57 protein-coding genes (2 of these 57 running past the window's edge) are annotated in these 56740 nt (G+C 54.2%); 19 read left to right on the top strand and 38 right to left on the bottom strand.

Translation table 11 applies throughout. The features are described 5' to 3' along the window. The 3 genes from nusA to pip form a co-directional block, all read right to left on the bottom strand. Nucleotides 1-1485: the 5' portion of a transcription termination factor NusA gene (gene nusA, locus B30_RS02165; RefSeq protein ID WP_009570351.1), read on the bottom strand. It extends 123 nt beyond the left edge of the window; 1485 of the gene's 1608 nt are visible here — the first part of the coding sequence; the start codon lies at nt 1483-1485; its stop codon lies off the left edge, out of view. 14 nt (nt 1486-1499) lie between these two features. After that, nucleotides 1500-2087 (bottom strand): ribosome maturation factor RimP, encoded by a 588-nt coding sequence (rimP, locus tag B30_RS02170; protein ID WP_009570353.1) that lies wholly within the window; start codon nt 2085-2087, stop codon nt 1500-1502. Between the two features lie 172 nt (nt 2088-2259). After that, nucleotides 2260-3237, bottom strand: a complete 978-nt coding sequence (gene pip / locus B30_RS02175; RefSeq protein WP_009570354.1) for a prolyl aminopeptidase — start codon at nt 3235-3237, stop codon at nt 2260-2262. A gap of 69 nt (nt 3238-3306) precedes the next feature. On the opposite strand from pip, the gene ubiG reads away from it, so the two are divergent. Beyond that, nucleotides 3307-4053, top strand: a complete 747-nt coding sequence (ubiG, locus tag B30_RS02180; protein WP_040401732.1) for a bifunctional 2-polyprenyl-6-hydroxyphenol methylase/3-demethylubiquinol 3-O-methyltransferase UbiG — start codon at nt 3307-3309, stop codon at nt 4051-4053. Nucleotides 4054-4056: 3 nt separating this feature from the next. Here the strand turns inward: ubiG and B30_RS02185 are convergent, their stop codons facing one another. The 4 genes from B30_RS02185 to B30_RS02200 are packed head-to-tail and all read right to left on the bottom strand — an operon-like array spanning nt 4057 to nt 6349. After that, nucleotides 4057-4506 carry a MarR family winged helix-turn-helix transcriptional regulator gene (locus B30_RS02185; protein ID WP_009570358.1) on the bottom strand — a complete coding sequence of 150 codons (450 nt, stop codon included), beginning with the start codon at nt 4504-4506 and terminating at the stop codon, nt 4057-4059. Further along, a complete protein-coding gene (locus B30_RS02190; RefSeq protein ID WP_009570359.1) occupies nt 4503-5339 on the bottom strand; it encodes a carbon-nitrogen hydrolase family protein in 837 nt (278 codons plus the stop codon). The genes B30_RS02185 and B30_RS02190 overlap by 4 nt, the downstream gene beginning before the upstream one ends. A 3-nt stretch (nt 5340-5342) precedes the next feature. Then, entirely contained in the window at nt 5343-5600 is a 258-nt protein-coding gene (gene grxC, locus B30_RS02195; RefSeq protein WP_009570360.1) for a glutaredoxin 3, read from the bottom strand. Between the two features lie 35 nt (nt 5601-5635). After that, nucleotides 5636-6349, bottom strand: coding sequence for a ComF family protein (locus tag B30_RS02200; protein ID WP_009570362.1), 714 nt, complete (start codon nt 6347-6349; stop codon nt 5636-5638). A 62-nt stretch (nt 6350-6411) separates the two neighbouring features. Here B30_RS02200 and B30_RS02205 point away from each other — a divergent pair, with 62 nt between their 5' ends. Together B30_RS02205 and hemH are read left to right on the top strand one after the other, a co-directional pair. After that, nucleotides 6412-7245 carry a methyltransferase domain-containing protein gene (locus B30_RS02205; protein ID WP_009570363.1) on the top strand — a complete coding sequence of 278 codons (834 nt, stop codon included), beginning with the start codon at nt 6412-6414 and terminating at the stop codon, nt 7243-7245. Nucleotides 7246-7321: 76 nt separating this feature from the next. Further along, nucleotides 7322-8383, top strand: a complete 1062-nt coding sequence (gene hemH / locus B30_RS02210; RefSeq protein ID WP_009570366.1) for a ferrochelatase — start codon at nt 7322-7324, stop codon at nt 8381-8383. A gap of 95 nt (nt 8384-8478) precedes the next feature. On the opposite strand, the gene B30_RS02215 is transcribed toward hemH, so the two are convergent. Both B30_RS02215 and B30_RS02220 read right to left on the bottom strand, forming a co-directional pair. After that, nucleotides 8479-8664: a hypothetical protein gene (locus tag B30_RS02215; RefSeq protein ID WP_009570367.1), complete on the bottom strand. Its 186-nt coding sequence runs from the start codon at nt 8662-8664 to the stop codon at nt 8479-8481. Nucleotides 8665-8787: 123 nt separating this feature from the next. Then, nucleotides 8788-9381 carry a L,D-transpeptidase gene (locus B30_RS02220; RefSeq protein ID WP_009570368.1) on the bottom strand — a complete coding sequence of 198 codons (594 nt, stop codon included), beginning with the start codon at nt 9379-9381 and terminating at the stop codon, nt 8788-8790. A 167-nt stretch (nt 9382-9548) separates the two neighbouring features. Here B30_RS02220 and B30_RS02225 point away from each other — a divergent pair, with 167 nt between their 5' ends. Continuing rightward, nucleotides 9549-10082 carry a CAP domain-containing protein gene (locus B30_RS02225; protein ID WP_040401733.1) on the top strand — a complete coding sequence of 178 codons (534 nt, stop codon included), beginning with the start codon at nt 9549-9551 and terminating at the stop codon, nt 10080-10082. A gap of 10 nt (nt 10083-10092) precedes the next feature. Here the strand turns inward: B30_RS02225 and B30_RS02230 are convergent, their stop codons facing one another. From B30_RS02230 to hslO, 5 genes are all read right to left on the bottom strand, one after another. After that, the gene (locus B30_RS02230) at nt 10093-10593 is read right to left on the bottom strand and encodes a L,D-transpeptidase family protein (protein WP_009570372.1); all 501 of its coding nucleotides are present in this window, start codon (nt 10591-10593) and stop codon (nt 10093-10095) included. Between the two features lie 70 nt (nt 10594-10663). Next, nucleotides 10664-11881 carry a class I SAM-dependent RNA methyltransferase gene (locus B30_RS02235; protein WP_009570373.1) on the bottom strand — a complete coding sequence of 406 codons (1218 nt, stop codon included), beginning with the start codon at nt 11879-11881 and terminating at the stop codon, nt 10664-10666. A gap of 1 nt (nt 11882) precedes the next feature. Next, the gene (locus B30_RS02240) at nt 11883-12986 is read right to left on the bottom strand and encodes a CCA tRNA nucleotidyltransferase (protein ID WP_009570374.1); all 1104 of its coding nucleotides are present in this window, start codon (nt 12984-12986) and stop codon (nt 11883-11885) included. 47 nt (nt 12987-13033) lie between these two features. After that, nucleotides 13034-13636, bottom strand: a complete 603-nt coding sequence (locus B30_RS02245; RefSeq protein ID WP_009570375.1) for a CoA pyrophosphatase — start codon at nt 13634-13636, stop codon at nt 13034-13036. Then, the gene (gene hslO / locus B30_RS02250; protein WP_009570376.1) at nt 13620-14621 is read right to left on the bottom strand and encodes an Hsp33 family molecular chaperone HslO; all 1002 of its coding nucleotides are present in this window, start codon (nt 14619-14621) and stop codon (nt 13620-13622) included. The genes B30_RS02245 and hslO overlap by 17 nt, the downstream gene beginning before the upstream one ends. Before the next feature lie 78 nt (nt 14622-14699). Between hslO and B30_RS02255 the strand changes: the two genes are divergently transcribed. Further along, entirely contained in the window at nt 14700-15131 is a 432-nt protein-coding gene (locus B30_RS02255; protein ID WP_009570377.1) for an NUDIX hydrolase, read from the top strand. Here B30_RS02255 and B30_RS02260 read toward each other — a convergent pair. Further along, complete coding sequence (locus B30_RS02260) at nt 15121-16404, bottom strand: PP2C family protein-serine/threonine phosphatase (protein ID WP_009570378.1); 1284 nt, start codon at nt 16402-16404, stop codon at nt 15121-15123. The genes B30_RS02255 and B30_RS02260 overlap by 11 nt on opposite strands. 149 nt (nt 16405-16553) lie before the next feature. Here B30_RS02260 and B30_RS02265 point away from each other — a divergent pair, with 149 nt between their 5' ends. After that, nucleotides 16554-16874, top strand: coding sequence for an Hpt domain-containing protein (locus B30_RS02265; protein ID WP_009570379.1), 321 nt, complete (start codon nt 16554-16556; stop codon nt 16872-16874). 10 nt (nt 16875-16884) lie between these two features. Here the strand turns inward: B30_RS02265 and ilvA are convergent, their stop codons facing one another. Further along, complete coding sequence (gene ilvA / locus B30_RS02270) at nt 16885-18135, bottom strand: threonine ammonia-lyase IlvA (RefSeq protein WP_009570380.1); 1251 nt, start codon at nt 18133-18135, stop codon at nt 16885-16887. Next, nucleotides 18128-18880 carry a hypothetical protein gene (locus B30_RS02275; RefSeq protein ID WP_009570381.1) on the bottom strand — a complete coding sequence of 251 codons (753 nt, stop codon included), beginning with the start codon at nt 18878-18880 and terminating at the stop codon, nt 18128-18130. Before B30_RS02275 ends, ilvA begins: the two co-directional genes overlap by 8 nt. Nucleotides 18881-19027: 147 nt before the next feature. On the opposite strand from B30_RS02275, the gene B30_RS02280 reads away from it, so the two are divergent. Next, nucleotides 19028-20254: an argininosuccinate synthase gene (locus tag B30_RS02280; protein WP_009570382.1), complete on the top strand. Its 1227-nt coding sequence runs from the start codon at nt 19028-19030 to the stop codon at nt 20252-20254. 56 nt (nt 20255-20310) lie between these two features. Here B30_RS02280 and B30_RS02285 read toward each other — a convergent pair whose 3' ends face one another. Both B30_RS02285 and B30_RS02290 read right to left on the bottom strand, forming a co-directional pair. Beyond that, nucleotides 20311-21186, bottom strand: a complete 876-nt coding sequence (locus tag B30_RS02285; protein WP_009570383.1) for a ribokinase — start codon at nt 21184-21186, stop codon at nt 20311-20313. A 21-nt stretch (nt 21187-21207) separates the two neighbouring features. Further along, complete coding sequence (locus tag B30_RS02290; RefSeq protein ID WP_009570384.1) at nt 21208-23472, bottom strand: NADP-dependent malic enzyme; 2265 nt, start codon at nt 23470-23472, stop codon at nt 21208-21210. A 169-nt stretch (nt 23473-23641) separates the two neighbouring features. On the opposite strand from B30_RS02290, the gene mutS reads away from it, so the two are divergent. Then, entirely contained in the window at nt 23642-26263 is a 2622-nt protein-coding gene (gene mutS / locus B30_RS02295) for a DNA mismatch repair protein MutS (RefSeq protein ID WP_040401832.1), read from the top strand. A 61-nt stretch (nt 26264-26324) separates the two neighbouring features. On the opposite strand, the gene B30_RS02300 is transcribed toward mutS, so the two are convergent. Both B30_RS02300 and hrcA read right to left on the bottom strand, forming a co-directional pair. Beyond that, nucleotides 26325-26885 (bottom strand): nucleotide exchange factor GrpE, encoded by a 561-nt coding sequence (locus tag B30_RS02300; RefSeq protein ID WP_009570386.1) that lies wholly within the window; start codon nt 26883-26885, stop codon nt 26325-26327. A gap of 11 nt (nt 26886-26896) precedes the next feature. Beyond that, nucleotides 26897-27961: a heat-inducible transcriptional repressor HrcA gene (hrcA, locus tag B30_RS02305; RefSeq protein WP_009570387.1), complete on the bottom strand. Its 1065-nt coding sequence runs from the start codon at nt 27959-27961 to the stop codon at nt 26897-26899. A gap of 120 nt (nt 27962-28081) precedes the next feature. On the opposite strand from hrcA, the gene rph reads away from it, so the two are divergent. Genes rph through hemW form a run of 4 tightly spaced genes read left to right on the top strand, consistent with a single transcriptional unit; the run spans nt 28082 to nt 30955 of the window. After that, nucleotides 28082-28795: a ribonuclease PH gene (gene rph / locus B30_RS02310; RefSeq protein WP_009570388.1), complete on the top strand. Its 714-nt coding sequence runs from the start codon at nt 28082-28084 to the stop codon at nt 28793-28795. Continuing rightward, complete coding sequence (gene rdgB, locus B30_RS02315; protein ID WP_009570389.1) at nt 28795-29415, top strand: RdgB/HAM1 family non-canonical purine NTP pyrophosphatase; 621 nt, start codon at nt 28795-28797, stop codon at nt 29413-29415. The genes rph and rdgB overlap by 1 nt, the downstream gene beginning before the upstream one ends. Next, nucleotides 29412-29795, top strand: a complete 384-nt coding sequence (locus B30_RS02320) for a RidA family protein (protein WP_009570390.1) — start codon at nt 29412-29414, stop codon at nt 29793-29795. The genes rdgB and B30_RS02320 overlap by 4 nt, the downstream gene beginning before the upstream one ends. Before the next feature lie 2 nt (nt 29796-29797). After that, complete coding sequence (gene hemW, locus B30_RS02325) at nt 29798-30955, top strand: radical SAM family heme chaperone HemW (RefSeq protein ID WP_009570391.1); 1158 nt, start codon at nt 29798-29800, stop codon at nt 30953-30955. On the opposite strand, the gene B30_RS02330 is transcribed toward hemW, so the two are convergent. The 7 genes from B30_RS02330 to hemJ all read right to left on the bottom strand — a co-directional run bounded on the left by B30_RS02330 (nt 30952) and on the right by hemJ (nt 38375). Further along, the gene (locus B30_RS02330; protein WP_009570392.1) at nt 30952-31860 is read right to left on the bottom strand and encodes a ParB/RepB/Spo0J family partition protein; all 909 of its coding nucleotides are present in this window, start codon (nt 31858-31860) and stop codon (nt 30952-30954) included. The two genes, hemW and B30_RS02330, sit on opposite strands and share 4 nt — an antisense overlap. Nucleotides 31861-31863: 3 nt before the next feature. Beyond that, nucleotides 31864-32664 carry a ParA family protein gene (locus B30_RS02335; protein ID WP_040401735.1) on the bottom strand — a complete coding sequence of 267 codons (801 nt, stop codon included), beginning with the start codon at nt 32662-32664 and terminating at the stop codon, nt 31864-31866. Beyond that, nucleotides 32657-33274, bottom strand: a complete 618-nt coding sequence (gene rsmG, locus B30_RS02340; protein ID WP_009570394.1) for a 16S rRNA (guanine(527)-N(7))-methyltransferase RsmG — start codon at nt 33272-33274, stop codon at nt 32657-32659. Before rsmG ends, B30_RS02335 begins: the two co-directional genes overlap by 8 nt. Beyond that, nucleotides 33274-35151, bottom strand: a complete 1878-nt coding sequence (gene mnmG, locus B30_RS02345) for a tRNA uridine-5-carboxymethylaminomethyl(34) synthesis enzyme MnmG (protein WP_040401833.1) — start codon at nt 35149-35151, stop codon at nt 33274-33276. Before mnmG ends, rsmG begins: the two co-directional genes overlap by 1 nt. 14 nt (nt 35152-35165) lie before the next feature. Next, nucleotides 35166-36461 carry a tRNA uridine-5-carboxymethylaminomethyl(34) synthesis GTPase MnmE gene (gene mnmE, locus B30_RS02350; RefSeq protein ID WP_009570396.1) on the bottom strand — a complete coding sequence of 432 codons (1296 nt, stop codon included), beginning with the start codon at nt 36459-36461 and terminating at the stop codon, nt 35166-35168. Between the two features lie 24 nt (nt 36462-36485). Next, nucleotides 36486-37757: a transcription termination factor Rho gene (gene rho, locus B30_RS02355; RefSeq protein ID WP_040401834.1), complete on the bottom strand. Its 1272-nt coding sequence runs from the start codon at nt 37755-37757 to the stop codon at nt 36486-36488. Between the two features lie 165 nt (nt 37758-37922). After that, nucleotides 37923-38375 carry a protoporphyrinogen oxidase HemJ gene (gene hemJ / locus B30_RS02360; RefSeq protein ID WP_009570398.1) on the bottom strand — a complete coding sequence of 151 codons (453 nt, stop codon included), beginning with the start codon at nt 38373-38375 and terminating at the stop codon, nt 37923-37925. A 394-nt stretch (nt 38376-38769) separates the two neighbouring features. Here hemJ and B30_RS02365 point away from each other — a divergent pair, with 394 nt between their 5' ends. Genes B30_RS02365 through dnaQ form a run of 4 tightly spaced genes read left to right on the top strand, consistent with a single transcriptional unit; the run spans nt 38770 to nt 41549 of the window. Next, nucleotides 38770-39375: a Maf family protein gene (locus tag B30_RS02365; protein WP_009570399.1), complete on the top strand. Its 606-nt coding sequence runs from the start codon at nt 38770-38772 to the stop codon at nt 39373-39375. Beyond that, nucleotides 39372-40214 (top strand): shikimate dehydrogenase, encoded by an 843-nt coding sequence (locus B30_RS02370; RefSeq protein WP_009570400.1) that lies wholly within the window; start codon nt 39372-39374, stop codon nt 40212-40214. The genes B30_RS02365 and B30_RS02370 overlap by 4 nt, the downstream gene beginning before the upstream one ends. Next, a complete protein-coding gene (gene coaE / locus B30_RS02375; protein ID WP_009570401.1) occupies nt 40211-40813 on the top strand; it encodes a dephospho-CoA kinase in 603 nt (200 codons plus the stop codon). Before B30_RS02370 ends, coaE begins: the two co-directional genes overlap by 4 nt. After that, nucleotides 40806-41549, top strand: coding sequence for a DNA polymerase III subunit epsilon (gene dnaQ, locus B30_RS02380; RefSeq protein WP_009570402.1), 744 nt, complete (start codon nt 40806-40808; stop codon nt 41547-41549). Before coaE ends, dnaQ begins: the two co-directional genes overlap by 8 nt. A 9-nt stretch (nt 41550-41558) precedes the next feature. On the opposite strand, the gene secB is transcribed toward dnaQ, so the two are convergent. Together secB and B30_RS02390 are read right to left on the bottom strand one after the other, a co-directional pair. After that, nucleotides 41559-42077 carry a protein-export chaperone SecB gene (gene secB, locus B30_RS02385; protein ID WP_009570403.1) on the bottom strand — a complete coding sequence of 173 codons (519 nt, stop codon included), beginning with the start codon at nt 42075-42077 and terminating at the stop codon, nt 41559-41561. Between the two features lie 58 nt (nt 42078-42135). Continuing rightward, nucleotides 42136-42648 (bottom strand): FxsA family protein, encoded by a 513-nt coding sequence (locus tag B30_RS02390; protein WP_009570404.1) that lies wholly within the window; start codon nt 42646-42648, stop codon nt 42136-42138. 107 nt (nt 42649-42755) lie between these two features. Here B30_RS02390 and B30_RS02395 point away from each other — a divergent pair, with 107 nt between their 5' ends. From B30_RS02395 to B30_RS02405, 3 genes are read left to right on the top strand one after another with little or no spacing between them, the layout of a single operon-like run. Further along, nucleotides 42756-43421 (top strand): Tim44/TimA family putative adaptor protein, encoded by a 666-nt coding sequence (locus B30_RS02395; protein WP_009570405.1) that lies wholly within the window; start codon nt 42756-42758, stop codon nt 43419-43421. Continuing rightward, on the top strand, nt 43421-44461 hold the full coding sequence (gene mltA, locus B30_RS02400; RefSeq protein ID WP_009570406.1) for a murein transglycosylase A: 1041 nt from the start codon (nt 43421-43423) through the stop codon (nt 44459-44461). Before B30_RS02395 ends, mltA begins: the two co-directional genes overlap by 1 nt. After that, nucleotides 44458-45078 carry a Smr/MutS family protein gene (locus B30_RS02405; protein WP_009570407.1) on the top strand — a complete coding sequence of 207 codons (621 nt, stop codon included), beginning with the start codon at nt 44458-44460 and terminating at the stop codon, nt 45076-45078. The genes mltA and B30_RS02405 overlap by 4 nt, the downstream gene beginning before the upstream one ends. A gap of 9 nt (nt 45079-45087) precedes the next feature. Here the strand turns inward: B30_RS02405 and hslU are convergent, their stop codons facing one another. From hslU to B30_RS02445, 8 genes are all read right to left on the bottom strand, one after another. Further along, on the bottom strand, nt 45088-46392 hold the full coding sequence (gene hslU, locus B30_RS02410) for an ATP-dependent protease ATPase subunit HslU (RefSeq protein ID WP_009570408.1): 1305 nt from the start codon (nt 46390-46392) through the stop codon (nt 45088-45090). Further along, nucleotides 46389-46946 carry an ATP-dependent protease subunit HslV gene (hslV, locus tag B30_RS02415; RefSeq protein ID WP_009570409.1) on the bottom strand — a complete coding sequence of 186 codons (558 nt, stop codon included), beginning with the start codon at nt 46944-46946 and terminating at the stop codon, nt 46389-46391. The genes hslU and hslV overlap by 4 nt, the downstream gene beginning before the upstream one ends. A gap of 108 nt (nt 46947-47054) precedes the next feature. Further along, a complete protein-coding gene (trxA, locus tag B30_RS02420) occupies nt 47055-47375 on the bottom strand; it encodes a thioredoxin (protein WP_009570410.1) in 321 nt (106 codons plus the stop codon). Between the two features lie 57 nt (nt 47376-47432). After that, on the bottom strand, nt 47433-50828 hold the full coding sequence (addA, locus tag B30_RS02425; protein ID WP_009570411.1) for a double-strand break repair helicase AddA: 3396 nt from the start codon (nt 50826-50828) through the stop codon (nt 47433-47435). After that, nucleotides 50825-53803 carry a double-strand break repair protein AddB gene (gene addB / locus B30_RS02430; RefSeq protein WP_009570412.1) on the bottom strand — a complete coding sequence of 993 codons (2979 nt, stop codon included), beginning with the start codon at nt 53801-53803 and terminating at the stop codon, nt 50825-50827. Before addB ends, addA begins: the two co-directional genes overlap by 4 nt. A 10-nt stretch (nt 53804-53813) precedes the next feature. Beyond that, entirely contained in the window at nt 53814-54494 is a 681-nt protein-coding gene (locus B30_RS02435) for a nucleotidyltransferase family protein (RefSeq protein ID WP_009570413.1), read from the bottom strand. Beyond that, nucleotides 54467-55492 (bottom strand): aminoglycoside phosphotransferase family protein, encoded by a 1026-nt coding sequence (locus B30_RS02440; protein ID WP_040401736.1) that lies wholly within the window; start codon nt 55490-55492, stop codon nt 54467-54469. Before B30_RS02440 ends, B30_RS02435 begins: the two co-directional genes overlap by 28 nt. A gap of 118 nt (nt 55493-55610) precedes the next feature. Beyond that, on the bottom strand, nt 55611-56740 hold the 3' portion of the coding sequence (locus tag B30_RS02445; RefSeq protein ID WP_009570415.1) for a PAS-domain containing protein. It continues 457 nt past the right edge of the window; only the last 1130 of its 1587 coding nucleotides appear in the window; the start codon falls outside the window, past its right edge; it ends in the stop codon at nt 55611-55613.

A 56740-nucleotide genomic window follows, 5' to 3' on the forward strand; every position in this document is an offset into this window, starting at 1 on the left:
GAATTTCTCAAGGACACCGTCGTCCTTGACGCGTTCGCCATTGACCGTGGTCCAACCGCCGGCCAATTCCCAATCGGCACAGGTCGCGAAATCTTCGACGGATTTCACACCATCTTCGGCCAATGCTTCAATCATTTGGGGTGTCAGGCCTTCGAATTCAATAAGGCTGTCTTCGACACCCAATTCGCGGGCATGCTCAAGAGCCTTACGATTGGCGGCCTCCAACACATCACGAGCACGGGCCTGAAGTTCAGACGCCGTATCCGTGTCCACACCGTCGATGACCAAAAGTTCATCCACATCAACATAGGCCACTTCTTCAAGGTTTGTGAACCCTTCGGACACCAGAAGCTGAGCAAAGAACTCGTCAAGATCGAGGTTGTCCATGAACAGTTTGGTGCGTTCGGCAAACTCAGCCTGACGACGCTGAGATTCCTCAGCTTCGGTCAGGATGTCGATGTCCAAGCCAGTCAACTGCGACGCAAGACGCACGTTTTGACCACGGCGACCAATGGCCAGCGACAACTGCTCATCCGGCACAACAACTTCGATTTTGCCAGCGTCTTCGTCGAGCACAACTTTCGTCACCTCGGCGGGCTGAAGCGCGTTGACCAAGAAGGTCGGCGCATCTTCATTCCACGGAATGATGTCGATTTTCTCGCCCTGAAGCTCGTTCACCACAGCCTGAACACGCGAACCGCGCATACCGACACAGGCACCAACCGGATCAATCGAGCTGTCATAGGAAATCACAGCGATCTTGGCGCGCGACCCCGGATCACGGGCCACAGCTTTGATCTCGATGATGCCGTCATAGATTTCCGGCACTTCCATTTTGAACAGTTCGGACATGAATTCCGGCGCGGTGCGGGACAGGAACACCTGCGGCCCACGCGCTTCGCGGCGCACGTCTTTGATGAAACACCGGATGCGATCATTCGGGCGATAGGTTTCGCGACCGATTTTCTCGTTGCGGCGCAGGATGGCTTCGCCACGACCCACATCAACGATCACGTTGCCGTATTCTTCGCGTTTCACCACACCGTTGATGATGGTGCCGACGCGATCCTTGAATTCATCAAACTGACGATCCCGTTCCGCTTCACGCACCTTTTGCAAGATGACCTGCTTGGCAGATTGCGCCGCGATCCGGCCGAGTTCCACGGGCGGAACCTCTTCCTTGATCTCGTCGCCGATCTGCGGGTCGGCCATGTATTGTTTGGCCTGCGTGACGGTCATCTCTGCTTGGTAATTCTCAAGCTCGTCTTCCTCAACCACAGTGCGCACACGGGTAAAGGTGGCCCGGCCAGTCTTGCGGTCAATGGACACACGAATATCCATTTCGGAACCATAACGCGACTTTGCAGCGCGTGCGAGGCTCTCCTCCATCGCTTCAACCACCAATTCGGGGTCGATCATTTTCTCGCGGGCCACGGCCTCGGCGGTTTGCAACAGCTCAAGCTGGTTTGCAGAGGTGATTGCCATATCTCAGTCCTCTCTCAATCCTCTGAAGACCCGTCGTCGGTCTGGATTTCGTCAAAATTTGTTTCGTCAATTGCCCCGGACGCTTTGCGTTGGCGCAACATTTCGCGGATCAGCTCATCGGTCAGCACCAGTTTCGCATCTGACAGCCAATCAAAATTCAAACCGATGGTGAGCGTCTCACCATTTTCTTCGATCGTCAGGAGAACTTCATCGCCTTCAACACCGGCGATCTCCCCTTTGAAGCGACGGCGGCCGTCGATCATCTCAGTCGTTTCAATCTTGGCCTCATAGCCCTCGAAAGACGCAAAATCTTTCAGGCGCGTCAAAGGTCGGTCGATACCAGGGCTTGACACTTCGAGCGTGTATTCGTCCTCAATCGGGTCTTCGACGTCGAGAATAGCAGAAACCGCAGTCGAAATCTGCGCACATTCGTCAACTTCGATCCCGCCATCGGGACGTTCGGCCATAATTTGAAGCGTCTTCGATTTGGTCGACGACATCAAACGCACGCGCACAAGTTCAAATCCCATCCCCTCGATAACCGGGGTGATGATTTCCGCCAAACGGCGATCAATGGCTGTCTTGGCAATAAGTTCGGACATGTCCGGGCTGCCTTTCAGATACGGGTTCACGGGCCACCCATCGACCAACGCGGTTTCAGGGCACAAAAAAACGGGCGCGCGGCCCGTCGATCTTTCCCGGTGGAGCTTTGGGACCTCCCAACGCGCCGCTGTTGGCACGTCCTATACGCCGCTACAGGCCACTCTGCAAGTCTTATCGCATCTCCTGTCCGATCCGGTCCATCGTCGACACAAGCGCCTGCGTGATTCCCGGCTCAGACATGGCGTGACCTGCCTGCCCCACCATCATCAACCGCGCCTTGGGCCAAACCTTATGCAGCGCGTAGGCGGTATGTGGCGGGCAAATCATATCGAATCGCCCCTGAACAATGGTGCCAGGCACATTGGCCATTTTGCCAATATCCTCCAAAAGCTGTCCATCGCGCTCAAAGAATGCCTTGTGGGTGAAATAATGGTTCTCCAGCCGTGCAAAGGTCCGGGCGTAATCCGGCGCAGGCTCACCCGCTGCGCCATTCGATCCGATCGACGCCAACGCATTCTCCCAACGCGACCAGATCCGACCAAAACGCAATTCTTCTTGATAAGTGCCGCTAAACAAACGCCGATGATAGGCCGCGATCAAATCGTCGTGTTCCTCATCCGGGATGGCATCGCAAAACTCCGCCCAAAGCTCCGGCCAAAACTGACCCGCACCGCCCGCGTAGAACCAATCCAACTCACTTTGCCGCGCCAAAAACACGCCGCGCAAAACAAGATGCAGCACTCGTTCCGGATGACTTTGAGTATAGGCCACGCCCAATGTCGCCCCCCAACTTCCGCCAAACACAGTCCAACGCTCAATGCCCAATTCGACCCTAATCCGCTCAACATCAGCGACCAAATGCCATGTCGTATTGGCGTCGACGGAGGCGAAGGGCCGCGATTTGCCGCAACCGCGTTGATCAAACAAAATGATGCGAAAAATGGACGGATCGAAATAGCGCCGCATATAAGGGCTACAGCCCCCACCTGGACCACCATGAAACACCACCACAGGAATACCCTTCGGATTGCCGCTTTGCTCGACGTAAATCCGGTGCCCGTCCCCAACCTCCAACATCCGGTGGTCATAGACCGCGATTTGGGGGTAGAGGTAGCTATATGCGCTCTTTTGGCCTGAGACCTTATCCATGGGGTTCCTATATAGAGCGATCAATCGGTATAGAAACCGATTTCTAAGTTGAACACGAAGGAGAGGATCATGCAAATGCATCAGTCCACCATTGACCCGCAAGAGGTCGCCAAATTCGAGGCCATGGCCGCAGAATGGTGGGACCCGAATGGTAAGTTTAAACCATTGCATATGCTGAACCCGTGTCGGCTTGATTACATCACCTCGCAAATCGCCGCTGAGTTCGGGCGTGACCTGTCCGCCGAGCGCCCCTTTGAGGGGCTACGCCTGCTGGACATCGGTTGTGGTGGCGGGCTTTTATCCGAACCGATGGCACGTTTGGGCGCGACGGTTGTAGGTGCCGATGCGGCGGCGGGGAACCTTCCCGTTGCGCAGCTTCACGCGGAAAAATCCGGGTTGGTGATCGACTATCGCCACACCGCCGCCGAATCACTCGCCGAGGCGGGGGAACAGTTTGACGTGGTCTTGAATATGGAAGTGGTCGAACATGTCTCCGATCCACTGGGCTACATGACCGCCTGTCAGATGTTGCTCAAACCCGGTGGGCTGATGATTGCCTCAACGATCAATCGCAATCCCAAAAGCTATATGATGGCCATCGTTGGCGCCGAAGTGATCATGCGCTGGTTGCCGAAGGGCACGCATGAGTGGAAAAAATTCATCACGCCAGACGAGTTGTACGCGCTGATTGAAAAGGCCGGGCTGTCTCCGGTGGATCGCAAAGGCTTTGTCTTCAATCCGGTGCTTTGGACCTGGTCTCTGTCTGCCCGTGATCTGTCGGTGAACTATGTCACGGCATCGACCAAGCCAAGTTAAGGTCTAGTTCTCTTCCTCAAGACGAATGCGCATTTCCCGCAAGACGGGAAGTGCGGCCTTGACCCGTTCGGTGCCAATCGCCTCGACAATATCAGACAGGATCGGCGCAATCGCCGCCAAAGCTGCGTCTCGTGCCGCGCGGCCTGATGGGGAAATTGACACGAATTTGCGGCGCGCGTCGTCCCAATCCGGGCGAATGTGAACATGTCCCGCCCATTCGAGTTTGTTCAATGTGTTGGTCATCGCACCGCGGGTGACGTGAAACGCCCGCGCAAGCTGCGCCGGAGACCTTTCGTCATTGGCACGGGCAAGATGGTTGAGCACCGAAAAGTGACTGATTTCCATGCCTTTGGGCATCGCTTTGGTCAGCCGGTTTCGGGCCAACTGATCCGCCATGAAAATCTCGGAAAACAGCGCCACAGACAGCGAGTCATTGTTGGATGGGCCACTCATTGCGGAACCTCAAAGTCACGGTCATGGGACAGGGAAGGAATGCGCGATCTGGCATGAGCAACATCGCCCATATCAATGTCAATTACATCCCATCCCGGTTCAACACCGCCATCATAAAGCACCTCTCCCCAGGGCGAAACGGCAAGAGAATGACCATAGGTGCGGCGCGTTGACCCTGTGGTTTCGACGTGTTGCCCCGTTTGCGCCGGAGCAAAAACAAAACACCCGGTCTCAATCGCCCGCGCTCTGAGCAAGCTCTCCCAATGCGCGGCCCCGGTCACGGCAGAGAAGGCCGCAGGCACGGTGAGGATGTCGGCTCCTGCCTGTGCCAAAGAACGAAACAAATGCGGAAAACGCAGATCATAACAAATCGCCATACCGATCTGGCCCAGCGCCGTTTTCGCCAAAACTGCCCGATTGCCAGGACGATACCCGGCGGATTCGCGATAGGTCTCCGTCTCGCTGACATCGACGTCAAACATGTGGATTTTATCATAGCGCGCGGCGATTTCGCCCTCAGGGGTGATCAGGAAAGACCGATTGGCAAATCGCCCATCTGGATCATCGGTCTTTAAGGCCAGTGAGCCGATCAAGAGCCAAATCCCACAGGATTTTGCCGTTTCCTGCAACCCTGCCAATGTTGGGTCTTCAGACTCAGCGCGCAAAACCTCTCTTTGATGTGTACGCGAACTTGAAACGCAATTGGTGACTTCTGGCGTCAAAACAATCTGTGCCCCCGCCTCTGCCGCTTCGGTCACATAGCGTTGCGTAATCGCAAGATTGGCAAGCGGATCGTCAGAGGAATTAAGCGTAATAAGGCCGACGCGGGTCATGGCTCAATCCGCCAAAAGCGGGTCGAGTTTACCAGCACGTTCAAGGGCGTAAAGCTCATCACAACCGCCGACATGGGTGTCGCCAATGAAAATCTGCGGCACGGTGTGGCGACCATGGGCTTTTTGCATCATCTCGGCGCGACGATTGGGTTCGGCCATCACGTTGATGTCGGTGTAGGTGACCCCTTTGCTGTCAAGCAGGCGCTTGGCCGCGATACAATAAGGGCAAATCGGAGTGGTGTAGAGCGTGACAGGTTGCATGGGAAATCCTTTGATCTTTCGGCGACTATAAGGATTTAGCCCTCTCTGGCAACGCGGGCCAGTACCGCGATCGAAACATGCGACGCACCAGCCTCAAGGCAGGCGCGCGTGCATTGCGCCAAAGTCGCACCAGTGGTCATCACATCGTCGATCAAAAGCACATGCCGACCGGCAATCACCTTGGCGCGCTTCGGTGTGACTTTGATCACGCCTGAAACCGTTTCATGGCGTTGATCTGCGGTCATCCCATCCAATTTTCGAGTCGCAACAGGTCGGCGTAATAGGTCAGGACAATAGTCCAATCCATGGAGCTTCGCCACCTGAGCGGCAAGCAACGCGGATTGATTGTACCGCCGCTGAACGATACGCAGCCAGTGGAGAGGCACCGGGGCAACAAGCGTATCCTCACATATCAAAGGCTCTGCCGCCCGCGCCAACCACGCCCCCGCAGAGCGCGCAAGATCGGTGCGGTCGCCATGCTTGAACCTCAAAACCATCGCTCGGCCATTGCCCGCATATAGCATCGCAGCCCGGCCTCGATCCCACAGGCGCGGATTAGCGCGACAGTCATCACAGAGATCGCCCTCCTGCGCCTCACCAATCAAAGGGCGCCCACAGGCGTCACAAGGTGGATCGACAATAAACGGTGTTTGCGACCAACATTTTGGGCACAACCCGCGCGCCACCTCGATCATTTCGTCGCAGGTGAGACATTGTGCCGGGTAGATCAGCTTGGCCAGTGTTTGCATTTCCCTGTCAACTTCCTACATTGCCCGCAGGTTTGAAACATGACCGTAAAGAAAGCACATCCATGTCCGACCCCGTTCCTTTGATCCATCGGGACCACCTGTCTCGATACCGCACCCGTGCTTTGCGCATGGGGGGCGATTTCTTTTTGCATGAAGAGGCCCGCGCTGAGATCGAAGATCGGTTAAGCATGGTTAATAAAGCGTTTACATCGCCGGCGATTGTCACCGGATTTCCCGAGTTGTGGTCAAAATGGTTCCCCGAGGCGCGTGTTGTTGCCGATGACGATGTGCTCGACCTGAAACAAGGCGCGCATGATTTGGTGATCCATGCCATGTCCCTGCACTGGGCCAATGATCCCGTCGGCCAACTCATCCAATGCAATCGCGCGCTCAAACCCGATGGCTTGATGATCGCGGCCTTTTTCGGCGACCAAACGCTGCATGAACTGCGCGCCTGTTTGGGACAGGCGGAAGCGGCGCTTTTGGGTGGCCTATCGCCGCGCGTGTTGCCGATGGGAGAACTGCGCGACCTCGGTGCGCTGTTGCAACGCGCCTCTTTTGCCCTGCCTGTCGCGGACAAAAGCCCGCACACCGTGACCTACCCCAGTTTAAAAAGACTCGTCACCGATCTGCGCGCCATGGGAGAAAGCAATGCGCTCGGCGCACGGCACATGACTCCAAGCCCAAAGGCGCTTTTCGATCTGACCGAGCATCTCTATCAGGCTCATTTTGCGCAAGACGACCGGCTTGTGGCGACATTTGATTTGGTGTTTCTGACAGGCTGGGCCCCGGATGAAAGCCAGCCGAAACCGTTGATGCCCGGTTCCGCCAAACATCGCCTTGCCGACGCGCTTCAGGCGCAGGAATTTAAACTTCCCACAGACGCGGCCCCTTGACCCGCAGCCCGACCACCCTAAGCCTATAAAAAACAAAAATCAGGACAGACACATGGGACTTATGAAGCCAAGCCGGATGAACACAAATGCGGCAGACGCCACCTGTCCAATACACGCACAAACAGACCACCCCAAAGTGCCAAAACAAAAGATCGGGGTTTTGCTGTCAAATTTGGGAACGCCTGACGCGACAGACTATTGGTCAATGCGTCGGTATTTAAATGAATTTCTCTCGGATCAGCGGGTGATCGACTATCCAAAATGGAAATGGCAACCGATCCTGCAAGGCATCGTTTTGACCTTTAGGCCATCGAAATCCGGTGCGGCGTATCGGTCTATTTGGAACAATGAGGCCGATGAAAGTCCGCTGATGACCATCACCAAAGAGCAAACGGCGGCGATCAAAGCAGCGCTTGCGGAGGAGTTTGGCGGTGAAGTGATGGTTGATTTCTGTATGCGTTACGGCAACCCATCCACCAAATCAAAGGTGCAAAAACTCGTCTCCGAAGGCTGTAGCAAAATCCTGTTTTTCCCGCTCTACCCGCAATACGCCGGGGCAACGGTTGCCACCGCCAATGACGAATTTTTCCGCGCTTTGATGGAAGAAAACTGGCAACCCGCCGCGCGGACCGTACCGCCCTATTTCGATGATCCCGCCTATATTGAAGCCCTCGCCCAGTCCGTTGAGCGCGCCTATGCGGCGGTGGCGAAAAAGCCCGACATCCTGATTTGTTCCTATCACGGCCTGCCAGAACGCTACCTGAAAGAGGGGGGCGATCCCTATCATTGTCAGTGCCAGAAAACGACGCGGCTGCTTAAGGAACGCCTCGGTTGGAATGACACGCAGATCATGACGACGTTTCAATCGAAATTCGGTCCCGAAGACTGGCTTCAACCCTATACCGTGGAAGAGGTGGCGCGTCAGGCCGAAGCCGGGAACAAAAGCATCGCCGTTTGTGCCCCTGCGTTTTCCGCCGATTGCATTGAGACGCTTGAGGAAATCAACGAAGAGATCAAAGAAAGCTTTGACCACGCAGGCGGCGAGGATTTCCTCTACATCCCCTGCCTCAACGCCGAGCCTTTGCACATCAAGGCCCTTGTCGATCAAATCCGTAAGAATCTGAGTGGGTGGGTATAGGCGGACTCATAGAGTCTTGCCTTTAGCCCTTTGTTCAAAATGAAAAGGGCAGCTCAATGAGCTGCCCTTTAAAATGAGTAACTGTCGAGTGACGATTAGTCAGCAGCAACAGCAGCGGCAACGAGTGCCAAGATCAGCAACGGTACAACGTAACCGCCAGCGGACGAAGAAGATGTTTCTTCCACGACAACAGGAGCTTCGATAACCGGAGCAGAGTAGCCACCAGCAAAAGCAGCAGAGCCAGCCAAAGCAAAAACGGCAGCAGCAGCGAATTTTTTCATTTTCATTCCTCCATGATCCCTGCATTGGCAGGTCAGGTTTGTTACACAGTATTCGTAATGCAGATAAACCGAAGAGAAATCAATTTATCCTTTAACGTAGGTCTCATTTCGAACAGAGAATCGTCAAATTAGCAACACTTGCGTTCCCACTTTTGTCAAAGAATACAACTCAGCGATATGCTCATTGTACAAACCGATGCAGCCATTGGAGGATCTCCGGCCGATTTTTCGCGTATCGTGGGTTCCGTGGATTCGGTAATATTGCCAAGACAGATAAAGCGCATGCGTGCCGAGCGGATTGTTTGGACCCGGCCCAACAAATTCCGGCCATTCAGGATTGCGGACTTTCATTGCTGGCGTCGGAGACCAACTTGGCCCCTCGACTTTGCGAATGATTGATGTGCGGCCCCGACGCGTCAGGTCTTCGGTTAAGGGAACCGATGTTGGATAGAGCTTGTAGACCGACTGATCTTCGCTCCAAAAATGCAGCGCCCGCGATGTGGTATCAACAAGGATCGCCCCATTGCTGAGATTGCTGAAATAGGGTTCCCAGTTCAGCGAGCGGAAACTTGAAATATTGCGGCGCACAACGGTTGAAATGTCGCCTTCGATCTCTGTCGTGTTGTCGGTCTGTGCCAAAGCTGGCAATGCCAAAACCGCTGTAGAGCCTGCAACAAATGCGCGGCGTGAGACCTTGAGGGCCGGAAGTTTACTCATTGAACGAAGCCAGTCATGTAATGTGAACGCGTGTACCTTGCCTTTATATGGCGCGATTGCCTCAGTCGCAAATCAAACAATCATTCATAGCAAAAAGTTGCGAACAGGATTTGATCCCGGCAATCAAAGGGTCTAGGTCATCAAGACAAAGTTTTTGGAGTGTCTGAATGTCTCGCATTATTGCTGTCCTTATGATGGCCCTTGTTGGTCTCTCCGCCTGCGACGCGCCGACCGAACGACTTGGGCCCGATGGCAAGCCCTTGCCCCGGCTGTATCGAATCCACGCTCGGGATGAAGCAAAGATTCAATACCACATCCTTGATTCGATCAACGCGCTGCGCGCCGCCGCCGGGACCTCCCCCGTTCAACTCAACGCCAATCTAAACGCTGCCGCCGCGACCCATTCGCGTGACATGCATGTCCAAAACCGTCCCTGGCATTTCGGCTCTGACGGCTCCTCGCCGCTCGATCGGGTCAACCGTTCCGGCTACACCGGCTTGATGCTTGGTGAAAATATTTCAGAAACCTACGAAACCGAACTTGAAACCCTGTCCGCCTGGATGGAGCAATCCGACACCCGCGATATCATTCTTGATCCGCGCGCAACGGATATCGGCTTTGCCTGGTATCAAGAAGAGAATGGAAAACTGTGGTGGACCCTCCTGATCGGAGCCAATCCATCTCAGTTTTCAGGCCTGTAATTATCTGAAATTACGGAAAAATATCTACCTGAGTGCCATCTTGCACCATCATGTAGATTTTCTCAATATTGCGATCGGAAACCGAGATACAGCCCGCGGTCCAGTCGCGGCCCTTGCCCCGGTTTTCGCCGGCCCGTCCATGAATAAAAATATCCCCCCCCGGACGCCGCCCCATCGACGCGGCGTATGCTTCATCTCTTTGGTTCGGATACGAAATCCCCAAAGACAGATGGTAAGCTGAATTCGGGTTGCGCCGATCTATGATATAGCTGCCTTCCGGGGTCTTACTGTCGCCTTCGAATTGCTTGGGTCCAACCGGATTTCCGCCAATTCCGATCCGATACTTTTTGAGCACCTTTGCCCCATGCATGAGGTACATTTTGCGGCGCCCCTTGTAGATCACAATCCGGGTGACTTCAGGCCCGGAATAGGTCCTGAGTTCGCGCGCCAAAACGCCGAATGGCAGCACAATGGCTGCCACAGTTGATGCTAAAAAAGTCCGCCGATCCATTGGGTCTACTCGTATAGTGTTTTGTGCTGGATACACTGATTTGGGTGATCAGGCCAATGATTTGATTGCTCTAAACCCGCAAGAATCGCGCCGCGATTTCGACGTGAGTCGACCACCGAAACTGATCAATCACCTCAATCCAGTCCAAAACAAAGCCCGCATCGGTCAGTGTTTTTGCGTCTCGCGCGAATGTGATCGGGTTACATGACACGAAACCAACGGTTTTCAGCGCGCTTTTGGCGATCTCATCACACTGCGCGGCAGCCCCCGGTCGTGGTGGATCAATGATCGCCGCGTCAAACCGATTGAGTTCGTCGGCTCGAATCGGCTGTCGGAACAAGTCACGGGTCTCAACAGTTACGCGTTTGAGGCCCTCGGCCTGTCGCCACCCTTTGCTCAACGCGTCAAGCATCTCACTCACGCCTTCCACGGCATGAACCTCAGCTGTCTCCGCGCAAGGTAAGGAAAACGTCCCACAGCCTGCAAAAAGGTCAATGACGCGGCGCGCATCGCCAACGACCCGACGCATCGCCCGAACAAGCGCGGCCTCACCTGCTGCGGTCGCCTGAAGAAAGGCGCCGGCGGGTGGCACGACCCGCGCTTTGCCAAAACGCAGATAGGCCGGCGCTTCGCCCGCTACATCTTCGCCATTCCAAGACAGTCGTGAAAACCTTTGTTCACGTACGACTTGGCCTAGATCAATCCTCAGATCCATATCGAGCGGCTTGCCATTCTCCACGGACACATCAAGACCTGTTTCCGTTGCGATCACCGCGAGGTTCATTTCGCCGCGACGCGAGGCCCCGAGTTGAACCAACCGTTCAAGCGCGCCATAGGCGGACATGATCTCAGGGGTCATCAGAATACAGTCAGGCACCGGAACCAAGCTGTCAGACGCACGGCCATAAAGGCCAACCATGACACTCTTTTTTGTTCGTCGCCCATGAAACACTGCACGCCTGCGGCTGCAGGAGGGCGACGTATGGATCGTCTCCAACCCAGCCGAAATACCATGATTTTTGAGGGCGGTTGCCACGATTTCGCGCTTCCAGTCGGCAACGAATTCGTCTGAGGCATGTTGAAGCGCGCAACCGCCGCACGCCTTGTAATGACGGCAGGCGGGTGTAACCCGAGCGGGAGATGAGGTGATGATCCGACCATGGATCACCCGGTCGTTTTCAACATCACCCTCCACAACCTCACCCGGAAGCGCATGTGGCACAAACACGCCGTCCTTGGTGATTCCGTCACCTTTATGTCCAAGCCGGACAACTTCGAACTGAGTCATATCACGTATCCTTTGCCCGCTTTATCAAGGCATGCCGATCCAGCGTAAATCCACTTTCAATCCACGCCTGTTCCGCTGCTTTCAAGGCGGCACCAAGCGCAGGACCCGTCAGTTCTGGTATCAAATCTGATGCCACCAGCGGGAAAATCGCTGTAGCTCCTTTGGCGATTTCAACCGCCGCGTCCTGAGAAACCGGCTGTTCAAAAAATGCCGCCCTAAGACATGACACGGCGCGCGCAATATCCGCATTTTCACGATAGGCGATCTCTGCAAGCCCACTCGGTCCCACCGCACACTCTCGATAGGTCGCATATCGGCGGCATTGCGCCCTGGACAACCGCAAAAGACCAGCCACATCAAAATCGCCCAGCGCCGCAAGACGCAGGATCGGGTCTGGATGTGTTTCAAAAGAGGTCAAAAGGAAGAACGCTTTGGTTGACGCCCCCGGCAGAAGGGTGTTCAAAACCCCAGATTGGTCCATTGCGCCAATGGCCTGATCCGGCGACGGGGCAGACAACAGCTTGATGATCTCCGCCCCAACACGCTCCCGCGACAGTGTTGTCAATCCATCAAGATGTGTTGCACAAGCCGCCAAGCCATCAGGGTCTAATCCGGCAGAATGATCACCATACCACGCATAAAACCGAAAGAACCGGAGAATGCGGAGATAGTCCTCTTTGATCCGAAGATCAGGATTATCAATAAAGCGGACACGCCCAGCGCGCAGATCGGGTAACCCGCCAAGCGGGTCAATAATCGTTCCTGTCGCGTCGGCATATATCGCATTCATCGTAAAATCACGTCGCCGCGCGTCATCTTCCATGTGAGTCGAAAATGCGACGACAGCGCGACGTCCATCCGTCTCCACATCTTTGCGAAAGGTTGTGATTTCAAACGGTTCGCCCTCCGCGATCACCGTGACCGTACCGTGCTCAATCCCGGTTGGAATAACTTTTAATCCGGCCTTTTGTGCCAAGTTTAAGATGAGTTCGGGTCGCACTGGTGTCGAAATATCCAAATCACTGACAGGAACACCAAATAGGCTGTTCCTGACACACCCCCCAACAAAATATGCTGGCTCTCCAATATCGGAGAACAGCGCCATCACTTGGTGTGCTCCCGCACTTTTGAGCCAAGACGCTGTAAGTTTGGTCACAATTGCACCCGATCCGCCAGTCCGCGTAAAATGCGCGCCGTGGCACCCCAGATATAGTAAGGGCCGTAAGGCACGGTGAAAAACGACCGCTTTTGTCCGCGCCATAGGCGCGACTGCACATTGAAATTATCTACGTTAAGAACGTGGTTCATGGGAACAGTGAAAATTTCCGAGACTTCGCCCGGCTCGGCGATGGGCACAAAATCATCTTTAATCCAGCCTAAAACTGGATATATCTGAAACCGCGTCACGGTTTCATGGGTGGGCAAAGTTCCAATAACATCAACAATCTGACGCGGCAGTCCGATCTCTTCTTCAGATTCGCGAAGGGCTGCGTCAATCGGGTCCAAATCTGTCGGGTCCACCCGGCCACCTGGGAATGCAATCTGACCCGGATGATGTTTAAGTGCGGATGAGCGTTTGGTCAGCACAAGCCTCGGCCCCTTGGGATGATCCATGATGGGGATCAACACACCGGCCGCCCGCAAATCACCCGTCACAGCGCCCGAAAAATCCGGATTCAGATCAAAATCTGACGACGGCGCGCCAGACATGTGGAGCGCCGCCTCAAGTGTGGTGCGATCAATCGGTGGTTCCATCCGGCTTCACCTCCGCATCGAAGCCAACTGTTTTTGGATCGAGAATGTAATGCTCGCCACAGAATTGGCAGTCGGCAGTCACCGTCCCCTCCTTCGTTGTCATATGCCGGATGTCCTTCGCGGAGTACATCGACAGGCTGTTGCGCACGCGATCCTCGGAGCAGTTACAGCCAAAAGCGACGGGCTGCGGGTCAAAAACCCGGGGCTGCTCTTCGTGAAACAGGCGGACAAGAAGATCGGTGGGCTGAACGCGCGGACCGATAAGTTCCATCTCCTCAACGGTACTCAAAAGAATATTGGCGCGGTTCCAGTCCTCCAAATCATCCTCGGCCAGAATGTCGGCGGGCTTCAAAAGGCTTTGCTCTTCTGCGCCCTCCAAAGGTGCGGCGAAGGGTGACGCTTTCGGCATTTTTTGCAGCATGATGCCGCCCGCACGCCAAGATTCGGTTTCGCCCGATAGGCGCGATTTGCCAAAAGAGGTCGAAAACTGCGTCGGCAGTTGCTCGGACTGGGCAAAATAAGTTTCCGCGCATGACGACAAAGACCCACCGGCGATCGGCGTGATGCCTTGATAGGGCGTGGTACCGCTGCCTTGGTCAATCAGGATGGCAAAATAGCCTTTGCCAATTTGCGAAAACGGATCAACACCGGGCTGAAGGCGCTCGGCATCATAGGAGGCATAGGCCCGAATGCGCCCCGGCGCGCCATCCTTTTCGGGCGCGTAATAGTCGGTGGCGATCAACCGAGCCGGACCATCCCCGCGCACTTGCAGAGAGAGTTTCCAACGCAATTTGATGGTCTGACCAATCATTGCGGTCAGCAATGCAATCTCAGCGACCAGCGCTTCTATTTCAGGCGGATAATTGTGTTGCGACAAAACGCGGTCCAAAACCCCGTCAAGACGCGCGACACGACCCCGGATGTCGGATGCATCCAGTTGAAACGGGAGAACTGTGTCATCCCATGCGATTTTCGATCCGATCATTTGTGCTTTCCTTGAGGTTCGGCGCTGACATATCGTGTTCATATAGGTGGAACAACCGCCGAAGGAAGGTGGAACACGATGCGGCGCTACGGAGAATCGAAAGTTTTTGGGCAAACCTACCGTGCACGACCAGGTGTTTACGCTCTATTGTCCCGCAATGAGCGCGTATTGTTGACGTACCAAGGCGGGATTCACCACGAGTTTCAATTTCCCGGCGGCGGCATTGATCCGGGGGAAAGCCCCATTGCAGCACTTCATCGCGAGGTCTTTGAAGAAACCGGCTGGCGCATCGCCTCCCCAACCTTCATCAGGTCTTTTCGACGTTTCGTATATATGCCCGAATATGACATGTGGGCAGAAAAAATTTGTCGGATTTATCGGGCTTTTCCGGTCAGACAGCTTTCTGAGCCGCCCGAACCAGATCACTCTGCGCACTGGGTTTCGACCGAAGAAGCCTCGCTCCTGCTTGGGAATCCAGGTGAGCGAGATGTACTAAACACTATTCTTTAGCAGCCCGTCCGGGATATTCGAGCAAGATGGCAGAGATGTCGTCAGGGAAATCCTGATCGTTGTTGAAATCGTTCAAATCCCAAAGGAACGTGTCAAAGAACGCGTTGCCCGTTTCAGTGGCAACTTTTTTGCACATTTCGACCAACCCCTCTTCACCGAGCATACCATCGCCACCATCGGGACATTCCGTGACCCCATCGGAAAACAGCAAAATCCTGTCGCCGGGAGACAATTTCATGTGAACATCCTCGTAAGCGGCGAAAGGGATCAGGCCGACGGGCAATCCGCCATCGCCAAAAAAGGAAATCTCGCCATTGGCGCGCTGAACAATTGGGTATGGGTGACCGCATTGCGTCATAACGAATTCGCCACTGAGACGATCAAAATGCCCAAGAATCATTGTGAAATAGAGGTCGGTCTCCATTTCCTCCAACATCAAACGGTTCAGTGCCATAGCCGCCTCAGAAGGGCTTGCGGCAATATATCCGCCGATTTCATCGGATCGAATTGCGAGATTTTGCTCTGATGTAGACCCCGTAAGGTAGGCCGCAAGCCGTGCTGTCATCAAAGCTGATGCAATCCCATGGCCCGAAACATCGATCGAAAAAACGCCAAATTGCCGGTCATTGATCGGGAAGAATCCAACAAGATCGCCACCAACATGGCCGCTGGGACGTAAAAGCAGCGAAATTTGAGCCGTCTCAAAATCGTGGAATCGTTCCCGCACGAGTGATTGCTGCAACTTGCGCGCTTCGACAAGGTCACGGTCGAGGGAATCATAAAGGTCAGATATTTCTTTTAATGTGGAACTGACCAGCCGGTTCTTTTCGGTCAGTTCTCGCTCCATCCGCAAAATACGCTCCCCGGCACGAATACGCGCAAGCAATTCATCGCCCGCCACGGGTTTGGTCAGAAAATCGTCAGCCCCAACATCCAACCCCTGTGCAACCTCAGTCTTATCGGATTTCGAAGTCAATAGGATGAAATACCCATAGTTCGCCCGATCAAGTTGCCGAAATAATTGACAAAATTCTAGCCCACTCATCCCTGGCATCATCCAGTCGGAGACAATCAAATCAATGCTTTCGCTTTGACAAATGTTCATCGCCTCTTCGCCGGACCCCGCCTCAAACACAGTGTAGCCCCAGCGCCCGAGATAAGACGATAGAATCCGCCTCTGAGCTCGGGAATCATCAACAATCAACACATTGTTGACCACACCCCGTTCTGGCACGGCTTGAAGATAGGCTTGTTTTTCTTGTGCGATGGCCAAAATCAAAATCCTTAAAAGCGCGCTCTGATCGGACAATGCACCCCACGGTTTAATGCGGCCTTAAATCTAAAATTTTCTGGAATAATTGAGGCGCGCTTACTTAAAGCTAAGATTCTTCATCTCTTATGCATCAGGAAAAGGAGAGCGTCATGATTGATTGGAGGCGAGTGGACGAACTGCGTGATGAAGTCGGTGCCGAAGATTTTCGCGAAGTCGTCGATCTCTTTCTCGATGAGGTGGATGAGGTGATTGAGCGGATGAAACATCACCCAACCCACTCCAGTGTTGAGAAAGATTTGCATTTTCTCAAAGGCAGTTCGCTTAATCTTGGGTTTGCAGCGTTTTCAAGCCTCTGTGCCGCCGGAGAACGCGCCGCGCGCAATGGAGAGGCCGAATCCGTCGATCTCGGCCAAATTTTTGATGCCTATGCACAATCGCGTACCACCTTTGTGGCGAAAGTTGTCCCATAAATACGGGAGATCAAAGAACGAATTCAGCCAAAGCCTGATCGTTGGTGATGTCACGGTAGACAAGGCCAGCATCATCCATCTTTTGAAAGAGATGCGCAAAGCTATTTGAGTCCGTCGTCTCAATTCCGATCAAAACAGATCCAAAATTTCGAGCCGACTTTTTAAGATACTCAAATCGCGCGATGTCATCCTTTGGGCCAAGCATGTCCAAAAAATCACGCAACGCGCCGGGGCGCTGCGGCATACGCAGAATGAAATATTTCTTGAGGTTACGGAACCGCTGAGCCCGTTCTTTGACCTCTGGCAAACGTTCAAAATCAAAATTGCCGCCGGATGTGACACACAAAACGCGCTTGCCCCGAATCTGCTCTCGGATGTCCCAAAGAGCATCAATCGAGAGCGCCCCTGCGGGCTCAAGCACGATCCCTTCCACGTTCAGCATTTCGATCATCGTCGAACAAATCCGATCTTCTGGACAGGACAAAACGTGATCTTTCGGCACGTCTTTGAGCACCTCGAACGGGATTTCGCCAATTCGTGCAACAGCGGCACCATCGACAAAGCTGTCTACATTTTTCAGCGTCACCAATTCGCCCGCCTCCAGAGCTGCGGCCAAAGATTGTCCGCCTGACGGCTCAACAAAATAGACCTCAACCTGTGGCGCAACCTCTGTAAGATATGACAGGACTCCCGACGAAAGGCCGCCGCCTCCAACCGGCAGCACAACAACATCCGGTGTCATTTGCGCCATAAATTCCACCGCAACGGTGGCTTGTCCCTCAATCACATCCGCATCGTTGAAAGGCGAAAGAAAATGCCCGCCCTCCTCCTCACAATAGGTGCGTGCGGCGTCTAGAGTGTCGTCAAAATAGTCTCCAACCAAGCGAATTTCGACCATATCCGCACCAAATACGCGGGTTTTATCAATTTTCTGCTGCGGCGTCGTCACAGGCATAAAAATGACCCCACGCACACCAAATTCACGGCACGCAAAGGCGACACCTTGGGCGTGATTGCCCGCAGACGCACAAACGAAAAGCTCTATGCTTGGGTCTTTTTCCCGCGCTTTGACCATCGCATTCCAGGCCCCGCGCAACTTATAGGAACGCACGGGTGTGAGGTCTTCGCGCTTAAGCCAAACGTCACCGCCATAGGCCACCGAAAGATGATCATTGCGCAAACACGGCGTCGGCTCAAACAGGCGCCGCACTCGGGCTTCGGCCTGACATGCCTTGTCAGAAAAGTTGGTCCAATCAATCATCGAACCGACCTCGCATGGAAATCTCGTATATTGAGGACAAAAGACTGACGTTCACCATCAAAACGATCCAACCCGTGACCAGTTCGTAGATCAACCCAAACAAGCCGCTGCCAAAACGCATACCAATAATTTGCAGCGCGACCAAACTCACGATCGACAGGATGGCGGCCTGCAAAATTGTGGCGCTGTGCGGCTTGGTAGCGCTCCAAGCCTCCGCAAATCGCATTTTCCCACCCAATGCGATCGCGGGCAGAACTGGGGACACCCGCAAAAATCCATAGATTGCTGGCAAGCCGATCACGACCATGAGGAACAGGCCACCAAGCACCATAGCACCCTGTGATCCCAAAATAGACACCAAGAAAGCGGCCAAAATACCAACGAAAAGTCCAATCAACAGGCCGATCAGTAAGGACAGACCAAAGTACCCCCAAACGCGCGAACCGCTCCACGACGGAAACGCGGATGTCGGGCGCTTGCCCTCAAGCACATAGCGGTGCCATTCAACCGCGACCCAACAGGAGCCGATTGCCATCACAACATTGGACAGAAGAATGAGGAAAAGGGATGAGCCGCCCATCATGGGTGCGTCACTTTCCGCCATGCCTTCCATATCTAACGACCCGAAAGCTAAGATCTGGCAAACCAAAATGGCAATCCAAATCAAACCAGAAACGGCCAATGCTTCGTCGAGATTGCGGAACACACGCAAAATAGCGTGTTGGAACAATTGAAATCCGGTCATGATCGCCCTTTGAGACTGTGTTTGGGGATGGTTTAGGACTTTTCGGGCAGAAGCTAAAGCATTCTGACAGTGAACTGAGTGCGAAACCTTGCTCTTGGGCGAAAAACCCGATACTCGCCCGTGCGATATCCGAAAAAGGAAAGTCTCATGTCTGCGCCCAAAAAAGTCGTTCTTGCCTATTCCGGCGGCCTTGATACGTCGATCATTCTGAAATGGCTCCAGACCGAATATGGCTGTGAGGTTGTCACCTTTACCGCTGATCTCGGTCAGGGCGAGGAACTGGAACCCGCGCGTCAAAAGGCCGAGATGCTCGGCATCAAGCCGGAAAACATCTATATTGAAGATGTCCGCGAAGAATTTGTGCGCGATTTCGTATTTCCGATGTTCCGCGCCAATGCGGTCTATGAGGGTCTCTATCTGCTCGGCACCTCCATCGCGCGTCCGCTGATCTCCAAACGCCTTGTTGAGATTGCTGAGATGACTGGCGCCGATGCGGTCGCGCATGGGGCAACCGGCAAGGGCAACGATCAGGTGAGGTTCGAACTTTCGGCCTACGCGCTCAACCCCGACATCAAAGTGATCGCGCCATGGCGGGAATGGGATTTGACCTCGCGCACCAAGCTTTTGGAATTTGCCGAACAGAACCAAATCCCGATCGCCAAAGACAAACGCGGCGAAGCGCCGTTCTCGGTCGACGCCAACCTATTGCACACCTCGTCTGAGGGACGCGTTTTGGAAGACCCGGCACAGGAAGCGCCCGATTACGTCTACCTGCGCACCGTGAAACCGGAAGATGCGCCCAATGAGCCGGAATTCATCGAAGTCACCTTTGAAAAAGGCGATGCGGTTGCGATCAATGGCGTGGCGATGAGCCCGGCAACGGTTTTGACAGAGCTGAACGAATATGGCCGCAAACACGGCATCGGTCGTTTGGATTTCGTTGAAAACCGCTTCGTTGGGATGAAATCGCGCGGCGTGTATGAAACGCCGGGTGGCACGATCCTTTTGGAGGCACACCGTGGCATTGAGCAAATCACCCTCGATTCTGGCTCCGGCCACCTCAAAGACAGCCTGATGCCGCGTTATGCCGAGCTGATTTACAACGGATTCTGGTTCAGCCCCGAGCGTGAAATGCTTCAGGCTGCCATCGACAAATCTCAGGAACATGTGTCCGGGACTGTCCGCCTGAAACTCTACAAAGGCTCCGCAGTTACCGTGGGTCGTTGGTCGGACGCGTCGCTTTACTCAGAAGCGCATGTGACCTTTGAAGACGACGCTGGTGCCTATGACCAAAAAGACGCTCAGGGCTTTATTCAGCTCAACGCCTTGCGTCTCAAACTTTTGGCCGCGCGGAACCGTCGTTTGAAAGACTAAGACGCCTAAAATCTAAAGAGAAAGGGCGCTTTCAAGCGCCCTTTTTCATTTTAAGATTACGCAGCCCGAAAAGACTTTACCTCATCCGCGGTCGGGATCGCATCCGCGGTCCCGTGGCGCGTGACTTTCAGGGCTGCCGCCTGCACCGCCCATTCCATCGCCGCCTTGATGGGCATGCCAAGGTCAAGCCCGGCCGCGACATAGCCGATGTAGGTATCTCCTGCGGCCGTCGTATCCACAGGATGCACCGCGGGTGAGGAGACTTCGATCACCTCGCCGGTTTCATTCGACCGCCACATCGCCCCCTTGGCCCCAAGGGTGACCATGACCTGTGGGGCTGGAATTTTATCGAGGGTCACGCCCATTTCGGAACAGAGCTGCGCCGCTTCAACCGAATTCATCACCAGCATGGACACATCGGGCACAAGATCGGTGACCGCTTTGATCGAAAAAGGTGCCGCAGAATAGATCACCCGCATGCCTTTAACGATGGCAAAGGTCGCGGCAAAGGCCTGAAGATTGGTTTCGTTTTGGATCAAAAGCGTGTCAGACGCAGCCGCCTGATCAATCGCATTGACGACGAACTCGCTGTCCTGCTGCATATTTGCGCCGGATTCCAAAACGATGGTGTTTTCGCCCTCAGCATCAACATAGATCACGGCATGCCCCGTGTCCTGTTCCACCATGCGCAAAAATTTGCAATCCACCCCGTAGGATTGGACTTTATCACGCACCCATGCATCCCGTTTACCAATGGCGCCGATATGAAACACCGACGCGCCCGCTTTGGCGGCGGCAACGGATTGATTCATTCCTTTGCCGCCAAGCCCAAGGGTATGCCCTGTCGCGCTGAGTGTTTCTCCCGGAGCAGGAAGGTGTGGCAGTGTATAAAAATGGTCGATGTTCACCGAACCCAAATTAAAAATCGCCATCCGCTTCCCTTCCGAAAGCCATTACCGGGTCTGACCCACCTTGCAGGCCGCAAGGATCGCCATATTCAGAATATCACTTACAGTAGAAACAGTTGAGCAAATCTGAATAGGTCTATCAACCCCCGTCAAAATCGGGCCAATAACAGTCGCTCCGGCCATTTCCTGCATCAGCTTCACCGAAATGGACGCAGAGTGTCTCGCTGGGACCACCAAGATGTTGGCGGGTCCAGACAAACGACAAAACGGATAGGCCGCCATCGCATCAGGATTGAGCGCCACATCGACCGTCATTTCACCATCATATTCGAAATCCACACCGCGCTTATCAAGCACTTTCGGCGCGATGTGCATTTTGTTGGCGCGCTCAGAGATCGGATACCCAAAGGTCGAGAAAGAGGCAAAGGCCACACGCGGTTCGATCCCCATCGCACGCGCCACCTGAGCGGCAGCAACAGCAATATCGGCAAGATCGTTCTCATCGGGCCATTCGTGCACCAAGGTGTCCGCAATAAAGATGATCCGACCTTTGTGCAGCACAGCGGTTACCCCGACAGCCCCATCTTCGGCCTTTGCATCAAACACCGAGTTGATCCGGTCCAACACATGCGCGGATTTGCGTGTCGCGCCGGTCACAAGACCATCGGCATGACCATGCGCCAACATCAGCGCCGAAAACGCGTGACGATCACGGGCGGCAAGACGGTGAATGTCTTTTTGGTCAAACCCGGAGCGTTGTAGGCGATAGTAGAGAAAGGATTTGTACTCTTCCAGATGCGGCGTGTTGGCCGCGTTCACGATCTCAAGCTCGGTCATAGCCTCGCCAAGACCCTCTTCTTGAAGCCTAACGCGCACATCGTCGTCACGCCCCACCACGAGCGCACGACCAAATCCACCACGCTGATAGGCAACAGCGGCGCGCAAAACGCGCGGATCATCGCCCTCGGCAAAAATCATTGTCGCTTGCGCCTGTTTCGCTCGCGCATAGAGCCCCTGAAGGATCTGCGCTGTCGGGTCCATGCGCGCTTTCAGCTCCTGCACATAGCCTTCCATATCCACAATCGGACGACGTGCCACGCCGGTGTCCATCCCGGCCTGTGCCACTGCGGGCGGGATAGTGTAAATCAAACGTGGATCAAACGGCGTTGGGATGATGTAATCACGACCGAAAGACAGCTTTTGCCCATAGGCCAGAGCCACCTCATCCGGCACATCCTCACGCGCCAGTTCAGCCAGCGCACGCGCACAGGCGATTTTCATTTCGTCATTGATCGCACGGGCATGAATGTCCAAAGCCCCGCGAAACAGGTAGGGAAAGCCCAAAACGTTGTTGACCTGATTGGGGTAATCCGAGCGTCCGGTGGCCACAATCGCGTCTTCGCGCACAGCGTGGGCTTCTTCGGGTGTGATCTCGGGATCCGGGTTTGCCATGGCGAAAATCACTGGGTTCGGCGCCATATCCGCTACCATATCCTGAGTCACAGCGCCTTTAGCCGACACCCCAAGGAACACGTCCGCACCCTTCATCGCCTCTTTCAATGTGCGTGCGTCGGTCTTGGCGGCATGGGCAGATTTCCATTGGTTCATGCCTTCGGTACGGCCTTGGTAAATCACACCTTTGGTGTCGCACATGATGCAATTGTCATGCTTTGCACCCATCGACTTAATGAGTTCCAAACACGCAATCCCAGCCGCACCGGCCCCATTGAGCACGATTTTACAGTCTTCGATCTTTTTGCCCGACAAATAGAGCGCATTGATCAGGCCCGCTGCACAGATCACCGCCGTCCCGTGTTGGTCGTCGTGGAAGACCGGGATGTCCATCTCTTCTTTGAGCCGCTGCTCGATGATGAAACATTCCGGTGCCTTGATGTCCTCAAGGTTGATCCCGCCAAAGCTCGGCCCCATCAGGCGGACAGCCTGGATGATCTGTTCGGGGTCTTCGGTGTCGAGTTCGATGTCGATCGAGTTCACATCCGCAAAGCGTTTGAACAATACCGCCTTACCCTCCATCACCGGCTTGGAGGCCAGTGCACCCAGATTGCCAAGACCCAAAACCGCCGTCCCGTTGGAAATGACCGCCACAAGGTTGCCCTTGTTGGTGTAATCATAGGCCGTTTCGGGGTGGGCCGCGATGGCTTCGCAGGGCACAGCCACGCCGGGAGAATAGGCCAGCGACAAATCACGCTGGGTGTTCATCGGAACACTTGGCGTGATGTCGAATTTGCCGGGGCGCGGCTCCATATGAAATACGAGCGCTTCTTCGCGGGTTTGTTTGATCTTGGACATGCGGGTGGGCCTCCTCCTCGTCAGGCCTGCATCCTTATCCAGACTGAGCCCCGGCCTCAACAAAAAGAACGCGTTCTGGGCCTTTACGCCACATATAGTGCGAGTAAGTTGGGGCAACCCAAACCGGAGAGACAAGCCTGTGTCCAACGAAACGCCCGCCGCCACCCCGATGATGGCGCAATATCTCGAGATCAAATCGCGTCATCGCGATGCATTACTGTTTTACCGCATGGGTGATTTCTATGAGATGTTTTTTGATGATGCGATTGCCGCCTCGCAGGCGCTCGACATTGCACTCACCAAGCGCGGCAAACATGCGGGTGACGACATCCCGATGTGCGGCGTGCCCTTTCATGCGGCTGAGACCTATCTTTTGAACCTGATCCGCAAGGGGTTCAAAGTGGCCGTCTGTGAACAGCTCGAAAATCCGGCCGACGCGAAAAAACGTGGTGCGAAAGCTGTGGTCAAACGTGATGTGGTGCGTCTTGTCACGCCTGGAACCTTGACCGAAGACAGCTTGCTTGATGCGCGGCGTCACAATTACCTCGCCGCCTTCGCGGAGGTGCGCAATGAGGGCGCTTTGGCCTGGATCGACATTTCCACCGGGGCGTTTCATGTCATGCCTTGCCCGTTGGTCGGCCTTGGCCCGGAATTGGCGCGGCTGAACCCCTCTGAGATCGTAATCTCCGAGGCAAATGACGTGAATTGGGCTGAATTGGTCTCTGATTTTCATCCCAACATGACTCCGCTTTCGCGCGCCTCCTTTGACAGTACCTCGGCACAAAAGCGCCTGACGGAGCTGTTTCGGGTCTCATCTTTGGATGCATTTGGGGCGTTCTCTTTGGCCGAATTGTCGGCGATGGGCGCGATCATCGACTATCTCGACATCACCCAAAAAGGCAAATTGCCGCTTGTGCGACCGCCCGTGCGTGAATCCCTGCGGGGCAACATGCAGATTGACGCCGCAACCCGGCGCAACCTTGAGATCACACACTCCCTCTCTGGCGCCCGCGATGGGTCGCTTTTGTCCGCAATGGATCGCACCGTGACCGCCGCCGGTGGGCGTCTTTTGGAACGTCGCCTCTCAAGCCCGTCTCGCGATGTCGACATCATCACGGCGCGCCTTGATGCCATCAGCTTTGCCATTGAAAATCCGAAACTCTCAGAGCCATTGCGCGACGCCCTACGGCGGGTGCCCGACATGGAACGCGCCCTGTCGCGGATCGGTCTAGAGCGTGGCAGTCCCCGCGATTTAGCCGCCATTCGCAATGGCCTATCGCAGGCGGAGACCATCGCCAACGCTCTTTCAAATGCGACACTTCCGAGCCTAGTCCAGCAGAAATCAGCCTTTCTTGTCGGCCATGCTGAACTGATCGACCTTCTCGACAGAGCGCTTGTCGCTGAACCGCCGCTTCTCGCGCGCGATGGTGGTTTTATCGCGCCCGGCTATGACACTGAACTCGATGAATGCCGTACCTTGCGCGACCAAGGCAGAGGTGTGATTGCCTCGCTCCAATCCAAATACGCCGAGGCGGCGGGTGTCTCGTCCCTAAAAATCAAGCACAACAATGTGCTGGGTTATTTCATCGAGACAACATCGACCCATGCAGAAAAAATGCTGTCTGCACCGCTGAATGAAATCTTCATCCACCGCCAAACAACCGCCAACCAAGTGCGGTTCACCACCTTGGAACTCAGCGAGCTTGAGACCAAAATTCACAATGCCGGCGGGCGGGCGCTTGAGATTGAAAAACGCCTGTTTGACACCTTGTGCATGGCCATTCTGGAGCGCGCGCCGGCGATCAACGATGCCTCCTCCGCTCTGGCGGAAATGGACCTGATCAGTTCGCTCGCAGATTTGGCGATTTCAGAGGATTGGACCCGTCCTAAGGTGGATCAGGGCCGAAGCTTCGAGATTATTGGTGGGCGTCATCCCGTTGTGGAACGGGCGTTGCGCAAACAAGGCGGTAGCAAGTTTGTTGCCAATGATTGTGATCTCTCAGACGGTCACGATGGCGCAGCAATCTGGCTTTTGACCGGGCCGAACATGGCGGGTAAATCGACGTTTTTACGTCAAAACGCACTCATCGCGCTCATCGCACAGGCCGGGTCCTTTGTTCCCGCCAAGGACGCACATATCGGTATTGTCTCGCAATTGTTTTCACGCGTTGGTGCCTCGGACGATCTCGCCCGAGGTCGCTCGACCTTTATGGTGGAGATGGTCGAAACCGCTGCTATCCTTAACCAAGCCGATGACCGTGCTCTGGTCATTCTTGATGAAATTGGGCGCGGAACGGCGACCTATGACGGGCTGTCGATTGCCTGGGCCACGCTAGAACATCTCCACGACGTGAACACCTGTCGCGCACTTTTCGCAACCCATTACCACGAGATGACCAGCCTTTCCGACAAACTCAAAGGTGCAGAAAATGCCACCGTTTCAGCTAAGGAATGGGACGGTGAAGTGATTTTCCTTCACGAGGTGATCAAGGGCAAGGCGGATAGGTCTTATGGCGTTCAGGTCGCCCGGCTTGCGGGCCTGCCCACGGCTGTGGTTGAACGCGCCAAAGCTGTGCTTGAGGCGCTTGAAAAAGGCCAATCCCAACACGCGGCCAATCCGAAAGCGATCATTGACGATCTGCCGCTGTTCTCGGCCATGCCTGCCCCGGCCCCTGCGCCGAAGGCAAAAGAAAGCGCAGTGGAAAAGGCGCTTTTGGATATTCTTCCAGACGAGCTCACACCTCGTGAGGCGCTTCAAGTGCTGTATGATTTAAAGGCGAAACTCGACTGAGTTTCACAAAGAAAAGGCCCCCACCATTGTGAGGGCCTTTTGTCTTTCGGGTTGCCTTGGCTTAGGCCGGATTGGACGACACGCCAACCTGAGCCGGGCGCAACAGGCGATCGTGGATCATAAAGCCCACATTCATCACCTGAATGATGTCGCCTGCTTTGGTGCCCGGCACCGGAGCCTCGAACATCGCTTCATGTTCCTGCGGATCAAACGCATCACCAACTTCAGGCGCGATGATGACAATCCCGTGCTTTTTGAACACGCTGACCAGTTCACGCATGGTCAATTCGATGCCTTCGATCAAAGCCGCCTGGGCTTCACGCTGATCTTCGGCAATTGCATCAATCGCGCGTTTCATATTGTCGAAAATCGGCAACATATCTCGCGCCAGTTTCGATCCGCCGTAATTCTCCGCCTCGCGCCGATCCCGGTCCGCCCGTTTGCGCGAATTCTCTGCATCGGCCACGGCTCGGATAAACCGGTCTTTGAACTCATCCCGTTCCGCACGCAGCTTTTCCAGCTCGTCGATCTCCTCTTCGGCCTCAGCCTCAAGAAACTCTTCAAGCTCAGCATCCAGTTCGGTTTCGATCTCTTCAGCCATGTCTTTTTTTGGATCCGTCATGTTCCACCTTTTCACGCCTTGCCGGACAATATGCGACCGACAAGTTGCGCCGTGTAATCCACAATCGGAACAATCCGCCCATAATTGAGACGAGTCGGTCCGATCACTCCCACAGCACCAATTATCTTTCGTTCAGCGTTCATATAAGGAGAAACCACCAAAGAGGAACCCGAAAGAGAGAAAAGTTTGTTTTCTGAGCCAATGAAAATACGCACGCCTTCGCCATCCTCAGTCAGTTCGAGAAATTCGGCAATGTCGCGTTTCTTTTCCAAGTCATCAAACAGACTGCGAATGCGATCCAATTCCTCGGCTTCCGCACTATCCCCCAATAGATTCGAACGCCCCCGCACAATGAGTCGCTCATACACGGCTCCCTCGCCCCCCCAAAAGGCGCTGCCGTTTTCGATCAGATCGGCGGCGAGGCTATCCAACTCTTGTCGGCGCAGTTTGATTTCCCGCTCTACCGTTGTACGCAACTCGCCAAGGGTTTTACCTTCGATCAGAGAATTCAGAAAATTCGTCGCTTCACGTAGCGAGGATGGCGTTTGTCCAATTGGCGGGGTGAAAATTCGGTTTTCTACATGCCCATCAGCAAAGACCAAAACCACAAGCGCACGATCTGGGGCCAAATTGACAAATTCTACATGTTTTACCGGCGCTTCATGCTTGGGCGCCAAAACAAGGCTTGCCCCCTGTGTCAGTCCCGATAGTGCGGAGCCAACCCGATCCAACATCCCGCCAACATGCGATTGATCCTCGCGCACGGTCTCTTCCATTTTCGCGCGCACATCGTCGGTCACGGTGCCCAATTCAAGCAACCCATCCACAAACAGACGCAGGCCGAGTTGCGTTGGCACACGTCCAGCCGACACATGCGGACTGTCCAACAGGCCCAGATACTCAAGATCCTGCATCACATTGCGCACCGTCGCGGCCGAGACTTTTTCGCTCATCGTCCGCGTCAAGGTACGCGAGCCAACCGGATCGCCATTTTCGAGATAGCCCTCCACAACGCGGCGGAACACCTCGCGGGATCGGTCGTTCATTTCTGTGATTAAATTCGCACGGTCGTTCATATGGCAAAGGGCTCCAACGGTATCGTCATTAAAAGACATGCATTGCCGGGGTCAATGACACTTGCACCTTTCACACCCACTTCGTTATGTCTCAGCCAACAAAAATTGGAAGGAATGACCATGCGACCCTCCGGACGGAAATTAAACGAGATGCGCCCGATCTCGATCGACATCAATGTGACAAAACATGCCGAGGGCTCCTGCCTGATCCGCTGTGGTGATACGCATGTTTTGTGCACCGCGACCATCGAGGAGCGCGTGCCTCCATTTATGCGTAACTCTGGCCAGGGCTGGGTCACCGCAGAATATGGCATGTTGCCGCGTTCGACGTCTTCGCGGATGCGTCGTGAAGCGACCCAAGGCAAACAAGGCGGTCGTACCGTAGAAATTCAACGTTTGATCGGTCGCGCCCTGCGCGCCGGTGTGGATCGCGTTGCTCTTGGCGAACGTCAGATCACCATCGACTGCGATGTCATTCAGGCCGATGGCGGCACCCGTTGCGCTTCGATCACCGGCGGCTGGGTCGCTCTGCGCATTGCCACCAACAAATTGTTGAAATCCGGCGCGCTGATCTCCGATCCGCTGCTGTCCAACGTCGCCGCCGTGTCCTGTGGCATATACGCGGGTCAGGCCGTGCTTGATCTCGACTACCCCGAGGATTCCGAAGCTGGCGTTGATGGCAACTTCATCATGCTCGCCAATGGCCAGATGATCGAAACCCAGATGAGCGCCGAGGGGGCTACTTATTCGCGCACTCAAATGAATGAACTCCTTGATCTTGCTGAAAAAGGTGTCGCTGAACTCGTTGCCGTACAAAACGCCGCGGTGGCCTGATGCGTATGTTTGATGGCGACACGCTGGTCCTCGCCTCCCATAACAAGGGCAAGCTTCGCGAAATCGCGGAGCTTTTGACGCCTTTTGGGATCAAAGTCATCTCCGCTGGGGACCTCGGGTTCGAAGAACCGGACGAGACCGAAGACAGCTTTGTCGGAAACGCCCGGATCAAAGCTCATTTTGCCGCCAAAGAAAGTGGGCTACCTGCGCTTTCCGATGACAGCGGCATCATGGTCGATGCCTTGGGTGGTGCCCCCGGTGTCTACACCGCCGATTGGGCCGAAACACCCAATGGCCGCGATTTTCCGATGGCGATGAAGAAAGTCTGGGACAAGCTTGAGGCTATAAATGCCCCTGAGCCCCGCACCGCACGCTTCTGCTGTACGCTTTGCCTCGCTTGGCCTGATGGCCATGACGAGATTTTCGAGGGTACAGTTGAAGGCCGCCTTGTTTGGCCTATGCGTGGAGATTTGGGATTTGGGTTTGACCCGATTTTCTTGCCTGATGGCGAAACAGAAACATTTGGTGAAATGGACCCTGCCAAAAAGCAGGGCATGAGCCATCGTGCCGACGCCTTTCGTAAACTGGTCTCCGGACCCTTCAAGGACCTCTCTAAATGAGCACTCGCAAACTCATCTCTTCCGGCTCTGCTTTTGAATCCACCATGGGCTATTCCCGTGCTGTCGCCCAAGGCGATTGGTGTTTCGTGTCCGGCACAACCGGCTATGATTACGCTACAATGACTATGCCCGACAGCATTGCCGATCAGGCGCGCAATTGCTTTAAAACCATCTCGAATGCACTGGAACAGGCTGGATTTTCCCTCTCGGACACTGTGCGTGTACAATACACTGTCAGTGACAAAGCCTTGGTCGATGAACTCATCCCGGCACTTGGCGAATTCCTCTCCGACATTCGCCCTGCGGCCACAATGGTGATTGCCGATCTCATCAAACCTGAGATGAAAGTCGAAATCGAAATCACGGCTTTCAAGGGCTGATGATGGAAGACTGGCAAAACGGCGGATTTGGTCTCTATTTTCACTGGCCGTTTTGTCAGGCAAAATGCCCATACTGCGATTTCAACTCCCATGTCGCGGCGACAATTGACCAAAAGGCATGGGAACGCGCCTACCTTTCAGAAATAGACCGGATTGCAGCACTCACACCGGGGCGCTTGGTCAACACGATTTTTTTTGGCGGCGGCACCCCATCATTGATGGAACCGGAGCTTGTTGATGCGATTTTAAGCCGGGTTAGAGCCTCTTGGACGCTCGCGAATGATGTCGAAATTACGCTTGAAGCCAACCCAACCTCCGTGGAAGCGGGTCGTTTTCGTGGCTATCGTGCCGCAGGGGTTAATCGTCTCTCCATGGGCATTCAATCGCTTCGTGACGACGATCTGCGCCGTCTTGGCCGGCTTCACTCCGTCTCAGAAGCCCAAAAGGCCTTTGATATTGCTCGATCCGCCTTTGATCGGGTCAGCTTCGATCTGATTTACGCGCGCCAGGGTCAAACTCAAGAGGACTGGCGTTTGGAATTGCGCGAAGCCCTCTCTATGGCCGTCGATCACCTGTCCCTCTATCAACTGACCATCGAACAAGGCACCGCCTTTGGCGATCGCTACAATCGTGGCCAATTGCGTGATCTGCCCTCGGATGACGCTGCCGCTGATATGTACTTCCTCACCCAAGAGGAATGCGATGCCGCCGGAATGCCGAGTTATGAAGTCTCTAATCACGCTCGAAAAGGGTCTGAGAGCCGGCACAACCTGATTTACTGGCGCTATGGTGATTATGCAGGCATCGGCCCAGGTGCACACTCCCGCCTCACCCTTGATGGACAAAAATACGCAATCGACACGCCTCTCTCACCGACGCTTTGGCTCGCGTCTGTTGACGCAAAAGGCCACGGCGACCAGGAACGCAATGCCCTACCAGGCTATGATCAAGCCCTCGAATACCTTATGATGGGACTTAGAATTTCAGAAGGGGTTGATTTATCCCGGCTTTCCGCTCTTTTTGGATATAATTACTCTATAAAAAACAAATACTTATTAGATGACGGATTTCTAAAATCAGAAAACGGGCGCCTTTCCGTCACCGGAAAAGGCCGCCCGCTGTTAAATGCCATCATTCGGGATTTGATCCCGGACGCTTAAGCGCCCTTAGATAAAATTTTGCAAAGCGTATCCAGATCATCCAAAGTTGCGTAGGAGATCGAAAGCCTGCCGCTCTCTGACCCGTCTTTATGATCAATCTCCACCTTCATGCCCACCGTAGCTGACAAATCAGCCTCCAAAGCACGGGTATCGGCGTCCTTTTCAGAGGCACGGAAGGATTTTACCGCCTTCGGCTGAGTTGGACTCTTTTCCGCCTTAACCAGTTTTTCAGCGTCTCGTACAGAAAGGCCGCCTTTGACAATCCGTTTCGCAAGCTCGGTCGGATTTTCGGCCGTCACCAGAGCGCGGGCGTGGCCAGCAGAAAGGTGACCATCGACAACCAAATCCTGAACATCCGTCGGCAAATGAAGCAAGCGCATCAGGTTCGCAATATGGCTCCGGCTTTTGCCCAGTGCATCAGAGAGCTTCTCCTGTGTGTGGCCAAACCGCTCCATCAATTGCTTATAGCCTGCCGCCTCTTCAATCGCATTCAGGTCAGCGCGCTGAATGTTCTCGATAATCGCAACTTCAAGAACCTCAGTGTCTGTGTAAGCGCGTAAAATGACAGGAAGTTCATGCAATCTGGCCAATTGAGACGCACGCCAACGACGCTCCCCAGCCACAATCTCATAGTCACCGGCGTTTCTTGGGCTTTCGCGTACGATCAAAGGTTGAATCACGCCTTTTTCGCGAATGGAATTGGCCAAATCGTCCAATGCGCCTTGTTCAAAGGTCCGCCGTGGCTGATCTGGATTCGGCACGATTTTCTCAATCGGCACCATCATATCAGGCCGGCGAGGTTCTTTTGTATCTGATGCGCCACCAATTTCTGGCGCGACGTCCGCCATCAATGCTGACAAACCGCGCCCGAGACCGCGGCTTTTTGGCTTCGTCGGATTTTCCATCTCTTATTTACCCCTCTTTGCAGCGACTTCCGTCGCCAAAGCCCTGTAGGCCAAGCTACCCTTGGAATTCGAATCGTATTGAAGAACAGGTAAAGCAAAAGATGGTGCTTCACTGACGCGTACATTGCGCGGAATCACCGTTTGAAACACCAATTCTCCCAAATTTTCGCGCGCATCCAACTCCACCTGACGAGACAGATTGTTTCGTTGATCATACATCGTCAACACAACCCCCTCGATTCTCAAATTTGGATTTGCAGTCTGGCGCACCTCTCGCACAGATAGCATCAACTGAGATAAGCCTTCGAGCGCAAAAAACTCGCTTTGAAGCGGTACCAAAACGGAATCAGCGGCTACCATTGCATTCACCGTCAACAGGCTGAGCGATGGAGGACAGTCAATTAAAATAAAATCAAACAGATAGCCATCAATTGCCGGCTGACGTAGCGCGTCATGCAACAGAAAGCTCCGCTTTTCGCTTGAAACCATTTCAATGTCGGCAGAGCTCAAATCTACGGTCGCAGGCGAAATCCAGAGACCTTCGATGTCAGTAGTTTGAATAACATCGTGTAAATCCACATCCCCAAGAACAAGGTCATAGGTCGTGAAGCTGCGACTCTCTATGTCGATTCCCAAGCCAGTTGAGGCATTTCCTTGCGGATCAAGATCTACAACAAGGACACGAAACCCGTTTTCAACCAGCGCAGCTGCCAAATTTATAGCTGTCGTTGTCTTCCCGACACCGCCCTTTTGGTTCGCGACTGCAATAATCTTAGGACCTGGCGGCCGAGTGGGATCAGACACGTCTTATATCTCCAATAAGAAGGGTGACGGCATCTTGGCCCGTCGTGCTTGGATATTCTTCGTAGGTGAAGCGCCAAGTTTCAAGAGATTCTGCAATCTCATCTGACACATTGGCCCCTTTTTGGAAAATGGCCTGCCCAGACTCAGAAAGATGGCGCTCGGCATAGTTTAAAAGCAGTGGCAAAGCTGCAAGCGCACGCGCAGAAATGACATCTGCATTGAGGGGCGGAATATCTTCGATACGTTTTGCTATTACAGTGACAGGAACACTCAAATCTCGCGCCACAGTTCGAAGGAATTCCGCCTTCCTTTGGTCGGACTCAACCAAAGTAAACTCCATTTCTGGCGCATGTTCAGAAGCCAAAACAGCAGAAACCAGCCCTGGGAACCCTCCCCCACTTCCAATATCAACCCAAGATTTGCTTTCTTTTGGCGCCAAAGCAAACACTTGGGCTGAATCCAGAAAATGCCGATCCCAAGCATTTTCAATTGTGGACTTTGCTACCAAGTTTATGACGGGATTCCATTTTTTTAAAATTGAAAAATAGGCCTCAAGTCGCTCGAATGTTTCACGTGAAACATCCAAGCCCGCAAATGAAATTTTCTTCATTAAGACGCCTTTGCTTTCTTTCCTTGACGCATACGCGCAAGAATGAGTGTGGTCGCAGCCGGGGTCATACCCTCAACGCGGCCAGCTTGAGCGATCGTCTGTGGGCGCACGTTCTCCAACTTCATACGAAGCTCATTCGAAAGCCCGACGAGCGCAGAATAATCAAAATCATCCGGGATAATTTGTTTTTCATCCCGCTTCATCGCCAAAACATCCCGCTGTTGCCGTTCAATGTAAGTGGCATACAGCGCATCTTTTGAGAGTTGCTCGCGGATATCGCCATCAATCTTTGCAAACGTCTGATCAAGCTTGATTATTTCATCATAATCGACATCGGGAAATGACAAAATTTGGAACGCATTGCGGCGGCTTCCATCAGAACTTGCACGGATTCCAGCCTCCGACATCTGTTTTGGTGTAAAAACAAGACTTTCTAAAAGAGTCCGACCACTCGCGAGCGATTCCATCTTTTGAGTGAACGCCTGTTTACGCTTTTGACCAACAATACCCAAATCGAGCCCGATAGGCGTTAATCTTTGGTCTGCATTATCCGCGCGCAGTGACAATCTAAACTCCGCGCGAGACGTGAACATGCGATATGGTTCGGTCACGCCGCGCGTCACCAAATCATCAATCATCACACCGATGTAGCTTTCCGAACGCGCAAAAACCATTGCCTCTTTACCCAAGGATTTGCGTGCGGCATTTAAGCCGGCCACAAGACCTTGTGCTGCAGCCTCTTCATATCCCGTGGTCCCATTGATCTGCCCTGCAATGAAAAGTCCCGGCACATCGCGCAATTCAAGCGTCATTCGAAGCGCTCGGGGATCCACATAATCATATTCAATCGCATATCCCGGCTGAAGAATCTCAACGGCTTCAAGGCCACGAATGGAACGCACATAGGCCTCTTGAACATCGACCGGAAGAGAGGTCGAAATGCCGTTTGGATAAACTGTGTCGTCATCCGCGCCTTCGGGTTCCAAAAAAATCTGATGAGAGGTTTTGTCGGCAAAGCGTACAACCTTGTCCTCGATCGAAGGGCAATAACGCGGACCGACCCCTTCGATATGGCCGCCGTACATCGCAGATCGGGACAGATTTTGGCGAATGATATCGTGAGTAGCCTCGTTCGTATGTGTAATTCCGCAGGACACCTGACGCGCCGTTGGCGTCTTATTTAGGAAAGAAAACATCACCGGCTCATCATCGCCAGGCTGTTCTTCAAGTATATCCCAATTGATGGTTGTGCCATTTAAACGCGGCGGGGTTCCCGTTTTGAGCCGCCCCATTGGCAGGCCAAACCCATAGAGCCGCTCAGCCAAAGCAACAGAGGGCTTATCCCCCATACGACCACCCGCGTGGCTGACATCGCCAATATGTATCAAGCCATTCAAGAATGTTCCGGTGGTTAGAACAACTGCACCGCAGGAAATTTCAGAACCATCAGCCAAAATGACGCCGGAAATCTGCGTGCCCTTCGTCACAAGATCGGCAACTTCCGCCTCAATGATGGTCAGGTTTTCTGTTGTGGAAAGCTCTTTCAACATCTCTTCGCGGTAAATCTTGCGATCCGCTTGCGCGCGCGGGCCCTGTACCGCCGGACCTTTTCGACGGTTCAACAGGCGAAATTGAATCCCGGCCTTGTCCGCAATTCGCCCCATAACGCCATCCAAAGCATCAATTTCCCGCACAAGATGGCCCTTTCCAAGCCCACCGATGGCAGGATTACAGGACATGACGCCAATATTACCGCGCTTAAGTGTGATCAGAGCGGTCTGTGCCCCTGTTCGAGCTGCCGCAGCGGCAGCATCAGATCCAGCGTGGCCGCCACCAACAACGACAACATCAAAGTCGGTATGTTTCACGTGAAACACTCCTTGCGCCATTTTCATTTCCCAATGCAAAAACTGGAGAAAATCTCTCCAAGGATATTCTCAACATCGACTCGGCCCACAAGGCAATTGAGTGCATGGATTGCAGTGCGCAACTCTTCTGCCGCCAACTCTGTCCGATCTGCCCCGAGCAATACTTCATTTCTCGCCGATTCTAAAGAGAGCAGTGCATCACGAATTGCAACTCGGTGACGTTCACGGATGGCGGACGACGCCGACGAAGCACGTTCTGTCAAGGTAGCAGAAATCTGAGCGACCATTACGTCGATCCCCTGCCCGGTCTTTCCGGACACTGAAAGCCATTTACCTCGAGCCGATCCGTCATCATCCTTACTGAGAACCAAAAGATCGCCTTCTTCTGGTTCGATCTCAGGTGCAGCGTCTTTATCCGCTAACAAGATAACACGCAGATCAGCGTATTTCGCCCGTTCGCGCGCACGCTCAATACCAATCGCTTCAACAGCGTCTTCGGTTTCACGCAGGCCTGCCGTGTCCAAAAGAGTCACAGGCAATCCGCCAAGCTCCATCCGAACTTCAATCACATCGCGCGTGGTCCCAGCGACCTCAGACGTGATCGCGGCATCGCGCCCAGCCAGAGCATTTAATAGCGTGGATTTCCCGGCATTTGGTGGACCGACGATGGCCACTTCAAAGCCATCGCGGATGCGCTCCGCCATCGTCGCACCACGCGCCTCGCTTTCGAGATCCAACATGACCGTCCCGATCAGTTCAAGAACCTCAGGCGAGACGTCGAGGGGCACCTCTTCGTCAGCAAAATCAATCGTGGCTTCGATCAAAGCGGCAGCGCGCACAAGCGCCTCCCGCCAACGCTCAACCTTATCCCCGAGCACACCAGAAAACACCTTCAACGCTTGCCGTCTTTGCGCCTCGGTCTCTGCTTCGATCAGATCAGCAAGACCCTCAACTTGGGCCAGGTCGAGACGTTCGTTCTCAAGCGCCCGACGCGTAAACTCGCCCGCCTCTGCAATGCGCAACCCTTCCATCTCAGAAAGGGTGCGCAACACTGCATTCACAATTGCGATAGAACCATGAAGTTGCAGTTCCGCGCTTTCTTCCCCTGTAAATGACGCACCTTTTTTAAAGCAAATCACCAAAGCTTCATCAAGCACCTCACCTGCCACATCGCGTAGAACGCGCAGTGCAGTGCGCCTCGGAGCGGGCACATCACCCGTAAGATTATGGACAGCCCAAAACGCAAGCGGCCCGGAAATCCGGACCACTGCGACGCCTGCTTTGCCGCGGGCGGATGCCAGGGCGTATATCGTATCCATAGGATAACCTATTGATATTAAATGTTAAGCGTTCATAGAATCGAAGAATTCAGCGTTGCTCTTGGTCTGTTTCAACTTCGAGATCAGGAATTCAATCGCATCGGTTGTTCCCATTGGGTTCAAGATACGGCGCAGCACGTATGTTTTCTGAAGATCTTTGGAATCGACCAAAAGTTCTTCTTTGCGTGTGCCGGATTTGAGAATATCCATCGCCGGGAAGACACGTTTGTCCGCAACTTTGCGATCCAGAACGATCTCGGCGTTGCCGGTGCCTTTGAATTCCTCAAAGATGACCTCATCCATACGCGAGCCGGTGTCGATCAAGGCGGTAGCGATGATGGTCAAAGACCCACCCTCCTCGATGTTACGTGCGGCCCCAAAGAAGCGCTTAGGGCGCTGCAACGCATTCGCATCAACGCCACCTGTCAAAACCTTACCGGACGACGGTACAACGGTGTTAAAAGCGCGGCCAAGGCGGGTGATGGAGTCGAGCAGGATAACCACATCGCGTTTATGTTCGACCAGACGTTTGGCTTTTTCAATCACCATCTCAGAAACGGCGACGTGACGGGTTGCCGGTTCGTCAAAGGTCGAAGAAATCACCTCACCTTTCACAGATCGCTGCATGTCTGTCACCTCTTCGGGACGCTCGTCAATCAACAGAACGATCAGGTAGCATTCCGGGTGGTTGGTTTCGATCGAATGCGCGATATTTTGCAGCAAAACCGTTTTACCCGTGCGCGGCGGCGCAACAATCAGCGCACGCTGACCTTTACCGATCGGCGCAACAAGGTCGATGATCCGCGCAGAGCGGTCTTTCAGCGTGGGATCTTCGATCTCCAGCTTAAAGCGCTCATCCGGGTAAAGCGGCGTCAGGTTATCAAAGTTGATCTTATGACGGGCCTTTTCAGGCTCCTCAAAGTTGATCTGTGTAACCTTGGTGATCGCAAAATAACGTTCGTTTTCATCAGGTGCCAACATGACGCCTTCCACGGTGTCACCGGTGCGCAAGCCATGCTGGCGGATCACGTCCGGGGAGACATAAATGTCATCAGGACCCGGAAGGTAGTTCGCCTCAGGTGCGCGCAGAAACCCGAACCCATCTTGCAGCACTTCGAGCACGCCATCACCAGAGATTTCCCAATCATCCTCTGCCCGCTCTTTCAGGATCGAGAACATCATCTCGCCCTTGCGCATGGTTGAGGCGTTTTCGATCTCAAGCTCTTCAGCCATGGAAAGAAGGTCTTTGGGGCTCTTGGCTTTGAGATCGGCCAGATTGAGGGTGGTGGCTGTCATGAAAAAATCCGTCTCGACCGACTCATTGAGCGGTCTCTTGGTCAAATTATACTGGAGAATCCCTTTGATGCCGGACGGCTGGGATTTGAGAGTACATAAGAACAGAAAGAGGGTAAGTCAATCATTCTCAGAAAGAACTGGCAACGTTCACCAAACAGGCTTGGGTCAAAATGGTTTGGCAATGATCATGATCACGATGATGATCATCAAAAGCGTCGGCAATTCATTCATCATCCGATACTGACGCCCTGTTCGCGTGTTGGTCCCGGCGACAAACTCTTTGCGCCGCAATCCAAGCCAATGATGAAACCAAGTCATTGCAATCACCGAACCAGCTTTGATCCAGGACCAACCCGATGTCCAATCGACGATCCCTGGTGTCATCACAAGGCAAAGCCCAAAAATCCACGTCGAAATCATCGCAGGATTCATGATCAACTTGAGCAGCTTCAGTTCCATGTCCTGAAACAGAATATCCGCTTCACTGCCCTGTTTCACGCTTTCAGTGTGACGCACAAAGAGTCGAGGAAGATAGAAAATTCCAGCCATCCAGGCGATGACAGAAATGACATGGAGGGATTTCACCCAAGGATATGCGCTTGCCAGAATATCGCCCATGATCGTCTCCCTTGGTTCGCTCTCTTAATAAAATAAAAAGAAAGAAAAGAAAGATGATGTTGTTAGTAAGGCCTGTGGACAATGGGGATTATTGAGATACCCACATAGTTTTCCTCCAGTTTAAAACGCCAATTCATTCTATCCACAAGATGGGATAAATAATTTTTATGATTTAAATTCAGCATTTTAAACAAGTATATTTCCAAAACTACTGGGATAAATCAGTTTTACATGATGGATGAAAGAACCGTCCCGTCATAGAAAGATTTCTTTTCCACACAGGAGAAAGAGTGCGTATTTTTCCTGGACCACCCCTGATATCCCCATGATAGGCCGATCAGGTCAATTTCGGCCATTTGGTCAACGCAAACGCACAGGAGTTTTCCACAGAGTGATGAACAGTCCTAAACCTCTCATCCTTGCGTCCGGTTCAGACATCCGGCGGTCTCTTTTGCAAAATGCTGGCGTGACCTTTGAGGTGATCGTCGGACGAATTGATGAAGAAAGCGTAAAGGATGCGCTCTTATCTGAAGGCGCAACACCGCGTGAGATCGCTGACGCCTTAGCCGAGGGTAAAGCCCGCAAGGTGTCGATGAAACATCCGGAGGCCATGATCATTGGGTGCGATCAGGTCTTGTCCTTTAAAGGGCGGTTGATTTCGAAAGCCAACGACATCGAAGAAGCCCGTGCTCTCTTGAGTGAAATGCGCGGGCAACGGCACTCTTTGCTCTCCGCCGCTGTCATTTATGAAAACGGTGAACCAAAATGGCGTCATGTGGGCGAAGTGCGCCTCACGATGAACGCCCTGTCTGATGCTTATCTGAACGCCTATCTGGAACGAAATTGGGGCAGCATTCGCCATGCCGTTGGTTGTTATAAGCTCGAAGAAGAAGGCGTGCGCCTTTTTTCGCGCATTGATGGTGACTACTTTACGGTCTTGGGTTTGCCGTTGTTGCCACTTCTGGCATACCTGTCCCAAAGGGGGGTGATTGCATCATGAGTGACAAAGTGAGTGACAAAATTCCATTGGCCGGCGTCATCGGCGCGCCGATCAGCCATAGCCAATCGCCAAAACTGCACGGGTATTGGTTGAACCGTTACGGGATTAAAGGCCATTATGTGCCACTTCATGTGGAGCAATCCGACCTCAAAGACGTGCTCCAAACCCTGCCGAAAATGGGATTTGTTGGCGCAAATGTGACCATTCCACATAAAGAAACCGTGCTTAGCCTTGCCGATATTGTCACTGACCGTGCGGCTCTCATCGGGGCCGCCAACACGCTGATCTTTCGCCCGGATGGCAAACTTTACGCAGATAATACTGACGGTTACGGATTTGTCGAAAACCTTCGTTCCAATGCCAATTGGGACCCTAAGTCCGGCCCCGCCGCCGTGCTTGGTGCGGGCGGTGCAGCGCGGGCGGTGATCGCCTCTTTGCTTGAGGTTGGTGTTCCGGAAATTCGCCTCTCCAACCGCACGCGCACGCGTTCGGATGTGTTGCGCTCTGAATTTGGCACCAAGATTGTTGTGTGTGAATGGGTCAATGCTGCCGACATGCTCGATGGCGTTGCCACGCTGATCAACACCACATCTCTAGGCATGGCAGGGCAGCCTGAGCTAAAACTTTCATTGGATCGTTTGAGCTCCAAAGCTGTGGTTACAGACATCGTTTATACCCCGCTGCGCACTGGATTGCTCAAGCGAGCCGCTGAGATGGGCTGTCAAACCGTCGATGGTCTCGGCATGTTGTTGCACCAAGCCGCGCCGGGATTTGAGCGTTGGTTTGGTCAGCGTCCCGATGTTGACGAGGCCACTCGAAACTTCATCCTCTCCGCATGACCTCCCGGCCTTTTCTCATCGGCCTCACCGGCTCCATCGGAATGGGCAAAAGCACCACGGCGACAATGTTTGGCGAGGAAGGTGTTCCCGTTTGGGACGCCGATGCCGCCGTGGCGCGGCTATATGGCGAAAATGGCGCGGCTGTTGGCCCAATTTCCATAGCGTTCCCGGAGGCTATCAGTGATGGGGCGGTGTCCAAAGATCGGCTTAAATCCATCATCGCGGTCAACCCGGACGCACTCAAACAGATCGAAACCATTGTTCATCCCCTTGTTGCCGCAGACCGGCATGCGTTCATTGCTGACTGTACCGCCCCCATCGCTTTGGTCGATATCCCGCTTTTGTTTGAAACAGGTGCCGAAAAAAGTGTCGATGTTGTTGTCGTTGTGTCAACCGATGCTAAAACCCAAGCCGCGCGCGTGCTTGCCCGACCGGGCATGACAGAGGCGCATTTTAAAGCCATTCTGTCAAAACAACTGCCAGATGCGGAAAAACGAGCGCGCGCGGATGTGGTCATCAAAACCGATACCCTTGAATCCACCCGCGCTCAGGTTCAAAATCTGCTCTCAACTCTCAGGACCAAAATAGCCCATGCGTGAGATCGTTCTCGATACCGAAACCACCGGATTTGATCCTCATAGCGGCGATCGTCTTGTCGAGATTGGGGCGATTGAGCTGTTCAATCATATGCCGACCGGGCGCACCTATCACCAATATATCAACCCGCAACGGGATATGCCTGATGGCGCATTTGGCGTTCATGGCATTGGTCCCGATCTTTTGACGCCGCCGCGCGCGCCAAAAGATGGCGAGGTGACGCTCAAAGACAAACCTCTGTTTAAAGCTGTTGGACAGGCCTTTCTTGATTTCATCGGGCCTGATTCTAAACTTGTGATCCACAACGCCAGCTTTGATATGAAATTTCTCAATGCGGAGCTGAAATGGATCGGCCTGCCGGAAATCCCCTTTGCCCGCGCGCTCGATACTCTCGCCATGGCGCGCAAAAAATTCCCCGGCTCTCCGGCCACTTTGGATGCTTTGTGCCGCCGCTTTGGCATCGACAATGCCGCGCGTACGCTGCATGGCGCCTTGCTTGACTCGGAAATTTTGGCCGAGGTCTATCTTGAGCTCATCGGCGGACGCCAACCCGATTTGATCCTTGCGCCTGAACCCACCCGCAAAACGGCGGCCTCCGCACTCACCGAGGATGAGACGTGGCGACCGACGCGTCGCCCTGCCCCGCTTCCGCCGCGCATCACAGACGAAGAAGCCGCCGCCCATGCCGCCTTTGTTGACGGGTTGGGCGACGGCGCAATTTGGAAAAAATACAGCTAAGCGAAAGGCTTAGTTTGTCGTCGCTGCGGCCTTTTGAGCTTCTGCACGGCGCATCATGTCTTGGCGATAAAGCTGAACAAAGTCGATGTTATCCAAGTTCAGCGGCGGGAAGCCCCCATCGCGCGTCACATCATGTACAACCCGGCGCAGGAACGGGAACAGCATCCGCGGGCATTCGATCATCAGAAACGGGTGCATTTGCTCGTCCGGCACGTTTTCGATCAAAAACACGCCCGCATAATCAAGCTCAAGGATGAACAGGGTCGCATCGTCTTCGGTCTTGGATTCGACCTTGATTTTGGTTGCCACATCAAACTGATTGTCTTCAGCGCGCTTTTTGGCATCAAGTGCCACCTGCACAGAAATGTTCGGACGGCCTTCGACCTTCAAACTCTTCTGCGCAAGAATATTCTCAAACGACATATCCCGGATATATTGGCCCAAAACCTGCATTTTCACAGGGGCAGCTTGTGCTGCCGCTTCGGGAGCAATCGCGGAGTCGCTGGTGTCGGTTCCATTTTCGGCCATGGGTTTCGTCCTTAGAAGTATGAAATTCGCGGTTTTGTATCAGGTTGCCACCCATGCCTCAATGGCGAGTCCACCCTGATGGGGCTTGCGGGTCATTTGAGGCACTGTCACCCTCTCGATCAATCTCTTGCCATTCGCCGTCAATGGTCGTGGGACCACCCGGTTGATTACGAAACCCGTCCTGGTGTGGCGGCATGTTCTGTTGGCCCATGACAAAACCCTGAACCTTGATCCTTTTGCGCAATTCACGAAAGACAAAGGACCTAAACGCCGGAATCAAAAGCAAAAACCCGACCGTATCGGTGAAAAACCCCGGCGTCAGCAACAGCGCGCCAGACAAAAGGATCAGTGCACCATGCGCCAAAGGTTCGCTTGGATCATTGAGTTCGGAAAAGGATTGGCGTAATTGCGATAGGGCAAGCGCGCCTTGTTGACGCACCAACTGCGTGCCCAAAATCGCCGTCACAACCACGATCAAAAGCGTCGGCCAAAGGCCAATGAGGCCGCCAACTTGAATAAAAAGTGCGATCTCAATGATAGGCACAGCAACAAAAAGTGCAAAAAGCCACATAGGAACTCCTGTCTTCTCTCTGTGGCACCGGTGGACTTGGTGCCAGTCAGCACCTACATAAGATGAGTAGACAGATTTTGCCACGTTGCAACGGAGAAGAACCGCCGATGGGTAACTCCCTTCTTTCCATTTTGGTACTTGCGGGTATCGCCATTTTTTTGATCCTGCGCTTGCGCAGCGTTTTGGGCACGCGCGAGGGCTTTGAAAAACCGCGCGCCGATCTCCCAGGTGCACCGGATGCCACACGCGCCCGACAAAATTTCGAAGTCATCGATGGCGGCGTCGACCACGACATCATCGACAATGTCGAGGCTGGCACCCGCGTTGCCGAAAATCTCGCCGCGATCAAACGGGTTGACCCCTCGTTTAGCGTCAGTGAATTCCTTTCCGGCGCGCGTGGCGCCTACGAGATGATCCTCATGGCGTTTGAACACGACGAGTTGGAAAGCATTCGCCCTTTCCTCTCCGACGATGTGTATGACGCGTTTTCTGGCGTGGTAGCGGAACGCCAAGCCAAAGGCCTGACGATTGAAAGCCAATTCGTCGGTTTGCGCGAAATTCAAATTATTGACGCCGAGTTGGATCGCGCCAGTGATGAGGCTGAAATCAAACTGCGTTTCGTGGGCGAAACCACCTCCGTGGTGCGTGATGCCACCGGCCAGTTGGTTGAGGGCAATCCCAATGACATCAAACGCCAAAAGGACATCTGGACCTTTGCGCGTGTCGTCGGGTCGGATGATCCAAACTGGCAACTTGTAGCAACGGGTGCCTGATGTGGGTGAGGTTGGCGAGCGCTGCATGTGCGGCCTTGCTGGCTTTGAGCGCGCCAGCCTCATCTGCGGATGAGCTTATGGCGCGCGTTCTTTCCTTTTCCGATCTCAACACCTGGGCCGAGGATGATCATGCCGCGGCCCTTGCGGTGTTTCGCGACACTTGTGACTTGATCGACGGCGACGAGTGGCCGCAACTGTGTAAACTTGCCGCCACGCCGATCAATGCACGTGGCTTTTTTGAACTGTTTTTTCGTCCTGTTTTGATCGAAGACGGCGCAGATCCGATGTTCACTGGCTATTTCGAACCCGAGTTGCGCGGCGCACGCTCTCCTGATGGCCCCTACCGTTACCCCATTTACCGCCTGCCCCCGGACCGCGTCTCCGGCGCGCCTTATCTGAGCCGTCGCGATATTTCCGACGGGGCTTTGGCCGGACGTGGGCTTGAGATTGCCTGGGTCGATGATCCGGTCGAACTGTTTTTCCTGCAGGTCCAAGGCTCTGGCCGCATCCGCCTCACAGATGGCTCCACCATTCGGATTGGTTATGCGGGACACAACGGCTATAATTATCGCTCCATCGGTCAGGAATTGATCCGGCGCGGCACCTATGAACCGCATCAGGTTTCGGCCAAGGTCATTCAAAATTGGGTGCGGCGCAATCCGGTCGAGGGTCAGGACCTCTTGAATTTCAATCCCTCCTACGTCTTCTTTCGTGAATTGCCGCGCTTGCCTGCCGACAAAGGTCCGATCGGGGCCATGCACCGTTCGATCACGCCGATGCGCTCTATCGCTGTGGACCCGGCCTTTGTGCCTTTGGGGGCCCCCGTTTGGGTGGAAAAGGACGGTGCCACCCCCTTGCGCCGCCTGATGATTGCCCAAGACACTGGCTCGGCCATCAAAGGCGCACAGCGCGCCGATATCTTTTTCGGATCTGGCGCGGCAGCGGGGGATTTGGCGGGGCAAATCCGCGATCCCGGACGTATGGTCGTCCTGATGCCAATCCAAATCGCCTTTGGCCTTGAAGAAAAGGCCAAGGGATGACCCGTAAACGCAAACCCGGCACTTCCCCTCTTACGGAAGAGGATCAAACTCTTTGGGATTTGGTCAAGAAGACTGCGAAACCCATTCATGGCGCGCGTCCACCCGCGCCGATTGCCCGTCCGGTCAAACCCAAAGCATCGGCCCCCATCACCCCGCGCGACGTTGCTCGCGACATTCAGCTTTTCGAACTCGAAATTGGCCGTCACGCCAAGGTGGAAAAAGGCCATAACCTTGCGCCCACCCTGACTGAGCGTTTGGCACAAGCGCCGCTGCGGATGGACCGCAAACATTTCACCAAAATGCGCAAAGGCAAGGTCTCGCCAGAGGCCCGTATCGACCTTCACGGCATGACCATGGCCCAGGCACATCCAGCGCTCACCCGGTTTATCCTTGCGGCTTGTGCAATGGATCGGCGGCTTGTGTTGGTTATCACCGGCAAGGGCAAACATCGCGACGATGAAGGCCCAATCCCGGTGCGCAAAGGTGTTTTGAAGCATCAGGTGCCGCATTGGCTGCAAACACCGCCCCTGCGTGAGGCGGTGTTACAGGTCGCCGAGGCGCATTTGAAACATGGTGGGTCCGGGGCCTATTACGTCTACCTCAGACGGCAAAAATAGCCCCAAACCTCAGAGCATATAGCGGCTTACATCGACCTCTTTGGCCATCTCGCCGACATGGGTGTGAACATAGGCCTCGTCAATCACGACCTCCTCGCCCCCCCGGTCCGGCGCGCCAAAGGACAGCTCCTCAAACACCCGCTCAACGATGGTGTAAAGACGACGTGCGCCGATGTTTTCAACGGCGGTGTTCACCTCTGCGGCCAGCTTTGCGATCGCGGCAATGCCATCTTCGGTAAAGGTTACTTTGACCTCTTCGGTCGCCATCAAGGCGCTGTATTGCAACGTCAGCGCATTCTCCGTTTCGGTCAAAATCCGAACGAAATCACCCTCTTCCAGCGCCCGCAATTCCACTCGGATTGGCAAACGACCTTGCAATTCCGGCAACAAATCCGAAGGCTTAGCGATGTGAAACGCGCCTGATGCGATGAACAGGATGTGATCGGTTTTCACCGGCCCATGTTTGGTCGACACGGTGGTGCCCTCGATCAAAGGCAACAAATCCCGCTGAACCCCTTCGCGGGACACATCGCCGCCGCGGGCATCCGAGCGCGCGCAAACCTTGTCGATTTCGTCGATGAACACGATGCCGTTTTCCTGCACCGCCTCCAAGGCCACGCGCGTCACGGTCTCGTCGTCCAAAAGCTTATCGGCCTCTTCCGAGATCAACAGATCATAGCTTTCTGCCACCGTGACCTTCTTTTTTACCGTGCGTCCGCCAAAGGCTTTGCCAAAAATATCGCCGAGATTCATCATCCCGCCCATTTGTGGCTGACCAGGCACCTCAAACATCCCTGCGGGTGTGCCGCTGTCTTGCACCTCGATCTCAATTACGGTTGCATCCAATTCGCCCGCGCGCAGTTTTTTGCGAAACATCTCCCGCGTCTGCTCGCGGGCATCCGTCCCGGCAATCGCTTCGATGACGCGATCTTCGGCGGCGCTAAAGGCTTTCGCCTTCACATCATCGCGCATGTATTCGCGGGTCTGCGCAATCGCCGCATCGACCAGATCACGTACAATCTGTTCCACATCGCGGCCAACATAGCCGACTTCGGTGAATTTCGTTGCTTCGACTTTGACAAATGGCGCTTTCGCCAGTCTCGCCAAACGCCGCGAAATCTCGGTTTTGCCGACGCCGGTGGGCCCGATCATCAGGATATTCTTCGGATAGACCTCATCACGGATGTCATCGGCCAAGTGTTTGCGGCGCCACCGATTGCGCAACGCCACAGCAACCGCGCGTTTGGCGTCATTTTGACCGATGATATAGCGGTCCAGCTCAGAAACAATTTCACGGGGAGTCAGGTCAGTCATTTTGAAATCTTCTCAACCGTCAGGTTGCCATTGGTATAAACACAGATGTCAGAGGCAATTTTCATCGCCTCACGGGCAATCGTTTCGGCATCCTTATCGGTGGACATCAAGCCGCGCGCGGCCGCCAATGCGAAATTCCCGCCCGATCCAATCGCCGCGATGTCATGTTCGGGTTCCAAAACGTCGCCCGCCCCGGTGACCACCAAAAGCGCATCGCCATCGGTCACGATCAACATCGCCTCAAGTTTTGAGAGATATTTGTCCGTACGCCAATCTTTCGCCAATTCAACACAAGCCCGCGCCAATTGACCAGGGCTGGCCTCCAGTTTGGTTTCTAGCCGTTCCAAAAGCGTAAACGCATCGGCCGTCGATCCGGCGAATCCCGCGACAACCTCATGTCCACCGGGCTTCAATCGCCGCACCTTGCGCGCAGTGCCCTTGATCACGGTTTGGCCCAGGCTCACCTGCCCATCCCCCGCGATCACAACTTTACCCCCACGCCGCACGCCAATAATCGTCGTGCCGTGCCATCCGGGAAACTCTTCTCTCGACATCGGTTTTCCTTTCGCTTCGTGGTTATATGAGCGCGCGACCCGCTTGGCGCAACCCGGCCACGAAAAAGGGCGCCAAGCGGCGCCCTAAATTCGTAATTTTAGCCAAACTCAAACAGCTTCGGCGATCCAACCGGCCAATGCGGCTTTCGGCGCTGCGCCGATTTTGTTGGAAATCACTTCGCCGTCTTTGAACATGAACAAGGCCGGGATCGAACGCACGCCAAATTGCGCCGGGGCGTTCGGGTTTTCGTCCACGTTCACTTTGACGATTTTGACTTTGCCTTCGTACTCATTGGAAAGTTCTTCGAGGGACGGGCCGATTTGTTTGCACGGGCCGCACCATTCCGCCCAGAAATCCACAACAACGGGGATGTCTGAATTGAGAACTTCGGATGCGAAAGTGTCATCGCTTACTTTAACAGTCGCCATGGGGCTTCTCCTGAATGCTGAACTTGACCGAAAACCTATGGCTTGTACGGCCAAAGATCAAGATGTGGCGGTTCGATGCAAAGCTGACATCACGATGTCGAGAGGCACCATGGTAAGTTCCGCCGTGCGCGTCCAAAGGATCGCGGTTTCAATCTCTCTATCCGGGTAAATCAGCGCCATCGCCTCGGCATAGGCACCCAATTGCCGCAATAATCCCTCCGGGATGTCTCCGGATTGCTCTGGGATCACCGCATTGGATTTGTAGTCGATGATTTGCACCCGGTCGGGCATGATGATGAGTCTGTCGATGATCCCATGGATCACCTGACCGCCCTTTGTGGAAAGTTGCGATGTATAGGGCACCTCCGCCAAGGAATTGGCCCCAAACACATCCCAGTCATAAGACGCATTGAGCACGCCAAGCGCTTCCTCCAACAGATCACCGATCTCATCATCAAGCGCGGCGTTCTCACATGTGGTCAAAACGTGATGCGCCACTTGCGCCCGGCGATCTGGCGCGACCTCTGGTAGGATTTCAATCAAGCGGTGAAGCTGACTTCCGCGCCGCATCGCGGCCTCTTGGTCCAAAACATTCGCTTCACCGGGCAGGGCTTTGGCACCGCCAAGATCAGACGGGGACAGAACTGCGGTGGCCAAGTCCGGTTCTGGTGCGGGAAAGTGACACCAATCCGGCAAAACAGGCGGCATTTGTTTGGCGCGCACTTCCCCGGTTTGTGGAGTAGGCCAGTCGCCATAGGCATAGCGATCCACTTCAAAATCGCCAAAATCGACCTTTTGCGTTGGCAACTCTGCCAAGCCGCGTCGTACAAGGTTATACCAACTGTCCGCCGCCTCTTTTTCCTCGCCTGCCCCGCAGACCACAAGCCACTTTTCCGCGCGTGTCATCGCCACATATAAAAGCCGACGATCTTCTTCTAAATCTGCCATTTTCAGGCGGTTTAGGCTCTGTTTTACCACATCAGACCGCTGTTCTTTCGGTCCCTTCCAAACCACCTGACCACTGTCCGGTTCGATAAATTCATCCCGCGTTTCGCGAAGAGATTTTAACGTGTCTGGCAGGATCACAATTGGCGCTTCCAACCCTTTGGACCCATGTGCCGTCATAACCCGAACAAGGTTTGAGGTCTCATCCAAAACGCGTTTAAGTTGAATATCCTGCGCCTCAAGCCAGGCGATAAACCCGGTGAGGCTTGGCGTTTCCGAGGTCTCATAGGCCCGTGCTTGATACAACAGGGCGTCAATCCCATCCTCGGCCTCTTTGCCCAAGCGCGCGATAAAATTTTGTCGTCCGTTGTGACGAATTAAAATCCGTTCAATCAGATCGTAAGGCCGTAAAAAATCGGAAGTTTGGCGCAAATCCTCAAGAATTTCAAAGGTCTCCGGCCATTCTGCCCGTCTTTCGTAGAGCGCACGCCAAAGCGTGATCGTGGTGCGCCCATGGGCCAACTGATAAAGATCACGCTCGGACCAATTGAACAAAGGTGATTTCAACGCCTCGGCCAAAGCCAAATCATCGTCCTGCAAAGACAGAAATGCCAAAAGCGAACGGATATCTTTCACCGCGAGTTCGTCGTTCAACGTTAGACGATCCGCCCCTGCCACGGGAATGCGAGCCGGGTGGGATTTCAGCGTCCGTAAAATCCGACCAAACAACTCTGACCGACTGCGCACAAGGATCATAATGTCGCCTGGTGTCACGGGACGACCTGCGCCATTTTTATCAGGAATTGAGCCGGATTCGAGAAGGTTTGCAACAAAATCCGCCACCCTCTGCGCCAGCCGTGCGGAGTGATGTTCGGGTGTGATAATATCCACCGGATTTTCCCAATCCTCGGGATCATCGGGGCCCTTTTCCGGTTCGATCAAAGGCCAAAGATCCACCCGTCCCGGAATGTCGTCAAAAAACGCAATATGCTCCGTTGTACCGCCAACGCCGACGCCTTCACTGGCGCGAAACACCTCATCCGTGGCCGACAGGATCGCACGCGAAGAACGAAAGGAATACTGCAACGCAAGGTCTTGCAGCGGTTGGCCCACGGCCGCCAAACGGTCGCCAAAATGCGCTTTCATCTTGTCGAATGCCTCAGGGGCCGCGCCTTGAAATGAATAAATCGACTGTTTGTGATCCCCAACCACAAAGATCGTGCGCGTCACATCCGCACGCGCGCCCTCTCCTGCGGTAAATTCACCCGCCAAAAGCTGCACAACCCTCCATTGATCCGGGCTGGTGTCTTGCGCTTCATCGACAAGGATGTGATCAATTCCGCCATCAAGGCGATAGAGCACCCATTGCGACACGTTTGAGATCGACAACAAATCCCGCGCGCGTCGGATCATGTCGTCAAAATCCAAAAGCCCAAGCTGCGCTTTGCGCTCCAAATAGGGCGGCAAGACCGCGCGCGCCAATTGATGCAGCGCCCAAGTTCGCCGGGCGTCATAGAGGCCAAAGACTCTCGGACGCACCGCCTCGATCCGCTTCATGAACGCTTCCAGTTGATGAAACGCGTCGGGATGCGCATCAATCAGTTTGCGTGTTGGAAAGCTCGAATGCTGTGCATAGAATTTTGAAACATGTGGATTCTTACTTGTCTCCCCGGACAAAAGCTTTTGGCAACAGGCCTCGATCATCGTCACAGAAGGCTCTGATCCAGCCCAAAATCGAAAAAGCGGGGCCAGTTTTTCATCCGCTTTTGTGGAACCCTCTAAAAGTGCTGCAACCGAACTAAACATCTCCTGCTCGCCGCCCATGAAGGCTTCGGCGATTGATGCCCTCTCATCATAGCCCTCTGGCAGGTCAAACCAGGACCAAATCTCTGCCTCACTGCGCGTCGGCAAAAAGCCCTCTCGTTTAGCGACAATTCGGAGTGCCAAATCCGTCAAATCCAGATCGTTGACATAAACTGCGGCTGCGTCGATCACGCCACGCGCCGGTCCCAATGCCAACTCATCCAAAATGTCGGCCACCATTCGCCGGGATTGGCGTTCGTCCATTTCCTTGAACTGGGGAGAAACGCCGGCTTCCAGCGGAAATCGCCGTAAAAGCGCGCTGCAAAACGAGTGGATGGTTTGAATTTTCAATCCGCCCGGCGTTTCTACCGCGCGCGCAAACAGGGTGCGCGCGTGCCGTAGGGTCTCGGCATCCAGAACCTTTCCAGGCGCGAGTATTGTCAACTCGCCGATCAACTCCGCATCGGGCAGCATTGCCCAACCACCCAGTCGCGCGAACAGCCGGTTTTGCATCTCTGCGGCGGCCGCCTTGGTGTAGGTCAAACACAAAATATGTTGCGGTGGCGTGCCATCCAACAACAGTCGCGCCACGCGGTCGGTCAGCACCTTGGTCTTGCCTGATCCCGCATTCGCGGAAAGCCAAGTGGACATGTCCGGCTGTGCCGCCATGATTTGGCGTTGGGTCGCCTCATTGAGCGCACTCATTGCAAATCCTCCGGCACAGGCTCATCCGCTTCCGACCATTCACCAAAGCGCGCAAGATGTTCAAAATCGGTTTTGAACCGCACCTTCGCCATCATCCGTCGCGCGCTATAGCCCGTTTCCGGATCATCGTAATTGCGGATTAGTTCGCGTAGCTTGGCTTGAACCTCTTCGATGTCGCTTTTTTCCAAAGCCAAAGATGTTTCCGTTAACCCGGAATCAAGCCCCAAATAAGTGACTTCGGTAACCCTTCCTATCGGCAGGTCGTCAAAGCGGCCAGCCTCCAACATTGCCGCCTCCAACAACAACTGAATGCTGAAAATCCGCGTTTGGTTTTCCGACGGAGGCCGCCCTGACTTGTAGTCGTAAATCACGAATGTATCGTCGTTTTTGCGATCAATCCGATCCGCCTTACAGGTCAAGGAAAAATCAATGTCAGAAAAATGCATCGCCCCTTTGACTTCAATTCCCGCAGGTTGCCCCCTGGTCAGACGCATGCGTTCCTGACGGACCAAACCCTCGGCAATCTTGCGTATCCGACCCAACCACACACGGCGCGCGGAGGGCCAAGCCACTTGATCTTCCAAGACACGCTCGGCCGTCGCCATGAACCGTGCGAGCGATTGATCGAATGTTTCGTCTGAAATATCAGTCAGATAGCTTTCCATGATCGCGTGAAAAGCGGTGCCTCGCTCGCGCACATCGGGGTCCCGGCTCAGCGGATCAAGTTTGTTCAACCGAAGAATACGGTTGGCATAAATGTCATAAGGATCACGGATCAATGTTTCGATCCGTGTCACCGAAAGCTGTCTTGGGCGTGCCGCAACCGGGGGGCGCGGACTCGGTCGTTTTGCAGGCGGCAAGGTGAAATTGGGTCGATCAAGGTCATCGGCCATCTTGATCCAATACGCCCCACGTTTGCGCATGGCGTCAAGAGCGCTCCGACCCTCATCAGACATGCCAGACATCAGGTTTGTCAGTCTGATCAGCCAGCGGGACGCAACAGTTTCGGCCTCTGCATCCCGTTTTGCCCGCGTCAATACCACCTCAGGTGCGCCAACAGCCTGTTGAAAATCATGCGCGGAAAGTCCCGTGGCTTGTTCGGGCGACAATAGCCCGGCTTGTTTGCGCATGTCTCGGCTGAACCACGGATCTTGTCCGGGTGCTTGTGGCCAGATGGTTTCGTTCAACCCAGCCAAAACAACCAACTCGGCTCCCAAGGCTCGCGCTTCCAATGTGCCCCAGATCATAACCTGCGGATGCTTTGGCGACGGATCGCGTGCCAATCCCCGACCTAAAACCGCCCGGAAGAGATCGGCAAAGGCCAACGCATTCATTATGCCGCCAAATTCGGCTTCCCGACGTAAGTCAGAAACAAGTCGCAACACCTCTCGTCCTGCATTTTGTCCCCACAGTTCGCGGTCATCCGTGCCTTGTGCCCCCTTTACAAAGAGAGAGGCGACCGACACGAGATGATCAATGTGATCTGCCAAGTCGCGTTCAGGTGCCACGGCAAGTACGTCCAAAAGATCGGCAATCCAAGCCGCCCATATTTTGCGGACCTCTTTATCCGCTTTTTCTGCTCCAGACGAAATAGCCCACTGTAAAAGGCTTTCACGGTCGGGAAACACCACCCCTTTGCGGCGTAGATGCACCTCAAGTTCACGGGTCCACAAAAGGTGATACCCACGTCCCTCGTCGCCGGTATGTCCGCGCGAGGTCAGCGGATGTTTCAAGAGGACCAGCAGGTCTTCTGAGGACAGTTTGCGTCCCAAAATCCCAACAATATGGCGTAACAGTCGGCCCGGCGGGGTCTGATTGAGCGGTATCCCGGCGCTGTCATCTGGTGTGATATTCCACCGGCCCAAAAGCGCCGTCACCCGCCGCGCAAGATCGCGATCCGGTGTGATCATGGCGGCTTTACGCCCGTTTTGTGCTGCCTCACGAAGGATCAAAGCGATGGCATTGGACTCGATCCGCATGTCCGGCGCTTCAATCAAAGTCATTGCAGAACAGGCAGCGTCTGTATTCTGAAATTCCGGACCTTCTTTCATCCATTGATGAGTCACAGGCGCAGGCCGCAAAGAAAGAGAAATCAACCGGTTTCGGGTCAAATTCGGGGGAGATACTTGTGCCCAATTTTGAATGTCACCTGACGTTAAGCCAAGCTTTTCGGCCATACGCACAGTGCGCTCTTGCGGGTGCTCAACGGTGGGGGTGCTCCTGTTCCCCCGCCCTGCAATTTCTTGCCAGACCTCAAGAGGAATATCAAAATCAACCCCGGGCAAAACCACAGCGCCCTTCGGTTGGCGCGCCACCAATGTCATGAATCGTGCCGTCATTCCACGCGATCCGGTTGAGCCGGCAACAATGATCGGGTGACTTGGCGGGGTCTCGCCCCATTTTGTTTCGAGACGATCCACAATCAACCTCAACCGATCTTCCTGACTGGGTTCATGGGCGGCGGTCGGACCAAAATAGTCAAAAATAATCGACAAAAACGCCAAAGATTTTTCCCAATGCCCTGAAGCATCCGGGATTTTAAGTGACCTTAACTGTTCTGGTGTCACGCCCTCATCCTGCATTTCGGACAGCAAGGCCGCGAGGCTATCTGAGAGATCAAACACAGAGGCGCGTGTGGCAAATTGCGGCTCTTGGCGGAGAAAATGCGACACAAGTTGCGACAATTCCAGCCGTCGCCGGAGTCCGCTGATCGGCATTGGCAGGTCCATGACATCGGGCGATGCCCCTAGCTCTGCAATCAATTTCACCTGCGGCAAAAGCCGGGTTGACCCGTCATCAAACGCGGACAGGATGTCCTTTTTCATTCGCGATGTGTTCACGAAAATCTGCGTACGCGCCAAAATTTCGGGCGGTGAGTTTCGAAACCGTTCCAAAATCCCCTGTTTTAACGCCGCCGGATAATTGACGCCGCAGGGCAAACCAAACAGATGTGGCTTCTCGATGGATCCGAACATAATCCGTCCTTTAATGGGCGTCCTTCAAGAGGCGCTCCGCAATCTCAATCCCTTCGGGATGACCGACATCACACCAATGTCCCGGATATTCCGCGCCGAAAATTCTATTCGTTTCAAACAGACGTTCCCACACGAGATTAAGCGAAAAACACGTCTCGTCGATGCCGTTGAGCGTATCGGTTTTTAAAATCTGAACCCCAGTGTAAACTGAGCCATGACCGCGGGCCAATCGCCCATCTGGTAAAATATCAAAATCACCTTGTCCAAGGTGCCCGTGCACACGGTCAAATGGAACGGTTAAGAGCAGCGCATCCATCTTTTCAGGGTCCCAGGCCTCTGACAAAATATCAGACGCCATTGGACCTTTCCAAACCGCATCTGTGTTGACGGTGAATACCACATCTGCTCTGAGCTGGGGCAAGGCGTTGCGTAGCCCGCCCCCTGTTTCAAGCAGAGTGTCTTCAAAAACAGTCTCGATTCCGGCGGTATTTAAGTGTTTTTCAAGCGAGTCCGGCAGGTAATGAAGGTTTGCGACCCTGTGCTCGACGCCCCCGATCTGATCCAGCGCATGATCGACAAGTGGCCGCCCCGCCACTTCAATCATCGGTTTTGGTCGATCTGCCGTCAGCGTTTTCATCCGGGTGCCGCGTCCCGCACAAAAAATCATTGCAGTGTTGGGATGGTTCCGCATTTTTCTTTCAGACACTGAAGGGTTTCTTTTGTGGGTTCCGGTAGATGTGTGCGAATGAGATGTGCGAGACTTGAGAGATCGGGATGATCCAGATCGCGTTGTAAATGACCCCAGACCCGAGGGATCAGGTCAACATAGTGCGGGCGTGAAAAATGAAGTGACATGCGTGCGAAAATCATCAAGATCCGCAGGTTCCGCTGCACCGAACAAATCGCCGCTTCACGATTGAAATCAACCGGATTGAGATTCAATCCGTCGCTAAATCGCGCCAGGCATCGTTTCTGAACCTCAACCGGGACATCGCGTCGCGCATCTGTTGTCAGCGAAATCACATCATAAGCGGGATGGCCGAGCATCGCGTCCTGGAAATCCAAAAGCCCAACACGCGAAGGACCCGCTCGATCCGGCAGCCACAATAGATTTTGCGCGTGATAATCGCGTAAAATCGTAACGCGACCATGCCCAAGAGCCGCAATGAGTGGCGTTAAAACGGTGCGCGCGGCCTCACGCTCTGAAGACATATCGTGACTCAAAACGGGTTCGGCGTACCAGCGGTAACAGGAAAGCGCGAGATCGGTCATCAAGGGGCCGTAATCCGCAGCGCCGTCCAGTGGTGTTGAGGAGGCGATGTGAATCAGAACATCGACAGCAGCGTCATAAAGCTCGGTTTCCAAATGTGGTTTCCGGGCACAGACGACGTCATACAAATCTCTACCAAAATCTTCGAGGATCAAAAACCCATTGGTCTCATCGGCGGCATATATTTCAGGGGCTGACAGTTCGAGATCGCGAAGATAAGCGGCGACCTTGAGAAAAGGGCGAACATCTTCACCAGCCTCTGGGGGCGCATCCATTGCGATGGCGCATCGACCGGTCGAACGATCTTTCAACCGGTGATACCGCCGCCGAGACGCATCACCCGCCAAGGCGGCTACACTGGAGTCAGCCCAAGGGCCAGATCCAAGAAACTCTTGGAAAAGCTGCACGCGCTCAGTCATAAGATCGCTGAAATTTGAGAGGCAGAGTGTCGCAGCATTGCGGGGAGCCTTTGATGTTCGGACAAAACATGTGCCCGACTTTAGGCCGCCCCGCAAGGGACGCAAGGCAAGAAGGGCGTCACATTTCTACGAACTGGCTGTCCGCCTGCGGCCGAAGCGCGAGTCGCACCGCCGAGCCGCGCGCCTCTGGCGCAAAGCCAACGAGGGTTTGGCCGGATGGCAATGGTGCAAATCGGCAAGTAAGACGGCGCCCATCCCAAAGCCGGGTGGTGCCAGTCCACTCCTCACGCGCACCAACACGGCTGACAAATTCCCGAATATCATTCCAAAGCGGCGATGGCGCACATTTCGAATGCCATATCCGTGTCGCCTCAACGATGCTTGTCTCGGAAATACCTTCCATTTGCTCAAGACCCCAAAGCGACGTATAGGCCGAATTCGCCATCATCAACATGCCTTCGCTGTTAAACACGGCAATGGCTTCAGATAGGCTGTCGAGCACAGCCTGGCCCGTTTCGATCTCTGACCTAAACCGCCGTGTCAGGGACATCTCGGCAGAGATGTCTTCGAACAAAAAGGCGATGGCCCCATCGGGATGCGGGCGTCCAGAAATTCGATATGTCATGCCGCCAGGCAGGGTCCAAACCTCTTGATAGGTGCCATCTTCGGCGGCGGATTCCAAGGCGGCCATTTCTTGACGCCATGATTTATAATCTTTCGGCTCAGGCATCATCTGACTGTCGCGCAATCTGTCGAGGAAGGTGGTTAAAACCGGTCGCGAGATCAAAAACTCAACCGAAAGGGCGGTCAGGTCCGTCAGTGCCGGGTTGAACAAAGCCAGCCTGCGATTGCGATCAAACACTGCAAGTCCGATTGTGAGATGGGAGAAGGTTTTGGTCAGGGTTTGCGTGAACTCGCGAAGCGTTTCCTCCGCCTTGACCGTATGGTCCGCAGAATTGGCTGTGAATAGGAAATCGCCGCCCATTTCAAATCGAAATACCTCAAACCAATGTGTTCCGTGGTTTTGATCCTTAAGGGTGAGGCGGCGGGATTCTTTTGCGCCGACGTTGGCAAGAAGTGAGGTGTCGAACAAAGACGTCGGCGGCCAGCTTGGAATATCATCGTTCTGCGCCATACTGTCGGCAAGAGCGATATAGGCGGCATTGGCCCAACTGATCGTGCCATCCGCGAGTTCGCGCCATACCAGATGGGGCACGTTTTCCGTGGTGGCGCGCAGAGTTTCAAGCT

The sequence above is a fragment of the Celeribacter baekdonensis B30 genome (genome assembly GCF_000299875.1).
GTDB classification, from domain to species: domain Bacteria; phylum Pseudomonadota; class Alphaproteobacteria; order Rhodobacterales; family Rhodobacteraceae; genus Celeribacter; species Celeribacter baekdonensis_A.

Excerpts from the sequence above, each read along its gene's own strand:
- rimP (WP_009570353.1), bottom strand. The coding sequence starts at position 2,087 with ATGTCCGAACTTATTGCCAAGACAGCCATTGATCGCCGTTTGGCGGAA.
- pip (WP_009570354.1), bottom strand. The coding sequence starts at position 3,237 with ATGGATAAGGTCTCAGGCCAAAAGAGCGCATATAGCTACCTCTACCCC.
- ubiG (WP_040401732.1), top strand. The coding sequence starts at position 3,307 with ATGCAAATGCATCAGTCCACCATTGACCCGCAAGAGGTCGCCAAATTC.
- B30_RS02185 (WP_009570358.1), bottom strand. The coding sequence starts at position 4,506 with ATGAGTGGCCCATCCAACAATGACTCGCTGTCTGTGGCGCTGTTTTCC.
- B30_RS02190 (WP_009570359.1), bottom strand. The coding sequence starts at position 5,339 with ATGACCCGCGTCGGCCTTATTACGCTTAATTCCTCTGACGATCCGCTT.
- grxC (WP_009570360.1), bottom strand. The coding sequence starts at position 5,600 with ATGCAACCTGTCACGCTCTACACCACTCCGATTTGCCCTTATTGTATC.
- B30_RS02200 (WP_009570362.1), bottom strand. The coding sequence starts at position 6,349 with ATGCAAACACTGGCCAAGCTGATCTACCCGGCACAATGTCTCACCTGC.
- B30_RS02205 (WP_009570363.1), top strand. The coding sequence starts at position 6,412 with ATGTCCGACCCCGTTCCTTTGATCCATCGGGACCACCTGTCTCGATAC.
- hemH (WP_009570366.1), top strand. The coding sequence starts at position 7,322 with ATGAACACAAATGCGGCAGACGCCACCTGTCCAATACACGCACAAACA.
- B30_RS02215 (WP_009570367.1), bottom strand. The coding sequence starts at position 8,664 with ATGAAAAAATTCGCTGCTGCTGCCGTTTTTGCTTTGGCTGGCTCTGCT.
- B30_RS02220 (WP_009570368.1), bottom strand. The coding sequence starts at position 9,381 with ATGAGTAAACTTCCGGCCCTCAAGGTCTCACGCCGCGCATTTGTTGCA.
- B30_RS02225 (WP_040401733.1), top strand. The coding sequence starts at position 9,549 with ATGTCTCGCATTATTGCTGTCCTTATGATGGCCCTTGTTGGTCTCTCC.
- B30_RS02230 (WP_009570372.1), bottom strand. The coding sequence starts at position 10,593 with ATGGATCGGCGGACTTTTTTAGCATCAACTGTGGCAGCCATTGTGCTG.
- B30_RS02235 (WP_009570373.1), bottom strand. The coding sequence starts at position 11,881 with ATGACTCAGTTCGAAGTTGTCCGGCTTGGACATAAAGGTGACGGAATC.
- B30_RS02240 (WP_009570374.1), bottom strand. The coding sequence starts at position 12,986 with ATGGCGCTGTTCTCCGATATTGGAGAGCCAGCATATTTTGTTGGGGGG.
- B30_RS02245 (WP_009570375.1), bottom strand. The coding sequence starts at position 13,636 with ATGGAACCACCGATTGATCGCACCACACTTGAGGCGGCGCTCCACATG.
- hslO (WP_009570376.1), bottom strand. The coding sequence starts at position 14,621 with ATGATCGGATCGAAAATCGCATGGGATGACACAGTTCTCCCGTTTCAA.
- B30_RS02255 (WP_009570377.1), top strand. The coding sequence starts at position 14,700 with ATGCGGCGCTACGGAGAATCGAAAGTTTTTGGGCAAACCTACCGTGCA.
- B30_RS02265 (WP_009570379.1), top strand. The coding sequence starts at position 16,554 with ATGATTGATTGGAGGCGAGTGGACGAACTGCGTGATGAAGTCGGTGCC.
- ilvA (WP_009570380.1), bottom strand. The coding sequence starts at position 18,135 with ATGATTGATTGGACCAACTTTTCTGACAAGGCATGTCAGGCCGAAGCC.
- B30_RS02275 (WP_009570381.1), bottom strand. The coding sequence starts at position 18,880 with ATGACCGGATTTCAATTGTTCCAACACGCTATTTTGCGTGTGTTCCGC.
- B30_RS02280 (WP_009570382.1), top strand. The coding sequence starts at position 19,028 with ATGTCTGCGCCCAAAAAAGTCGTTCTTGCCTATTCCGGCGGCCTTGAT.
- B30_RS02285 (WP_009570383.1), bottom strand. The coding sequence starts at position 21,186 with ATGGCGATTTTTAATTTGGGTTCGGTGAACATCGACCATTTTTATACA.
- B30_RS02290 (WP_009570384.1), bottom strand. The coding sequence starts at position 23,472 with ATGTCCAAGATCAAACAAACCCGCGAAGAAGCGCTCGTATTTCATATG.
- mutS (WP_040401832.1), top strand. The coding sequence starts at position 23,642 with ATGATGGCGCAATATCTCGAGATCAAATCGCGTCATCGCGATGCATTA.
- B30_RS02300 (WP_009570386.1), bottom strand. The coding sequence starts at position 26,885 with ATGACGGATCCAAAAAAAGACATGGCTGAAGAGATCGAAACCGAACTG.
- hrcA (WP_009570387.1), bottom strand. The coding sequence starts at position 27,961 with ATGAACGACCGTGCGAATTTAATCACAGAAATGAACGACCGATCCCGC.
- rph (WP_009570388.1), top strand. The coding sequence starts at position 28,082 with ATGCGACCCTCCGGACGGAAATTAAACGAGATGCGCCCGATCTCGATC.
- rdgB (WP_009570389.1), top strand. The coding sequence starts at position 28,795 with ATGCGTATGTTTGATGGCGACACGCTGGTCCTCGCCTCCCATAACAAG.
- B30_RS02320 (WP_009570390.1), top strand. The coding sequence starts at position 29,412 with ATGAGCACTCGCAAACTCATCTCTTCCGGCTCTGCTTTTGAATCCACC.
- hemW (WP_009570391.1), top strand. The coding sequence starts at position 29,798 with ATGGAAGACTGGCAAAACGGCGGATTTGGTCTCTATTTTCACTGGCCG.
- B30_RS02330 (WP_009570392.1), bottom strand. The coding sequence starts at position 31,860 with ATGGAAAATCCGACGAAGCCAAAAAGCCGCGGTCTCGGGCGCGGTTTG.
- rsmG (WP_009570394.1), bottom strand. The coding sequence starts at position 33,274 with ATGAAGAAAATTTCATTTGCGGGCTTGGATGTTTCACGTGAAACATTC.
- mnmE (WP_009570396.1), bottom strand. The coding sequence starts at position 36,461 with ATGGATACGATATACGCCCTGGCATCCGCCCGCGGCAAAGCAGGCGTC.
- rho (WP_040401834.1), bottom strand. The coding sequence starts at position 37,757 with ATGACAGCCACCACCCTCAATCTGGCCGATCTCAAAGCCAAGAGCCCC.
- hemJ (WP_009570398.1), bottom strand. The coding sequence starts at position 38,375 with ATGGGCGATATTCTGGCAAGCGCATATCCTTGGGTGAAATCCCTCCAT.
- B30_RS02365 (WP_009570399.1), top strand. The coding sequence starts at position 38,770 with ATGAACAGTCCTAAACCTCTCATCCTTGCGTCCGGTTCAGACATCCGG.
- B30_RS02370 (WP_009570400.1), top strand. The coding sequence starts at position 39,372 with ATGAGTGACAAAGTGAGTGACAAAATTCCATTGGCCGGCGTCATCGGC.
- coaE (WP_009570401.1), top strand. The coding sequence starts at position 40,211 with ATGACCTCCCGGCCTTTTCTCATCGGCCTCACCGGCTCCATCGGAATG.
- dnaQ (WP_009570402.1), top strand. The coding sequence starts at position 40,806 with ATGCGTGAGATCGTTCTCGATACCGAAACCACCGGATTTGATCCTCAT.
- secB (WP_009570403.1), bottom strand. The coding sequence starts at position 42,077 with ATGGCCGAAAATGGAACCGACACCAGCGACTCCGCGATTGCTCCCGAA.
- B30_RS02390 (WP_009570404.1), bottom strand. The coding sequence starts at position 42,648 with ATGTGGCTTTTTGCACTTTTTGTTGCTGTGCCTATCATTGAGATCGCA.
- B30_RS02395 (WP_009570405.1), top strand. The coding sequence starts at position 42,756 with ATGGGTAACTCCCTTCTTTCCATTTTGGTACTTGCGGGTATCGCCATT.
- mltA (WP_009570406.1), top strand. The coding sequence starts at position 43,421 with ATGTGGGTGAGGTTGGCGAGCGCTGCATGTGCGGCCTTGCTGGCTTTG.
- B30_RS02405 (WP_009570407.1), top strand. The coding sequence starts at position 44,458 with ATGACCCGTAAACGCAAACCCGGCACTTCCCCTCTTACGGAAGAGGAT.
- hslU (WP_009570408.1), bottom strand. The coding sequence starts at position 46,392 with ATGACTGACCTGACTCCCCGTGAAATTGTTTCTGAGCTGGACCGCTAT.
- hslV (WP_009570409.1), bottom strand. The coding sequence starts at position 46,946 with ATGTCGAGAGAAGAGTTTCCCGGATGGCACGGCACGACGATTATTGGC.
- trxA (WP_009570410.1), bottom strand. The coding sequence starts at position 47,375 with ATGGCGACTGTTAAAGTAAGCGATGACACTTTCGCATCCGAAGTTCTC.
- addA (WP_009570411.1), bottom strand. The coding sequence starts at position 50,828 with ATGAGTGCGCTCAATGAGGCGACCCAACGCCAAATCATGGCGGCACAG.
- addB (WP_009570412.1), bottom strand. The coding sequence starts at position 53,803 with ATGTTCGGATCCATCGAGAAGCCACATCTGTTTGGTTTGCCCTGCGGC.
- B30_RS02435 (WP_009570413.1), bottom strand. The coding sequence starts at position 54,494 with ATGCGGAACCATCCCAACACTGCAATGATTTTTTGTGCGGGACGCGGC.
- B30_RS02440 (WP_040401736.1), bottom strand. The coding sequence starts at position 55,492 with ATGACTGAGCGCGTGCAGCTTTTCCAAGAGTTTCTTGGATCTGGCCCT.